The following is a 54,278-nucleotide window of genomic DNA, read 5'->3' as shown; positions in this document are numbered from 1 at the left end:
CCATCAGATGTCACCACCTTCGCGGGTCACGATCCGGCACTTCATCGGCAGCTTGTGGATCGCGCGACGCAGCGCCTCACGAGCGGTCTGCTCGTTCGGGTAGCTCATCTCGAACACGACCCGGCCGGGCTTGATGTTGGCGACCCACTTCTCCGGCGAGCCCTTGCCGGAACCCATGCGGGTCTCGGCCGGCTTCTTGGTGAGCGGGCGGTCCGGGAACACGTTGATCCAGACCTTGCCGCCACGGCGGATGTGCCGGTTGATGGCGATACGGGCGGACTCGATCTGCCGGTTGGTGATGTAGGCAGGCTCGAGCGCCTGGATGCCGTAGTCGCCGAAGGTCACCCGCGTGCCGCCGGTGGCCATGCCGGTGCGGTGCGGACGGTGCTGCTTGCGGTGCTTGACCTTGCGTGGGATCAGCATGGCTCAGCTCCCACCCTGCTCGTTCTCGGCGGTGGCGGTGGCGGTGCCGCCGCCACCCGCGGACTGCTCGGCGGCGGCCCGCCCGGCCTCGGTGCCACCCGAGCCGGTGGTGCCGGACGCACCCGAGCGACGACGCTGCGGGCGCTCGCGGCGCGGGCGCTCCGGCGCGGCCGCCGCGGCGGCAGCACCCTCGCGACGCCCACCGACCACGTCACCCTTGTAGATCCACACCTTGACGCCGATGCGGCCGAACGTGGTGCGGGCCTCGAACAGGCCGTAGTCGATGTCGGCGCGCAGCGTGTGCAGCGGCACGCGACCCTCGCGGTAGAACTCCGAACGCGACATCTCCGCGCCGCCGAGGCGACCGGAGCACTGGATCCGGATGCCCTTCACGGCGGGGCTGCGCATGGCCGACTGGATGCCCTTGCGCATCGCGCGGCGGAACGCCACGCGGTTGGACAGCTGCTCGGCCACGGCCTGCGCCACGAGCTGGGCGTCGGACTCCGAGTTCTTCACCTCGAGGATGTTCAGCTGCACCTGCTTGCCGGTGAGCTTCTCGAGCTGGCCGCGGATGCGGTCGGCCTCGGCGCCGCGGCGGCCGATGACGATGCCCGGACGCGCGGTGTGGATGTCGACGCGCACACGGTCACGGGTGCGCTCGATCTCGACCTTGGAGATGCCGGCCCGCTCCATGCCCTTGGAGAGCATGCGGCGGATCTCGACGTCCTCCTTGACGTACTCGGCGTACTGCTTGTCGGCGTACCAACGCGACTTCCAGTCGGTGGTGATGCCGAGCCGGAACCCGTGCGGGTTGATCTTCTGACCCATCAGCGGGTCCTCCCCTTCGCACCGCGGGCGCCGCGACCGGCTCGCGCCGGCTGCGACTCGACCTCGACGGTGATGTGGCTCGTGCGCTTGCGGATCCGGTAGGCGCGGCCCTGGGCCCGCGGCCGGATGCGCTTGAGCGTCGGGCCCTCGTCGGCGTAGGCCGCCGCCACCACGAGGGTGTCGGGGTCCAGGTCGAGGTTGTTCTCGGCGTTGGCCGCGGCGCTCGCCACGACCTTGAACAGCGGCTGCGCCGCCGCCTGCGGCGAGAACCGCAGGATGTCGAGTGCCTCCTGGACCGGGCGGTCCTTGATCAGCGCAACGACTCGCCGCACCTTGGTGGGCGACATGTGCACGTACCGCGCAACCGCGCGCGCCCGTGCGGGCGCGGCGGCAGCGGTCTCGGTGGTCTCAGCCACGTCTGCTCCTCTGCTACCAGTGCCCGCTCAGCGCCTGCGCGCCTTGCGGTCGTCCTTGATGTGTCCCCGGAAGGTGCGCGTGGGCGCGAACTCCCCGAGCTTGTGCCCGACCATCGAGTCGGAGATGAAGACCGGCACGTGCTTGCGGCCGTCGTGCACCGCGATCGTGTGGCCGATCATGTCCGGGATGATGGTGGACCGGCGGGACCAGGTCCGGATCACGGTCTTCTTGCCCGACTCGTTGAGGGCGTCCACCTTCTTGAGCAGGTGGTCATCCACGAACGGGCCCTTCTTCAGGCTGCGCGGCATCTCTTACCTCCCTGCTCAGCGCTTCTTGCCGGTACGGCGCCGGCGGACGATCATCTTGTCGGACGGCTTGGTGCGGCGGGTGCGGCCTTCCGGCTTGCCCGCGGGGTTGACCGGGTGGCGACCACCCGAGGTCTTGCCCTCACCACCACCGTGGGGGTGGTCGACCGGGTTCATCGCGACGCCGCGGACGGTGGGGCGCTTGCCCTTCCACCGCATGCGGCCCGCCTTGCCCCAGTTGATGTTGGAGTGCTCGGCGTTGCCCACCTCGCCGACGGTGGCGCGGCAGCGCACGTCGACGTTGCGGATCTCCCCGGACGGCATGCGCAGCTGCGCGTAGGGGCCGTCCTTCGCCACGAGCTGCACGCTCGAGCCCGCCGAGCGGGCGATCTTGGCGCCGCCACCGGGGCGGAGCTCGATCGCGTGCACCACCGTGCCGGTGGGGATGTTGCGCAGCGGCAGGTTGTTGCCCACCTTGATGTCGGCCCGGGGGCCGGCCTCGACGGTGTCGCCCTGCTTGAGCTTCGCCGGCGCGAGGATGTAGCGCTTCTCGCCGTCGGCGTAGTGCAGCAGCGCGATGCGGCTGGTGCGGTTCGGGTCGTACTCGATGTGAGCGACCTTGGCCGGCACGCCGTCCTTGTCGTTGCGCCGGAAGTCGATCAGGCGGTAGGCGCGCTTGTGGCCGCCGCCCTGGTGCCGGGTGGTGACCCGCCCGTGCACGTTGCGGCCGCCCTTGCTGTGCAAGGGGCGGATCAGCGACTTCTCGGGCGTCGAACGCGTGATCTCGGCGAAGTCCGAGACGCTCGACCCTCGGCGACCAGGGGTCGTCGGCTTGTACTTACGGATGCCCATGTGTGTCGTCAGCCCCTCAGCTCGCCCGGCCGCCGAACACGTCGATCGCCCGGCTCTCCTCGGAGAGCGTGACGATGGCGCGCTTGGTGTCCTTGCGCTTGCCGTAGCCGGTGCGGGTGCGCTTGCGCTTGCCCGGGCGGTTCAGCGTGTTGACGCTGAGCACCTTGACCCCGAACACCTTCTCGACGGCGATCTTGATCTCGGTCTTGTTCGCGTCAGGGGCGACGACGAAGGTGTACTGGCGCTCCTCGAGCAGCCCGTAGCTCTTCTCCGACACCACCGGCGCGAGCAGGATGTCCCGCGGATCGGGGATCACTTGTCAGCCTCCTTGCGCTGCGACGGCGGGGCGGAGAACCCGGCCGCCTCGGCCGCCTCGGCGGAGGCGAACCAGACCTCGGCCTCGGTGCGGGCGTAGAACGAGCTGCCCGGCACGTGGTAGAGCATCGAGTCGGCGTTGCCCTTGACCGGGAAGCCCTCCGGCTGGGAGCCGTCGGCCAGCGGCGCGTGGCTCTCCGGCCCGTACGGGCCGGCCTCGGCGTCCTGCTCGACCGCCGCGGCCTCGCTCTCCCGCGCACCGGCCTTGACCGAGCGGCGGGTGGGCGTGGCGATCGGGCCGGCGAGGAAGGCGTCGAGCGCCTCGCGGGTGAACACCACCGCGTCGTTGACCAGCACGTCGTACGTGTTGAGCTGGTCGGGCGCGATCAGGTGCACCGTGGGCAGGTTGCGCAGCGACAGCCAGTTGGTCTCGTCGTCGCGGCCGAGCACCACGAGCACCCGCTGCGACTCGCCCGCCACGGCCTCGATCGCCTTGCGGGCGGCCTTGGTGGACGGGGTGTCGCCCGTGACCACGCCGGAAACGACGTGGACCAGGCCCGCCCGGGCGCGGTCCGAGAGCGCACCGCGCAGCGCGGCCGCCTTCATCTTCTTCGGGGTCTTCTGGGTGTAGTCCCGCGGCGTGGGGCCGTGGACGACGCCACCACCCGCGAACTGCGGAGCGCGGGTCGAACCCTGCCGGGCCCGGCCGGTGCCCTTCTGGCGGTACGGCTTCTTGCCGCCGCCGCGCACCTCGCCGCGGGTCTTCGTGTCGTGCGTGCCCTGCCGGGCAGCCGCCTGCTGGGCCACCACGACCTGGTGCATCAGCGGCACGTTGGCCGTGACGTCGAAGACGTGGTCGGGCAGCTCGACGGAGCCGCCCTTCTTGCCCTCGGGGGACAGGACGTCGACGGAGCTCACTTCACACCACCCTTCGCAGCGGTCTTGACCAGGACGAGGCCACCGCGCGGGCCGGGAACGGCGCCCTTGAGGAGCAGCAGCCCGTTGTCGGAGTCGACCCGGTGGACCGTGAGGTTCTGGGTGGTGGTGCGCACGTTGCCCATGCGCCCCGCCATCCGCAGGCCCTTGAAGACGCGGCCCGGCGTGGCGCACCCGCCGATCGAGCCCGGCGAGCGGTGCTTGCGCTGCGTGCCGTGGCTGGCCCCGAGGCCGCCGAAGCCGTGGCGCTTCATCACACCCGCGGTGCCCTTGCCCTTGCTGGTGCCCACGACGTCCACGGTGGCGCCGGCGTCGAACACCTCGGCGGTGATCTCCTGCCCCACCGTGTACTCGCCCGCGTCGGCCGTGCGCAGCTCGACCAGGTGCCTGCGCGGCGTGGTGCCCGCCTTGGCGAAGTGGCCGGTGCGCGGCTTGTTCACCTTGCGCGGGTCGATCGCGCCGTAGGCGAGCTGCACCGCCGTGTAGCCGTCGGTCTCCGGCGTGCGGACCTGCGTCACCACGTTCGGGCCCGCCTGGACCACGGTGACCGGGACCACCCGGTTGTTCTCGTCGAAGACCTGGGTCATCCCGAGCTTCGTGCCCAGGATCCCGGTGATCTTTCGTTCGGTCATCGGTCCAAGCCCTACTGGATGTTGACGTCGACGCTGGCCGGGAGGTCGATGCGCATGAGCGCGTCGACCGTCTTCGGCGTCGGGTCGAGGATGTCGATCAGCCGCTTGTGCGTGCGCATCTCGAAGTGCTCGCGCGAGTCCTTGTACTTGTGCGGCGAGCGGATGACGCAGTACACGTTCTTCTCCGTCGGCAGCGGCACCGGCCCGACGACCCGAGCGCCCGTGCGGGTGACCGTCTCGACGATCTTGCGCGCGGAGGCGTCGATGGCCTCGTGGTCATAGGCCTTCAGCCTGATGCGGATCTTTTGTCCCGCCATGGTCGTCGGTCGTCCTTCTCTTCCTGCCGCTTGTCGTACGCATCCGGGGTGCGTGCCCCGAGGAGCGCAGCCTCATCGTTCCTGGGCGGTCTCACTCGTGGCTGCTCCGGTCCACGAGGTCGGGCGTGTCGCTGCCTGACCTCATACCGGTCCCCGGGCGATCGGCTTCCCCTGGGGGGATGGCTTTAGCTCAGGGGCTGGGCGTGGCTGCGGCGCACTCGGACTTCAGGAGTCCGGGCGCGCCGCAGCCCTACGCGCAACCCGTCAAGGATGCCACACGCGAGTGCGGCACCCTCGACCGGGGGGTGCTACTTGTTGATCTTCGTGACCTGGCCGGCGCCGACGGTCCGGCCACCCTCGCGGATGGCGAACTGCAGGCCCTCCTCCATGGCGATCGGCTGGATCAGCTGAACGCTCATGGAGGTGTTGTCGCCGGGCATGACCATCTCGGTGCCCTGCGGCAGCGTCACGACGCCCGTCACGTCCGTGGTGCGGAAGTAGAACTGCGGGCGGTAGTTGTTGAAGAACGGCGTGTGCCGGCCGCCCTCGTCCTTGGACAGGATGTAGACCTGGCCCTCGAACTCGGTGTGCGGGGTGATCGAGCCCGGCTTCACGACGACCTGGCCGCGCTCGACGTCCTCGCGCTTGACACCGCGGAGCAGCAGGCCGACGTTCTCGCCCGCACGACCCTCGTCGAGGATCTTGCGGAACATCTCGACACCGGTGACGGTGGTCTTGGTCGACTTCTCGCGGATGCCGACGATCTCGACCTCCTCGTTCACCTTCACGATGCCGCGCTCGACGCGGCCGGTGACCACGGTGCCGCGGCCGGTGATGGTGAACACGTCCTCGACGGGCATGAGGAACGGCTTCTCGGTGTCGCGCTCCGGCTCCGGGATCGCCTCGTCGACGGCGTCCATGAGCTCGAGCAGCTTGTCGCCCCACTCCTTGTCGCCCTCGAGCGCCTTGAGCGCCGAGACGCGGACGATCGGCAGGTCGTCGCCCGGGTACTCCTGCGAGGACAGGAGCTCACGGACCTCCAGCTCGACGAGCTCGAGGATCTCCTCGTCGTCGACCATGTCGGCCTTGTTCAGGGCCACGACGATGTAGGGCACACCCACCTGGCGGGCGAGCAGCACGTGCTCGCGCGTCTGCGGCATCGGGCCGTCGGTCGCGGCGACCACCAGGATCGCGCCGTCCATCTGGGCGGCACCGGTGATCATGTTCTTGATGTAGTCGGCGTGACCGGGGCAGTCGACGTGCGCGTAGTGCCGCTTCTCGGTCTGGTACTCGACGTGCGCGATGGAGATCGTGATACCGCGCTGGCGCTCCTCGGGCGCCTTGTCGATCATGTCGAACGCCGAAGCCTCGTTGAGGTTCGGGTACTTGTCGTGCAGGACCTTGGTGATGGCCGCCGTCAGCGTGGTCTTGCCGTGGTCGATGTGACCGATCGTGCCGATGTTGACGTGCGGCTTGGTCCGCTCGAACTTCGCCTTCGCCACTGGGGGATCCTCCTGGACTGGTGACTTCTCCGCCGTGCTGACGGCAGGTCGTTTCGGGTGGTACGGGCCGCGGACGCTACTCGCCCGCGGCACGCGCCTCTTACTCGCCCGTGGCCTTAGCGATGATCTCCTTGGCCACGTTGGTCGGGACCTCCGCGTAGGAGTCGAAGACCATCGTGTAGTTCGCCCGGCCCTGGGTCCGCGACCGCAGGTCGCCGACGTAGCCGAACATCTCCGAGAGCGGGACCAGCGCCTTGACGACGCGGGTGCCCGCCCGCTCCTCCATGGCCTGGATCTGGCCGCGGCGGGAGTTGAGGTCGCCGATCACATCGCCCATGTAGTCCTCGGGCGTGGTGACCTCGACGGCCATCATCGGCTCGAGCAGCGCCGGGTCGGCCTTCTTCGCGGCCTCCTTGAGGGCCATCGAACCGGCCACCTTGAACGCCATCTCGGACGAGTCGACCTCGTGGTACTGGCCGTCCAGCAGCGTCAGCTTGATGCCGACCAGCGGGTAGCCCGCGAGCACGCCGTACTGCATGGCGTCCTGGGCACCGGCGTCGACCGACGGGATGTACTCCCGCGGGATGCGGCCACCGGTGACCTTGTTCTCGAACTCGTACAGCGCACCGTCGCTCGACGACGTGTCGAGCGGCTCGAGCGCGATGATGACGCGCGCGAACTGGCCCGACCCACCGGTCTGCTTCTTGTGCGTGTACTCGTACTTGTCGACCTTGCGACGGATCGTCTCGCGGTAGGCCACCTGCGGCTTGCCGATGTTGGCCTCGACCTTGAAGTCGCTCTTCATGCGGTTGACCAGCACCTCGAGGTGCAGCTCACCCATGCCGGCGAGGATCGTCTGCCCGGTCTCGTCGTCGAGGGAGACCTGGAACGTCGGGTCCTCCTCGGCCAACTTCTGGATCGCCGTGGAGAGCTTCTCCTGGTCGGCCTTGGTCTTCGGCTCCACCGCGACCTGGATGACCGGCTCCGGGAACGTCATCGACTCGAGCACGATCGGCGACTGCGGGTCGCTGAGCGTGTCGCCCGTGGTGGTGTCCTTGAGACCGATCACCGCGTAGATGTGGCCGACCATGGCCTCATCGACCGGGTTCTCCTTGTTGGCGTGCATCTGGAAGATCTTCCCGATGCGCTCCTTGCGGTCCTTGGTCGCGTTGATGACCTGGGAGCCCGCAGCCACCCGGCCCGAGTAGACCCGGATGTAGGTGAGCTTGCCGAAGAACGGGTGCGCAGCGATCTTGAAGGCGAGCGCCGAGAAGGGCTCGTCCTTCTCCGGCTTGCGCTGGGCCGGCGTCTCGCCGTCCTGCAGCGTGCCGTCGACCGGCGGGAGGTCCAGCGGCGACGGCAGGTAGTCGATAACGGCGTCGAGCAGGGGCTGCACGCCCTTGTTCTTGAACGCCGAGCCGCACAGCACCGGGTAGGCGATCCGGTCGTTCACGATCTTCCGGATGCCGTGCTTGATCTGCTCGACCGAGAGCTCCTCGCCACCGAGGTAGAGCTCCATGAGCTCGTCGTCGGTCTCGGCCACGGCCTCCACGAGCGCCGTGCGGTACTCCTCGGCGCGCTCCTGCAGGTCGGCCGGGATCTCCTCGACCGCGTAGTCCTCGCCCTTCTGGACCTCGCCGCGCCACGTGAGGGCGCGCATCTGGACCAGGTCGATGACCCCGATGAAGTCGTTCTCGGCACCGATGGGCAGCTGGATCGGGAGCGGCTTGGCACCCAGGCGGTCCTGGATCGTGCCGACGGTGAAGTAGAAGTCCGCGCCCAGCTTGTCCATCTTGTTGACGAAGCAGATGCGCGGGACGTCGTACTTGGTGGCCTGCCGCCAGACCTGCTCGGACTGCGGCTCGACGCCCTCCTTGCCGTCGAAGACGGCGACGGCACCGTCGAGCACCCGCAGGTTGCGCTCCACCTCGACGGTGAAGTCGACGTGCCCCGGGGTGTCGATCAGGTTGATCTGGTGGTCTTTCCAGAAGCAGGTGGTGGCGGCCGACGTGATCGTGATGCCGCGCTTCTGCTCCTCCTCCATCCAGTCCATGGTGGCGGCGCCGTCGTGCACCTCACCGATCTTGTAGTTGATCCCGGTGTAGAACAGGATCCGCTCGGTGGTGGTGGTCTTGCCGGCGTCGATGTGCGCCATGATGCCGATGTTGCGGACCTTGCCCAGGTCCGTCAGCACGTCCCGTGCCACTTCAGATTCTCCCTCGGATTGGCGCGGACGATCGGCCCGTCACCAGCGGTAGTGGGCGAAGGCCTTGTTGGACTCCGCCATCTTGTGCATGTCCTCGCGCCGCTTCACGCTGGCGCCCAGTCCGTTGCTCGCGTCGAGCAGCTCGTTCATCAGGCGGTCGACCATCGTCTTCTCGCGGCGCTGACCGGCGTACGACACCAGCCAGCGCAGCGCGAGGGTGGTCTGCCGGGAGGCGCGAACCTCGACCGGCACCTGGTACGTGGCACCACCGACGCGGCGGCTCTTGACCTCGAGAGCCGGCTTCACGTTGTCCATGGCGCGCTTGAGCGTGACGACCGGGTCGGTACCGGTCTTGTCCCGGGTGCCCTCGAGCGCGGCGTACACGATGCGCTCGGCGAGCGACCGCTTGCCGTCCTTGAGGACCTTGTTCACCAGCTGGGTGACCAGCGGCGAACCGTAGACCGGGTCCGAGACCAGTGGGCGCTTCGGCGCCGCACCCTTGCGCGGCATCAGCTCTTCTCCTTCTTCGCGCCGTACTTGCTGCGGGACTGCTTGCGGTTGCGGACACCCTGGGTGTCCAGCGAACCGCGGATGATCTTGTAGCGGACGCCCGGCAGGTCCTTCACGCGGCCACCACGGACGAGCACGATCGAGTGCTCCTGAAGGTTGTGCCCCTCACCCGGGATGTAGGCCGTGACCTCCATGTCGCTGGAGAGCCGCACGCGCGCGACCTTGCGCAGCGCGGAGTTCGGCTTCTTGGGCGTGGTGGTGTACACGCGCGTGCACACCCCTCGCCGCTGCGGGCTCTCCTTGAGCGCTGCGGTCTTGGTCTTGCCGACCTTGTCCTGACGGCCCTTGCGGACCAGCTGCTGGATCGTGGGCATGAACCGTCTGCTTCTTCCCGTCGGTGGTTCTGGAGCTTCGTCGTGCTGTGGTGCTGCGGGCTGCCCGGCCCCCGAGGTCGGGCGTGTCCCCGAGGTCGGGCGTACTGCCACCCGGGCACCGAACGTTGAGATCTGGGACCTCACGGGGGCCAGGGCCCGCGCGCCCCGAGGCCGGCGACCACCGGGCACGCAGATCGGCCCGACCGTGGCCGAGCGCAAGACAACAGGTTACCCGCCCCGTCGAAGAGGGGTCAAAACGGGTCCTGGTCAGCGCCTGTCGGTACCGGCAGAGTGCCGCACCGGCGCGCTCATCGCAAGGGGACGCGCCCGTTCGCCGCTTCCCAGCCCCCGCTCGTCGCAGGTGATCGCGGCGGCCCACCACGCGGTCGTCCGGCAGGTCACCCGTGGTGTGGTGCGTCCACGGCTCTCCCATCGCCCGTCCTGCCCCACGCAGGACACGACATCCACAACGCACGAGCGGGCCCGCTGATTCCTCCCCACGCTGGACGAACGGCACATCCGTACCGCTCTATCGGACGAAGGTGCCGCTCGTACCGCTGGGGGTTGTCCACATCGCTGCTCCGCCATCCACAGATCGCGCCGGCAACCCCCTCGCCTCCCCCTTCCGTCGCACCCTCGGGGGCATGCCTCGGCGATCCTCCCCTCGTCCACACGAGCTCGGCGCCGCACTGGCCGGCGCCACGGTCGTGCGGGTCGACCACCTCGTGGCCCTCGGGCTCACCCGCAGCACGATCGCGCACCGGTGCCGGCCGGGCGGCCCGTGGCGGCGGCTCGCGCCCGGCGTCGTCAAGCTGGAGAACGGACCCGTCACGCGGTCCGACCGGCGCCGGGCGGCGCTGCTTCACGCGGGCGCGCGCGCCGTCCTCACCGGGCTCGACGCGCTGGAGCTACACGGGATGGAGCGCATGCCCGCACCGGCCGGGCCGGTCCACGTCCTGGTCCCCGGCGGGCGACGCCGCGGCGGTGCCGGCCTCGCGCTCGTCGAACGCACCCACCACCTGCCACTGGCAGTCCCGGGGCGGTGGCCGCTCGCGCCGGTCGCCCGCGCCGCGCTGGACGCCGCCCGGCGGCTCGTGGTGCGCGACGAGGTGCGGGCGGTGCTCGCCGAGGTCGTGCAGCGGGAACGTTGCTCCCCGGCGGAGCTGAACGCCGAACTCGAGCTGGGCAGCGGCCGGGGCGCCCGGCTGGCGCGGGAGGTGCTCGCCGAGATCGGCGACGGCGTGCGGTCGGCAGCCGAGGCGAACGCCCGCGAGGTCGCGCTGAGCAGTGGACTTCCCGCGCCGTGGTGGAACGCGAGGCTCTACGACCGCACCGGCCGTTTCATCGCGATGCCGGACGCCTGGTTCGACGATGTCGGGCTGGCGTGGGAGATCGACTCCCGGGAATTCCACCTCTCACCCGCCGACCACGAGCGCACGCTCGCGCGGCGGTCGGCGATGACGGCCGAGGGGATCGTCGTGCTGCACACGCTGCCCTCGGGCCTGCGGCACCGGAGGGATGCCGTGGACGAGCTGCGGCGCACCTACGCCAGCGCGACGCGCCGCCCCCGTCCGGACGTCGTTGCGGTTCCGACGGGGTGACCCTCGTACGAACGGCACGTTCGTACCGCTCTATCGGACGAGGGTGCCGTTCGTACCAGGACATGCGAACGGGGCCGGTCACCTCCACGGGAGAGAGGTGCCCGGCCCCGTTCATCGACGTCGGGGCCCCGTGGCCAGGACCGTCGTCCTGGCCACGGGGGTGCGGCTGCCTTACCGGTAGTCGCGCCCGAAGTCGTAGTCGTCCAGCGGCACCGCAGCGCCGGTGCCGGTGCCGAACACGTCGGGGCTGTAGTAGCCGTCGTCGTAGCTCGGCAGCGCGTAGGCGGCCGCGCGGGCCTCCTCCGTGGGCTGGACCTGGATGTTGCGGTACCGGTTGATGCCGGTACCGGCGGGGATCAGCTTGCCGATGATCACGTTCTCCTTGAGCCCGACGAGCTTGTCGCGCTTTCCGTTGATCGCGGCATCGGTGAGGATCTTCGTGGTCTCCTGGAACGAAGCCGCGGACAGCCACGACTCCGTGGCCAGCGAGGCCTTGGTGATCCCCATCAGCACCGGGCGGCCCGACGCGGGCTCGCCGCCCTCGGCCACCGCCTGGCGGTTGGCGGCCTCGAACTCGGCGCGCTCGGCCAGCGCACCCGGCAGGAACTCCGTCGAGCCCGAGTCGATGATCGTGACCCTGCGGAGCATCTGCCGGACGATGACCTCGATGTGCTTGTCGTGGATGTCCACGCTCTGCGTGCGGTACACCTTCTGCACCTCACGCACCAGGTGCAGCTGCACCTCGCGCGGGCCCATGACGCGCAGCACCTCGTGCGGGTCGGCCGTGCCCTCGAGGAGCAGCTGGCCCACGTGCACGTGGTCGCCGTCGGCCAGCGGCCGCTCGACGCCGTCGACGACGGTCATCGCCAGCCACTGCCGCTTCGACAGCTTCTCGTAGACGATCTCCTCGCCGCCGTCGTCCGGGGTGAGGGTGATCTTCCAGAAGCGATCGCCGTCCTCGATGGAGATCCGGCCGTCGACGTCGGCGATCGGCGCCTTGCCCTTCGGCACGCGGGCCTCGAACAGCTCCGTGACGCGGGGCAGACCGGTGGTGATGTCGTCACCGGCGACGCCGCCCTGGTGGAACGTACGCATCGTCAGCTGCGTGCCGGGCTCACCGATGGACTGCGCGGCCACGATGCCGACGGCCTCGCCGACGTCCACCAGCTTGCCGGTGGCCATCGAGCGGCCGTAGCACATGCCGCAGATCCCGGTGGCCGACGCGCAGGTGAGCGCGCTGCGCACCTTGATCTGCCGCACGCCCGCCGCGACCAGCGCGTCGAGCGCCGGGTCGCCCAGGTCGTCGCCACGCCGGACGATGATCTGGCCGTCGGGCCCCGTGACGTCCTCGGCGGACGAACGGGCGTACACCGAGGTGCGCAGGTAGCGGTGCGGGATGAGCCGCCCGTCCGACAGCTCCTCGGTGACCGGCATCGTGATGCTGCGCTCGGTGCCGCAGTCGACCTCGCGGACGATGACGTCCTGCGACACGTCCACCAGACGACGGGTGAGGTAACCCGAGTCGGCGGTGCGCAGCGCGGTGTCGGCCAGACCCTTCCGGGTGCCGTGGGTGGAGATGAAGTACTCACCCACCGACAGGCCCTCGCGGAAGTTGGACTTGATCGGCCGGGGGATGTACTCGCCCTTCGGGTTGGCCACCAGACCACGCATACCGGCGAGCTGCCGGACCTGGGTCATGTTGCCCGCCGCGCCCGACTGCACGATCGTCGGGATCGGGTTGTTCTCCGGGAAGTTCTCCTCCATGGCCTTGGCCACCTCTTCGGTGGCCTGGGTCCAGATCTTGACCATCTCGTCGTTGCGCTCCTGGTGCGACAGGGCACCGCGCTGGTAGCGCTTGTTGATCTGGTCGGCCTTGGCCTCGTAGCCGTCGAGGATCTCCTGCTTGTTCGGAGGCACGACGACGTCGGAGATGGCGAGGGTGACGCCGGAGCGCGTGGCCCAGTAGAAACCGGCCTCCTTGAGGCGGTCGAGGACCTGCGCGACCTCCGTCATCGAGTACCGCTCGGCCAGGTCGTTGATGATCGTGGCCTGGCGCTTCTTGGGCAGCGGCTCGTTGACGAACGGGTAGTCCGCCGGCAGCAGCTCGTTGAACATGACCCGCCCGAGGGTGGTCTCCGCGAGCCACGGGTCGCCGGGCTGCCAGCCCTCGGCCTCCAGGGAGGCGGCGACGTCGGCGGGCGGCACCACATCGGTGAGCCGGATCTTGATCGGTGCCTGCAGGTGCAGCGCCTTGCGGTCGTAGGCCATGATCGCCTCGGCGGGCGAGGAGAACACGTGGCCCGCGCCCTCACCGTCGTCGCGCTGCCGGGACAGGTGGAACAGCCCGGTGACCATGTCCAGACGGGGCATGGCCAGCGGACGGCCCGACGCGGGCGACAGGATGTTGTTGCTCGAGAGCATCAGCACCCGGGCCTCGGACTGCGCCTCGGCCGACAGCGGCAGGTGCACCGCCATCTGGTCGCCGTCGAAGTCGGCGTTGAACGCCTCGCAGACCAGCGGGTGCAGCTGGATGGCCTTGCCCTCCACCAGCTGCGGCTCGAAGGCCTGGATGCCGAGGCGGTGCAGGGTGGGTGCGCGGTTGAGCAGCACCGGGTGCTCGGAGATGACCTCCTCGAGCACGTCCCACACCTGCGAGCGGCCACGCTCGACCATGCGCTTCGCGGACTTGATGTTCTGCGCGTGGTTGAGGTCGACCAGCCGCTTCATGACGAACGGCTTGAACAGCTCCAGAGCCATGCCCTTGGGCAGGCCGCACTGGTGCAGCTTGAGCTGCGGGCCGACCACGATGACCGAACGGCCCGAGTAGTCGACGCGCTTGCCGAGCAGGTTCTGGCGGAACCGGCCCTGCTTGCCCTTGAGCAGGTCGGACAGCGACTTCAACGGGCGGTTGCCCGGACCCGTGACCGGCCGGCCGCGGCGGCCGTTGTCGAACAGCGCGTCGACGGCCTCCTGCAGCATCCGCTTCTCGTTGTTGACGATGATCTCGGGCGCGCCGAGGTCGATCAGCCTCTTGAGGCGGTTGTTGCGGTTGATGACCCGGCGGTACAGGTCGTTGAGGTCGGAGGTGGCGAACCGGCCACCGTCGAGCTGCACCATGGGGCGCAGGTCCGGCGGGATGACCGGCACGCAGTCGAGCACCATGCCCATCGGGCTGTTGCCCGTGGACTGGAACGCCGCGACGACCTTGAGCCGCTTCAGCGCGCGGAGCTTCTTCTGCCCCTTGCCGCTGCGGATGGTCTCCCGCAGGTTCTCGGCCTCGGCCTCGATGTCGAAGTTCTGCAGCAGGGTCTGGATCGCCTCGGCGCCCATCGCCCCGGTGAAGTAGTCGCCGTAGCGGTCGTAGAGCTCGCGGTAGAGCCCCTCGTCGGCGATCAGCTGCTGGGTGTCGAGCTTGGTGAACGTGGTCCAGATCTCGTCGAGCCGGTCCAGCTCGCGCTGGGCGCGGTCGCGGAGCTGGCGCATCTCACGCTCGCCACCCTCCTTGACCTTGCGGCGGACGTCGCTCTTGGCGCCCTCCGCCTCCAGCTCGGCCAGGTCGGCCTCGAGCTTCTGGGCCCGGGCCTCCAGGTCGGCGTCACGGCGCTGCTCGACCCGCTTGCGCTCCACGCTCATCTCGTTCTCGAGCGTGGACAGGTCGTTGTGGCGCAGCTCCGTGTTCACCGAGGTGATCACGTACGCCGCGAAGTAAATGATCTTCTCGAGGTCCTTGGGAGCCAGGTCGAGCAGGTAGCCCAGCCGGCTCGGGACGCCCTTGAAGTACCAGATGTGCGTGACCGGGGCGGCCAGCTCGATGTGGCCCATCCGCTCGCGCCGCACCTTGGCGCGGGTGACCTCCACGCCACAGCGCTCACAGATGATGCCCTTGAACCGGACGCGCTTGTACTTGCCGCAGTAGCACTCCCAGTCGCGGGTGGGACCGAAGATCTTCTCGCAGAAGAGCCCGTCCTTCTCCGGCTTGAGGGTGCGGTAGTTGATGGTCTCCGGCTTCTTCACCTCGCCGTGCGACCACTGGCGGATGTCCTCGGCGGTGGCCAGGCCGATGCGAAGCTCGTCGAAGAAGTTGACGTCGAGCAAGATGTGTCCTTCTCGTTGTCTCGGCTCTGGGCGGATCAGTTGACGACGTCGTCGAGCGTCGCCGAGTCGGAACCCGGCCGGCTGGACAGGTTGATGCCCAGGTTCGCCGCGGCCCGCTCGAGGTCCTCGTCGTCGCTGTCGCGCATCTCGATCGCCGCACCGTCGCTGGAGAGCACCTCGACGTTCAGGCACAGCGACTGGAGCTCCTTGAGGAGCACCTTGAACGACTCCGGGATGCCCGGCTCCGGGATGTTCTCGCCCTTGACGATGGCCTCGTACACCTTCACGCGGCCCACCACGTCGTCGGACTTGATGGTGAGCAGCTCCTGCAGGGTGTACGCGGCGCCGTAGGCCTGCATGGCCCAGCACTCCATCTCGCCGAACCGCTGGCCACCGAACTGCGCCTTACCGCCCAGCGGCTGCTGCGTGATCATCGAGTAGGGGCCGGTGGACCGTGCGTGGATCTTGTCGTCCACCAGGTGCGCCAGCTTCAGGATGTACATGTAGCCGACGGCCACCGGGAACGGGTACGGCTCGCCCGAACGCCCGTCGAACAGCGTGGCCTTGCCGTCGGGGCCGACCATGCGCTCGCCGTCGCGGTTGGGCCGCGTGGACCCGAGCAGACCGGTGATCTCGTGCTCGCGCGCGCCGTCGAAGACCGGCGTGGCGGTGCGCGTGCCCGGGGGCACCGAGTGGAGCTCCTCCGGCATCTTCGACGCCCAGTCGGGGTTGCCCTCGATGTCCCAGCCGGACTTGGCGATCCACCCGAGGTGGGTCTCCAGGATCTGGCCGATGTTCATACGACGCGGCACACCGTGGGTGTTGAGGATGATGTCGACCGGCGTGCCGTCCGGGAGGAACGGCATGTCCTCGGCGGGCAGGATCTTGCCGATCACGCCCTTGTTGCCGTGGCGGCCGGCGAGCTTGTCGCCGTCCTGGATCTTGCGCTTCTGCGCCACGTACACGCGGACCAGCTCGTTGACGCCGGGCGCCAGCTCGTCCTCGTCGTCGCGGGAGAAGACGCGGATGCCGATGACCTTGCCGTTCTCACCGTGCGGCACCTTGAGCGAGGTGTCGCGCACCTCGCGCGCCTTCTCGCCGAAGATGGCGCGCAGCAGGCGCTCCTCCGGGGTGAGCTCGGTCTCGCCCTTCGGCGTGACCTTGCCGACCAGGATGTCGCCCGGCTGCACCTCGGCACCGATGCGGATGATGCCGCGCTCGTCGAGGTCGGCGAGGACCTCCTCGGACACGTTCGGGATGTCCCGGGTGATCTCCTCGGCGCCCAGCTTGGTGTCGCGGGCGTCGATCTCGTGCTCCTCGATGTGGATCGACGTGAGCACGTCGTCCTGCACCAGGCGCTGCGAGAGGATGATCGCGTCCTCGTAGTTGTGGCCCTCCCACGGCATGATCGCCACGAGCAGGTTCTTGCCGAGGGCCATCTCGCCGTCCTCGGTGCACGGCCCGTCGGCGATGACCTGGCCGGCCTCGACGCGCTGACCCTCGTCGACGATCGGCTTCTGGTTGTTGCACGTGCCCTGGTTGGACCGGCGGAACTTGTTCAGCCGGTACGTGGTGCGCGTGCCGTCGTCGGCCATCACCGTGATGTAGTCGGCGCACAGCTCCTCGACCACACCCGCCTTGTCGGCCACCAGCACGTCACCGGCGTCGACGGCGGCGCGCAGCTCCATGCCGGTGCCCACGAGCGGGGCCTCGCTGCGCAGCAGCGGCACGGCCTGGCGCTGCATGTTGGCGCCCATCAGCGCGCGGTTGGCGTCGTCGTGCTCGAGGAACGGGATGAGCGCGGAGCCCACCGACACCATCTGCCGCGGCGAGACGTCGATGTAGTCGACGGTGGCCGGGGAGATGTAGTCCAGCTCGCCGCCCTTGCGGCGGACGAGGACGCGGTCCTCCAGGAAGTTGCCGTCGTCGTCGAGGGGCGCGTTGGCCTGCGCGACGACGAAGCGGTCCTCCTCGTCGGCCGTGAGGTAGTCGATCTGGTCGGTGACCCGGCCGTTCTCGACCTTCCGGTACGGCGTCTGGATGAACCCGAACGGGTTGACCTGCGCGTACGTGGACAGCGACCCGATCAGGCCGATGTTCGGACCCTCAGGGGTCTCGATGGGGCACATGCGGCCGTAGTGGCTGGGGTGCACGTCGCGCACCTCCATGCCGGCCCGCTCCCGGGACAGACCACCCGGGCCGAGCGCGTTGAGGCGCCGCTTGTGCGTGAGTCCGGCCAGCGGGTTGTGCTGGTCCATGAACTGCGACAGCTGCGAGGTGCCGAAGAACTCCTTGATCGCCGCCACGACCGGGCGGATGTTGATCAGGGTCTGCGGCGTGATGGCCTCGACGTCCTGCGTGGTCATCCGCTCGCGGACGACGCGCTCCATCCGGGACAGGCCGACGCGGACCTGGTTCTGGATGAGCTCGCCGACCGTGCGGATGCGCCGGTTGCCGAAGTGGTCGATGTCGTCGACCTCGACCGGGACCTCGGTGCCGCCGTTGCCCTCGGCGTCGGCGCCCACCGTCATCGTGGTCTCGCCCGCGTGCAGGCGGACGAGGTACTCGATGGTGGTGGCGATGTCCTCCTCGGTGAGCGTGCCCACCGAGTTGTCGATCGACAGGCCCAGCTTCTTGTTGGCCTTGTACCGGCCGACCTTGGCCAGGTCGTAGCGCTTGTCCTTGAAGAACAGGTTCTCGAGCAGCGTCTGCGCGCTCTCACGCGTGGGCGGCTCGCCCGGGCGCAGCTTGCGGTAGATGTCGAGCAGCGCCTCGTCCTGACCAGCGGTGTGGTCCTTCTCGAGGGTGGCGAGGATCGTCTCGGAGAACCCGAAGCGCTCGCGGATCTGCTCGGCGGTCCACCCCAGCGCCTTGAGCAGCACGGTGACCGGCTGGCGGCGCTTGCGGTCGATGCGGACACCGACGGTGTCGCGCTTGTCGACGTCGAACTCCAGCCACGCACCCCGGCTCGGGATGATCTTGACCGAGTAGACGTCCTTCTCGGTGGCCTTGTCGATCGTGTGGTCGAAGTAGACGCCCGGGGACCGGACGAGCTGCGACACGACGACACGCTCGGTGCCGTTGATGATGAACGTGCCCTTGCTCGTCATCACCGGGAAGTCACCCATGAACACCGTCTGGCTCTTGATCTCGCCGGTGGTGTTGTTGGTGAACTCCGCCGTGACGAACAGCGGGGCCGCGTAGGTCATGTCCTTGTCGCGGCACTCCTCCTCGGAGGCCTTGACCTCGTCGAAGCGGGGGTCCGAGAACGACAGGGACATCGAGCCGGAGAAGTCCTCGATCGGGGAGATCTCCTTCAGGATCTCCTCGAGCCCTCCGACCGGGTTCTCGTCGCCAGCGTCGATGCGACGCTGGAACCAGGCCTCGTCACCGACGAGCCACTGGAACGACTGGATCTGCACGTCGAGGAGATCAGGCACCTCGAGCGGCTCACGGATCTTCGCGAAGGTGACCCGGGTGGGCGCACCGGGGAAGTTCGGGTTGGCCGAGACGGCAGCGGGCGCGGGGGTCGCGAGGGGGCTGGTGGCGCGGGACGAAGCCAAGATGCGTCCTTCCGAGAACTGCGCTCTCGTTCTGGCGGGCATCGGCTCCGCGCGATACCGTCTGCTCGTCCGCCCCGGGCGGGAGGTCCGGGTCGAACGGGCAGTCGGAGCGCAGGGGTCCGACACACGCCGTCTGTTGTCATGGCACGGCCATCGCAGAACGCGCGTGAGCCCGGAAGGGACACCCTGGAGCGGGAGGACTCCTCTGAGCGCGCGCGCAGCTGGACGAGGGCAGCGCAAAGAGGCAGTCTAGCTGCAAATGCAGCCGCTGTCGAGACAGGTCGCCGAGACAACCATCGAGACCTAAGAGTGACTTGACGAGCGCATCCCGTCAAGACTCTACGCGCCGGTAAGTGGTCCTTTTCGTGGGACGAACGGTACGGAACCGCTGTTCCAGGCCCTGAGGGCCCGCTTGTCGATCTCCTTCGCCCCGTTCGGGCGACCGCCGAACGGGCACAACCGGCGGGGCCGGCCGCACCCGGACGTCATCGGCCCGTCGCCGGACCGTGTCGCCACCGTGTCGCCGACGTCACCTTCGAGGCCACCGACCCGGGCGGTCAGGTCCCGCACCGCTCACCTTGACACCGTCTCACGGCCCGGCTGACGATCGTCCACCGGGCCGAGCCTGGGAGGCACATGGTGTCCACGACGACGTACGACGAACGGCCGTGGCTGGCGCGCTACGACGCGGGGCAACCGCACGACCTGGAGCTCGAGCACACCGACGCGGTGTCGATGTTCCGGGCGGCCGTGGCGCGCAAGCCGGACGGCGACGCCGTGCGGTACTTCGACGGCCGGATCACGCTGCGCGAGCTGGACGAGCTCTCCGACGCATTCGCCGCAGGCCTCCTCGACTCCGGGCTGGCGGCGGGCGACCGGGTGGCGCTGTACCTGCAGAACGTGCCGCAGTTCGTCATCGGGCTCCTCGGCACCTGGAAGGCCGGCGGCGTCGTCGTGCCGATCAACCCGATGAACCGGCAGCGGGAGCTGGAGCTCCTGCTCGCCGACTCGGGCGCCCGGGTGCTCGTCTGCCTGCAGAGCCTCTACCGCGACGTCGCGGCCGGCGTGGTCGGGCGCACGGCGGTGCAGACGGTGATCACGACGTCCGAGCTGGACCACCAGGGCCGCGACGACCCGCGGGCGTTCGGCGGGTCGGAACGCATCGACGTCCCCGGCACGGTCGACATGACCGACCTGACGGCCCGGTTCCGCGGTCAGAGCCCGCCGCCCGTGTCGCTCGGCCCCGACGACGTCGCCTGCCTCACGTACACCTCCGGCACCACCGGCCCGCCCAAGGGCGCCATGAACACGCACCGGAACGTCGTGTTCAACAGCCAGGTCTACCGCGCGTGGTGCAACCTCACCCCCGACGACGTCGTGCTCGGGGTGGCGCCGTTGTTCCACATCACCGGGCTCATCGCGGGCGTCACCACCGCGTTGCTGCTCGGGGCGCCGCTCGTGCTGTTCCACCGGTTCGAGCCCTCGCTCGCGATCGACGTCGTCCGGGAGGAGCGCCCGACGTTCACGGTGGGGTCCATCACCGTGTTCATCGCCCTGATGAACGCACCGAACGCCGAGCGCGACGCCCTCGCCTCGCTCACCAAGATCTGGTCCGGTGGCGCCCCGATCCCGCCGTCCACGGTGAAGGCGTTCTCGGCGGCGTTCGGGCAGTACATCCACAACATCTACGGGCTCACCGAGACCACGTCGCCGTCGCACGGCGTGCCGGCGGGCGCCGAGGCACCGGTCGACGACGCGTCCGGGGCGCTCTCGGTGGGCGTGCCCGTCTACAACACGGTCGTGCGCATCGTCGGCGACGACGGCGAGGAGCTCCCGCCCGGCGAGATCGGCGAGATCGTCACCAGCGGGCCGCAGGTGGTCTCCGGCTACTGGAACAAGCCCGAGGAGACCGAGCGGGCCCTGCCCGGAGGGGCGCTGCACACCGGCGACGTGGGCTACATGGACGCCGACGGCTGGTTCTACATCGTCGACCGGAAGAAGGACCAGATCAACGCGGGCGGGTACAAGGTGTGGCCCCGCGAGGTGGAGGACGTGCTCTACGAGCACGAGGCGGTGCGCGAGGCCGCGGTGGTCGGGGTGCCCGACGAGTACCGCGGGGAGACGGTGAAGGCCTACGTCAGCCTCCGGCCCGGCCGCAGCGCCGACGAGGCCGAGCTGATCGCGTTCTGCAAGGAGCGGATGGCGGCGTACAAGTACCCGCGGCACGTGGAGTTCCTGGACGAGATCCCGAAGACCGTCACCGGGAAGCTGCTGCGGCGGGAGCTGCGCGCTCGGGGCTGACCCCGAACGTACGAACGGCACCTTCGTACCGGTCTATCGGACGAAGGTGCCGTTCGTACGGTGCGCTTGGCGCGAGATCAGCTCAGGCTGACCTTGGCGCCGGCCTCCTCGAGCTTGGCCTTGGCGGCGTCGGCCGCGTCCTTGGCCACGCCCTCGAGGATCGGCTTCGGGGCGCTCTCGACGAGGTCCTTGGCCTCCTTCAGGCCCAGGCCCGAGACGAGCTCGCGGACGACCTTGATGACCTGGATCTTCTTGTCGCCCGCCGCGTCGAGGACGACGTTGAACTCGTCCTTCTCCTCGGCGGCCGGGGCGGCGTCGCCACCGGCGGCGGGCGCACCCGCGGCGGCGACGGCGACCGGGGCGGCCGCGGTGACGTCGAAGGTCTCCTCGAACTTCTTCACGAACTCCGACAGCTCGATGAGGGTGAGGTCCTTGAAGGCCTCGAGCAGCTCGTCGGTGGACAGCTTCGCCATGGTGGTGCCTCTCTGGGTGTTGCTGAGCTTGGGGGTGGGATCAGGCCTCGGTGGCGGGGGCGGCCGAGCCGCCCTCCTCCTCGGCACGCTTGTCGGCCAGCGCCTGGGCCAGGCGGGCCACCTGCGAGGCGGGAGCGGCGAACAGGCCCGCGGCCTTCGCCATGGTCCCCTTCATCGCGCCTGCCAGCTTCGACAGCAGGACCTCGCGGGACTCCAGGTCGGCGAGCTGGTTGACCTCGGCGACGGTCAACGGGCGACCGTCCATGAAGCCACCCTTGATCACCAGGCCCTGGTTGGCCTTGGCGAAGTCGCGCAGCGCCTTGGCTGCGTCGACGGGCTCGCCGGTGATGAATGTGATCGCCGTGGGGCCGACGAGCAGATCCTCGAGGCCGTTGACGCCCGCGTCCTCGGCGGCGCGCTTGACCAGCGTGTTCTTGGCGATGCGGTACGTCGCACCGTCGCCGAGCGACCGGCGCAGCGTGGTGAGCTGCGACATCGTCAGGCCGCGGTACTCGGTGACCACCGAGGCGGACGCGCCCCGGAACTTCTCGGCGATCTCCTCGACCGCCGCGACCTTGTCGGGTCGGGCCATCCTCGCCTCCTCTCGTCGTGGTCGGTGTGGACAACTGCGGTTCGCACCCACCGACGACTCCGGAAACGACGAACGCCCCGGCGCAGGAGCGCACGGGGCGTGACGGGGGCACGCACGACTGCGCACCCCGCGATGACCTCGTCCTCCTGCGCGGGCCGCCCGCGGATGCGGGGCCTTCGTGTGCTCTGCTGATCGCTCAGCGGGGCACAGACCTGCGGTCTTCGGTGGAACCGCTGACCAGGATACGCGACCCCGTCCCGCGACCTGCGGGACGGGGTCAGAGCGGCGTGACGGCGGCGATCCTCCAGCGCCCGTCCACCCGCTCGCCGGTCACCGTGAGCCGGCCGGCCGCGGCCAGCTGCTGCGACTCGGCGTCGGGTGCGGCGCGGGTGGCCTGCTGGTCGACGAACGCCACCATGACGGCCCGGTCGCCGGTGATCTCCTTGACGGCGGTGTGGGTGACCGTGGCGGACACGACGGCCTGCTGCTGCGGGGCCCGGGCCCGCACCTCGCCGAAGAGGCGGTCGAAGTCGGCCGCGAACTCCGGGGTGATCACGTCGCGCGCGGCCCGCTCGTTCTCGTCGAGCCGCGCGAAGTCGAACGAGTACACGGCCTCGACGGCGTCGGACAGCTGCCCCGCCACCTCGGCCGTGGCGCCGACGTCGACGAGCGCGGTGTTGGCGGCCGCCGGGGTGCCGCGCAACCGCGCGTCCTGGATGCCGGCGACCACGGCCACGGTGGCGAGCACGACCGCCGCCACCGCGAGCAGCGGCACGGCGTGGCGGCGCAGCACCTCGCCCACCCGCGCGGCGCGGCCGGCGGTCTCATCGGCCTCGGCGGTCTCGCCGGACTCGGGGGCCTCGGTGTCGTCGTCCTCCGCCGGTCCGGCGGTCTCGGCGGGCCGGGGCCGCTCCCGCACGGCGGCAGGCTTGCGGCGGGGCTTGCCCGCGGGCTCAGCGGGCTCCTCCGCGTCGACGACCGGCATCCGCTCCGTGCGGTCCGGGGTTTCCCCCGCGGTCTTTTCTGCGGCCGCTTCGGCGTCGCGGGGTGGCCGGACGCGCTTGGGCCGCGGCTTCGGACGGGCGCGCTCGCCCTGGTCCTCCGGGGCGGGCGCCGCGGCTTCGGGGGCGGTGGCCGGGTCCTCGGCGCGCTCGGCCGGGCGGGGAACGGTGGGCGTCAGCCCGGCGACGCGGGGACGGCGGGCCGGGTTCGGGCGGGGGCGCGGGGAGCGGGGACGAGGTGGCATGCGCGTGCTCCTGTCAGCTCGGCGTGCGGACCGGGGCCAGCCGGCTCGCCTTCCAGCCCTGGTCGGTGCGGGTCATCTCCAGCTCGAGCCGCTGGCGGGTGACCACAGGGGACTGCCCCTCGGGGCGCACCTCGACGTCGACGGCCACCAGCACCCGGGCGGTGCCGGCGCGCAGGTCGAGCTCGGCGACGCCTGCGTCCGGCACGGTGGCCGTGGTGGCCCGCCTGGCCTGCGTCACGACCTGCTCGTACTCGGCCCGGTTGGCGCGGAACTCGTCGAGCAGCGTGCCGGTGGAGCTCTGCTCCCACAGGTCCAGCCCGCGGGCGACGTCCTGGTGGTCGAGGGTGGTGAGGTTGATCGCGGCCTGCCGGGCGTCGACCAGCACGGCCTCGCGCGCGGCGGCCAGCTCCAGCCCCTCGTCGCCCGCGGCGAGCGCCCACCGCCCGCCGAAGAACAGCGCCGCGAGCGCGGTGAGCGCCACGAGCGCGGCGAGGGCGCGGACGGGGGTGATCTCGAAGCGACGCGTCGACGGCGCGGGATCCGGGTCCTTCTGTCGCGTGGTGGGCTTCTCGAGGACTGTCATGCGGCTCTCCGTCGGGGGTCGGGTCGGCGCGGTGGTCCAGCGTCAGTCGAGGATCTGCGTGAGCGTGCTCAGCGGCGGCAACGATCCCACCCGGTCGGGGATGACCGGCGCGGCCCCCGCGGGCAGCCCGCCGCGCGGCGTGCCGGACGGGGCATCGGCGGCGGGCTTCGGGGTCTTCGCGCGCGGGACGTTCTGGGCGCCGCGGACGTCGATCGGGCTGCCCGGCGGCTCCGCGCAGTACGCCTTGCGGTTGAACGGGATGTCGGACACCTCGCTGCCGGGACGCCGCTCGGTGCCCTCGTACCCGCGGGTGCACGGCGGCGGGTCGAACAGGTTGCTGAGCACCAGCCCGAGGTGCGCGGTGCCGTCGCCGGGCACCACCGTGTAGGTCGTGGTGGTGACGGCGGGGTAGGTCACGAGGATCTGGCGCAGCGCCGCCTGGCGCGGCTCGGCCACCCGGGAGATCGTGAGCAGGTCGGCCACGAGCTCGCCGAGCCCGCTGCCGCTCTCCCGCAGCAGCCCCCGGATCTGGGTGGAGGCCTCGGGTCCGGTGTGCATGAGGCGGCGCAGGTCCGGGTCGGACTCGGCCAGCTGGTCGGCCAGCAGCGCGAGGTCCTCGCTGAAGCTGCGGAACGAGCCGGCCACCTCGTTCTGCGTGGTGAGCACGGTGCGGCCGTCCTCGATGAGGCGCACGGTCTCCGGCAGGGTGTCCACGGCGTCCCCGGTGAACGCGTTCGTGGTGTCGAGCAGCTTCTGCAGCGGCAGCGCGGTGTTGGAGAAGGCGACGCCGAGCTCGTCCACCACGGTGCGCAGCGAGTCCAGCGGCACCGACCGGACGAAGTCGTCGAGGCTCACCACGAGCTGCTCGACCGGCACGGGTGTGCTCGTGCGCTCCACCGGGATCACCGATCCCGCCTCGAGGTACGGGCCGCCGTCGCTCGCGGGCCGCAGGTCCACGTACTGCTCGCCGATCGCGGACAGGTTGTGCACCGCCGCGTCGACGTCGCGCGGGATCGCCGGGGCACCGCGCTCGATGTCGAGCTGGGCCTCGACGCCGTCCGGGGTGATCGTCAGGGGGCCGACCCGGCCGACGCTCACCCCCCGGTACGTCACGTCCGCGCCGGTGAAGATCCCCCCGGACTGCGCGAGCTGCACCCGCACCGGGTAGGTCGTGGAACCGAACAGGTCACCGAAGCCCGCGTAGCGGAACCCGGCGTAGCCGACGCCCGCGACGGTGATCAGCAGGAACGCCACCAGCTGCAGCCGCACGATCCGCGTGATCATCGGTCACCGCCTCCGAACAGGCCGCCCAGCAGGCCGCCGCGCCGGGTGGGCTCGGCGTCCTCGTCGTCCTCCGGCGGCTCCGGCGAGCCCGCGGTCGGGGTGGGTTCGACCTCGCCGGGCAGCGGCAGGAGGTCGTCCTGGCCCAGCAGCGGGAAGTTCGGCAGCGACGGCCCCTCCGGGCCGAGCAGCGGACCCAGCAGCTGCGACGTCGGCGGCAGCATGCCGATCGGCCCGTCGGGCCCGGGGAACGGCTCCCCCGAGCGCGCCAGGTTCTCCAGCACGCTGCTCAGGTCGAGGTCGAGCTCGACGTAGAGGTTGGAGTAGTCGCCCGCGAACGCGTCCACCGTGCCGTCGCTGAACGGGAAGGTGGGCAGCAGGCTCAGCGAGTTCACGAGGTCGGGGCCGGACTCGACGAGCTCGGACAGCACCGGCCGCAGCAGCTCGAGGTCGGCGACGACGTCGTCGTGGCTGCGGTTGACCACGTCGGTGGCCACGCCCGAGAGCCGGTCGAGGGCCTGCAGCATGTCGACGAGCTTGCCCCGCTGGTCCTCCAGCTCCCGCAGCCCGGGCGACAGGTCGGAGAGCGCGGTCTCGATCTGCCCCCTGCGGTCGCGCAGCGTGCCGGCGAGCCGGTTGACCTCGTCGATGGCCCGGGTGATCTCCGACTTGTGGTCGTCGAGCGCGCCGACGAGCGCGTTCAGGTCGTCCAGGAGCGCGCGGATCTCCGGCTCGTTGCCCGTGAGCGCCTCGTTCAGCTCTTTGGCGATCGTGCGGATCTGGGCCACGCCGCCACCGTTGAGCAGGAGCGACAGCGCGCCGAGCACCTCCTCCACCTCGGCGGCCCGGCTCGTGCGCAGCAGGGGGATGGTGGCGCCGTCTTCGATGCGGCCGGGCTTCGCGTCACGCGGGGCCAGCAGCTCGACGAACTTCTCGCCGAGCAGGCTCGTGGTGCGTACCCGGGCGCCTGCGTCGGGCGGCAACACGACGTCGCCGTTGACCAGCACGGTGACCTCGGCGGTCCAGTCCGGCCCCACGCCGATGTCGGCGACCCGGCCCACCGGCACGTCGTCGACCTTGACCAGCGCCTGCGGCACCAGATCGATGACGTCGGTGAACTCGATGGTCAGCTGGTAGGGGTGGTCACCGAGTTCGGCCCCACCGGGCAGGTCCACCCCGCGCAGGCCGCCGGACAGCACCCCGCACCCGCTGGTGAGCAGGAGCGTGGCGGCCGTCGCCACCGCGGCGAGCCTGCGCATCACCGCCCACCTCCGAACAGACCGGGCCAGCCGCCCCGCCGTTCCTCGTCGTCCTCGTTCTTCTCGTCGTCCTCGTCCGAGGTGCGGGACGGCGTGGGCGTGGCGGTGTCGTCGTCCGACTCCCGCTCGGCCCGGCCGGTCGGGGTCGGCGTCGCCTCCCCGGAGGGCTCGGCCCGCTCCCCCTCCGGCGCCGGCGCCCCGGGCAGACCCGGCAGCGGCAGCGGGCCCTGCGGGCCGCCGGACGGTGCCGGTTCCGTGGGCAGCGCGAGGCCCGGCACGGGCGGGGGCTGCCCGCTCTGCAGCGCCGTGATCACGTCGGCGGCGCTGGGCAGCGGCACGACCCCGTCGAGGACGGGCGCGAGCGTGTCGCAGGCCGTCTTGAGCTTGTCCGGGATCGGGGCGCCGCGGTCCAGCAACAGCTCGCAGACCAGCGCCGGCACCGGCATCGTGAGCTCGTTGATGTCGGCGCGGGCGTCGAGGGTGCCGGACGCGCCGTTGTAGGCCAGGGAGAGGTTGCCGAGCGCGGCGGGCGCCACGTCGAGCACCTCCGCGAGGGCCTTGCGCTGCTCGACCACCACCGCGGTGACGTCGGTGAGCCGGTCGACGTCGGACTTCACCAGCTCCCTGTTGTCCTTGACGAAACGCGCCACGTCGTCGAGCGCGAGCGACAGCTCCCGCACGGCGGTGGCCAGGTCGCCCCGTTCGTCGGCGAGGAAGCCCGCCACGTCGGCGAGCCTGCGGTTGAACTCGCGCACCTCGCCGTCGTTGGCGGCGAGCATGGACGTGAAGGACTGCAGCTCGCGGACCGTGCCGAACAGCTCCTCGCGGGAGTCGGCGAGCGTGCCCGACAGCTCGCCGAGGTTGCGGATCGTGTCGTTCAGCGCGCGGCCGTTGCCGTCGAGGTTGGCGGCGCCGACGTCGAGGGCGTCGGACAGGGCGCCCTCGGAGTTGACGCCGTTCGGGCCCAGCGCGTCGGCGAGCTGCGTGGCCGTGCGCGCGAGGTCGTCGACGCCGAGCGGCACCGCGGTGCGCTCGAGCGGGATCACGGCGCCGTCGTGCAGCTCGGGGCCGCCCGACCAGGTGGGGGCCAGCTGGATGTAGCGGCCGGTCACCAGGCTCGGCGAGACGACGACCGCCTTCGCGTCGGCGGGCAGCTTCAGGTCCGGGTCGTCGATGCGCATCTCGACGCGCACCCGGGTGCCCTCCGGCGTGATGCTGACGATGTCGCCGACCGGCACGCCGAGCACGCGCACCGAGTTGTCCTCGAACACGCCGGTGGCCGAGGTGAAGTACGCGGTGATCATCCGCGACGGCCCCTGCAGCACGATGTAGAGCCCGCTCGCCACGAGCACGGCGATCACGGCGACGAGGCCGGTGTACTGCAGCTGCCTGCGGTCGGTGGGGGTGAGGGCCATGTCAGCACCCCTCCGGGTTGATCGGGCCCACGGACGGCGGGAGCAGCGCGCAGATGTAGTTGTCGAACCACTCGCCGTTGCCCGTGGCGTTGGCGAAGAGCCGCACGAAGACGGCCAGGTCGCGCATGCCGGCGCCGAGGGAGTCGCGGTTGCGCTGCAGCAGCGCCGCCACCCGGTCGAGCTGCTCCAGCGTGGGCCGCAGCTGCTCCTCGTTGTCAGCCACGAGCCCGCGCAGCTGCTCCGACAGCGCGATCGTGCCGTCGAGCAGGCGCCCGATGGCGTCACGGCGGCGCTGGAGCTCCCCGAGCAGCAGGTTGCCGTCCTTCAGCAGCTTCTCGACGTCGGCGTTCCGATCGGCCAGCACGCCCGCCAGCTCGTGGGTGCCCGCGAGCAGCCTGCGGATCTCCTCGTCGCGGCTCGCGATCGTGGTGGACAGCCGCGAGAGCCCGTCGAGCGCGCCCCGGATCTCCGGCGGGGTGTCGCGGAAGGTGTCGGAGAGGGTGGTCAGGCTCTCCGCGAGCTGCCCGGTGTCGATCTGGTCGAGCGTGCCGGACAGCCCGTCGAAGGCCTCGATCACGTCGAACGGCGACGAGGTGCGCGCCAGCGGGATGATGGCGTCGGCGTCGAGCTCCCGGTCGCCCTGCGGGTCGAGCGCGAGGGTCTTCGCGCCGAGCAGCGTCTTGATCCCGATCGAGGCCGAGGTGCGGTCGCCCACCCACGCCTCGGTGACGTTGAAGGTCACCAGCACGCGGTCGCCCGCCAACTCCACGTCCCGCACCCGGCCCGCCTCGACACCCGCCACGGTGACCATGTCGCCCGCGGTGAGCCCGGCGGCCTCGCGGAACTCGGCGCGGTAGGTGGTGCCGCCGCCGAAGATCGCCGGGCCGTTGAAGGCGACCACCACGACGAGCGCGATCACCAGCAGGCCGATCACCGCCGTGGACACGGGGTTGCGCGTGCCGGGCATCAGCCCCCCAGCCCGAGGTCGGACAGCAGGGGCAGGTCGGGCACGGGCAGCTCCGGCACGCCCCCGTCGCCGCCCGGCAGGGGGAGGTCGGGCAGGGGGATCCCGGCGAGCTCGTCGGTGTTGCCGCTGTCACCGCCGTCGGGGTCGGAGCCGCACCGCTCCACGCCGCTGCTGTACACCGGGATCTCGAAGGCCGGGATGTACGGCTCGAGGCCGACCTTGCCGCTCGCCCCGCACAGGTAGAAGTTGAACCAGCTGCCGTAGCTGCCCGCGCGGATCACCTTGTCGAGCTTCGGCGGCAGGTTCCGGATCGTCTGCTCGAGCCGCTCGTCCTGCGCGTTCAGGTTCTCGGCGAGGTCGCCGAGGTGCCCGATGTCGTCCTTCAGCGGCGGCCGCGCGTCCTCCAGGAACCCGGCGGTGACGTCGGTGAGCTCCCCGATCGACACGATGGCCTCGCCGATCGGCTCGCGGTCCTCGGCGAGCCCGGACACCAGCGCCTGCAACGAGCTGATCAGCTCCGACAGCTGCCCGTCGCGCGCGTTCACGGTGTCCAGCACGGCGTTGAGGTTGTCGATCACCTGGCCGATCACCTCGTCGCGGTCGGCGAGGGTGTTGGTGAGCGACGCGGTGTGGGCGAGCAGGCTCTGGACCGTGCCGCCCTGCCCCTGCAGCACCTGGATGATCTCGAACGCGAGCTGGTTCACCTGCTCCGGGTCCAGCGCGGTGAGCAGAGGCCGGAACCCGTTGAACAGCAGGGTGAGGTTCAACGGCGGGCGCGTGCGCTCCACCGGGATCGTGTCGCCCGGCGCCAGGGTGGCGCCCGCGGGGCCCGCTCCCTGCTCGAGCGAGAGGTAGCGCTGCCCGATGAGGTTGCGGTAGAGGATCGACGCCTCCACCGACGCCGGCAACGGCTGGTCCTGCGCCACGCTGAACTCGACCTCTGCGAACCGCCGGTCGACGATCCGCACGTCGTCCACGGCGCCGACGACCACGCCCGCGATCCGGACGTCGTCGCCGCGCAGCAGCCCGCTCGCGTCGGCGAAGCGCGCCGTGTACGTGGTGCGCGCGCCACCCGCCGAGTTGGCGATGGTCGCCGCGAGCACGGTGGTGCACAGCGCCACCACCACGGCGAAGGAGAGGAACTTGACCAGTGGGGCGACGGGGATCCGCCTCACGTCACCGTCACCTCGTTCCCGCGGTAGAGCGGACCCACCAGCATCGTGCTCCAGGCGGGCACCGCGTCGGGCGAGGTGCCCTGCTGGAGCGCGAGCAGCTCGTTCACGACCTGGCGCTCGCCGGGCGAGTTCGGCACGCCCATGTCGGCGCCGCCGTAGGAGGCCGGGACGGCCCCGAACTCCTCCGCACTCCCCATCGGCGTGCTGGCGGGCGGGTTGGCATGCGGCTCGGTGCCGTCCTCGAACGGGCCGTCCGGCGGCTGGTCCGGGCCGGGCATCAAGATCGGGTAGCAGCGCGGACCGCGGTCGTCGAGGTAGCGGGGCTCGTCCTGGTTCGGGAGGTACTTGCCCTGGCTGGCGACGATCTCGATGGTCGCGTGCAGCCCGGGACGGTCGCTGCCCGCGCCGAACGCCTCGTCCAGCCGCGGCACCAGGCCGGCCAGCTGGTTGAACAGGCACGGGAACTCCGGCGCGTACCGGGCGAGCGTCTCGAGCGTCGGCCGTGCGGAGTCGGCGAGCGAGATGATGTTCTCGCCGTTGGCGTCGAGGAACCCGCGCAGGTCGTCGGAAGCCGCCGTGACGCTGGTCAGCAGCTCGCGCAGCTGGGCGCGCTGCTCCACCACCGTGCGGCTCGTGACCGTGAAGTCCTCCAGCGCGTCGAGCAGGTCGGGCGCGGCCTCGTTCACGTTGCCCGCGAATTCGGCGAGCTGGGTGATGTCCTCCTGCAGGTCCGGCACGGCCGGGCGCAGCCCCGAGGTCAGCTCCTGCAGCTGCACGAGCGTCTGCCCCAGGTTCTCGCCCCGGCCCTCCAGGGCCTGCGACATCGCGCCCAGCGTGGTGGCCAGCTCCTGCGGCTCGACCGCGGTGAGCAGCGGCAGCAGGCCGTCGAGCACGCGCTCCAGCTCCCGCGCCGACTCGCTGCGGTCGATCGGGATCACGTCGCCGGCCGACAGCGGCTGGGCCCGGGAGCCCTCGGGGAGCACGAGCGAGACGTACCGCTCCCCGAACAGCGTCTTGGGGATGAGCCGCGCGGAGACGTTCGCCGGGATCAGGTCGACCTTGTCCCGGTCGATCAGCATCTCCACCGTGGCCGCCCCGCCGTCGGTGCTGACCGACGTCACCTTCCCGACGTCCAGCCCGCGCACCTTCACGTCGGCCTTCTCCGCCAGCTGGTTGCCGACGCGGTCGACCTGCAGCGTGACCGGCACACCGCGGTCGAACGCGCCGGTGTAGCTGCCGACCGACAGCCCGACGAGCGCCAGCAGCACCACGACGAAGAGCAGCCCCTGCAGCCGGCGCTTCATCGCATGCCCTCGCTGCGCTCGGGCAGCGCTTCGCGCGCGCGCCGTGTCGACGATTCGCTCGCAAGCTCGCTCATCCCGCCACCCGCACCGAGGTCTCGGTGCCGAACAGCACCAGCGTGAGGAAGAAGTCCAGGATCGCGGTGCTCACGATCGACAGCCGCACCGAGCGCCCCACCGCGATGCCGACGCCGGCGGGGCCGCCCTTGGCCGTGTACCCGTAGTGGCAGTGGATCAGGATGATCACGATCGCGAAGGCGATCACCTTGAGGTAGGAGTACAGCACGTCGCTGACCGGCAGGAACAGGTCGAAGTAGTGGTCGTACGTGCCGCCGGGCAGGTCGTTGATCAGCGTGACGTTCAGCCGCGACGCCGCGAAGCTCGAGAGCAGGCCGATCGTGTACATCGGGATGATCGCGATGACGCCGGCGATCATGCGGGTGGTGATGAGGAACGGCACGCTCGGCACCGCCATGACCTCCAGCGCGTCGATCTCCTCCGAGATGCGCATCGCGCCCAGCTGCGCGGTGAAACCGGCGCCGAGCGTGGCCGTCAGCGCGGCGGCGGCCACCAGCGGGGCGATGTCGCGGGTGTTGAAGTAGGCGGTGATGAACCCGGTGAGCGCCTCGACGCCGAGCGAGTCGAGCGCGCGAAAGCCCTGCAGGCCCACCAGGCTGCCCACGAACAGCGACAGCGACAGCATCACGCCCGCCGTGCCGAGGATGACGATCAGCGCGCCCGACCCGAAGCTGACCTCCGCGAGCAGGCGCCCGATCTCCCCGCGGTAGCGGCGCAGCGTGCGTGGCGTCCACGCGATCGCGCGCGCGTACAGCGAGAGCTGGTCGCCCAGCTCGTCGAGCACGTTCAGGGGCGCGTCGACGATGCGCCGCGCCCTGCGGCCGCCCATCAGCGCCATCTCACGACCCCTTCGGCGGGACGAGCTCGAGGTACAGGCCCGTCAGCACCAGGTTGATCAGGAACACCAGCACGAACGAGATGACCACGGACTGGTTCACGGCGTCGCCGACGCCCTTCGGCCCCGGTGGCGGGTTCAGCCCGCGGTAGGCCGCGACGACACCCGCCGTGAACCCGAAGAGGAACGCCTTGACCTCGCTCACGACGATGTCGGAGACCTGCGCCACCGCGGAGAAGCTCGCGATGTACGCCCCGGGCGTGCCGCCCTGGACGATCACGTTGAAGTAGTAGCCGCCTGCCACCCCGACCACGCTCGCGAGGCCGTTGAGCACCACCGCCGTGGTGGCCATCGCGAGCACCCGCGGCACCACCAGCCGGTGGATCGGGGAGATCCCCAACACCTCCATTGCGGCGATCTCCTCGCGGATCGTGCGCGCGCCGAGGTCGGCGCAGACCGCGCTGCCGCCCGCCCCGGAGATCAGCAGCGCCGTGACGATCGGCGCCGCCTGCTGCACGATCGCGAGCACGCTGCCCGCACCGGTCTGGCTCTGCGCGCCGAACTGGCGGGTGAGCTCCGCGAGCAGCAGCGCGATCGTGGCCCCGAAGGGGATCGTGAACAGCGCCGTCGGCAGCGCCGAGACCTTGGTGACGAACCACGTCTGCTCGATGAACTCGGCCAGCTGGAACGGCGGCCGGAACGCATTGCGCACCACCGCCACACCCAGGCCGAAGAGCCGGCCGACCGGGGTGAGCGCGCGGGTGATCGGGGCGGGAGCGGTCATCGGCCTCAGGACCGGTCGCGGTCTCGGGACGTCGGGTCGTCGTAGCCGGGGTCGTAGCCGCCGATCACCTCGGTGGGCTCGTCCCGCACGAGGGGCCCGGCCGACCGCTTACGCGGCAACGGCTGCGGGGCCGCGATGGGCCCGGTGGGCGGGTCGACGGCCACCTGATCCGCGGCGTAGCTGTCGCGGATGGCCTGCTGGGCTGCCGGCGGGAGGGTGTGCAGCATCTGCAGCACGCGTTCGCGCCTGCGGGCGACCGCCTGCCGCTCACCCACCCCGGTGCTCGGCTGCAGCTGCGGCTTGAGCGGCGGCAGCCCCTCCAGCTCGCCCGCCTCCGCCATCTCACGGGCGGCCTGCGCGGTGTCCTTCTCCTCCGACATGCCGATCGGGCCCTCGCGGCGCCCGTTGAGGAACTGCGCGACCACCGGCTCCTCCGAGGTCAGCAGCACCTCGCGGGGCCCGAACATCGCCAGGTGCTTGCGGTAGAGCATCCCGATGTTGTCCGGCACGGTCTGCGCCGTGTTGATGTCGTGCGTGACGATCAGGAACGTCGCATCGGTCTGCGCGTTGAGATCGATGATCAGCTGGTTGAGGTAGGCCGTGCGCACCGGGTCGAGCCCCGAGTCCGGTTCGTCGAACAGGATGATCTCGGGTTCCAGCACCAGCGCCCTGGCCAGGCCCGCCCGCTTGCGCATGCCACCGGAGATCTCCCCCGGCAACTTGTCCTCGTCACCCGTGAGCCCGACCATCGCCATCTTCTCCTCGACGATGTCCCGGATCTCCGACTCGGACTTGCGCGTGTGCTCCCGCAACGGGAACGCGATGTTGTCGTACAGGTTCATCGACCCGAACAGCGCGCCGTCCTGGAACAGCACCCCGAACAGCTTGCGCAGCTCGTACAGGCGCGACTCCGAGCACCGCACCAGGTCGGTGTCGTGGATGACGATCGAGCCGCGCTCGGGCTTCAGCAACCCGATCAGCGTCTTGAGGAAGACCGACTTACCGGTGCCCGACGGACCCAGCAGCACCGACACCTCACCGGGCGGCAGCGTGAGGGTGACGTCGGACCAGATGTTGGCGCGACCGAAGGACTTCGACAGCCCCTCGACCCTCACCTCGACACCTGCCACCAACGCCTCCTGAACCTCTCCGCTGGGGCCGTGCCGACGCTGGCGTGGAGCTCGGGCGGCGGCTGCCCACAACGGGACAACGACCCCCGTCGAAGCGGGTTACTCGCGAGTCAGGACCGGAGCGAAGGTTGCTCCGATCGGACCGTAACAGGTCGACCAGAGGCAGTACGAAGTAGCTCTCGGTTCCCGCCAGCGGCCCGCCGAGCACCCACCGTCACCGTCGCGGATGGCGTATATATGTGTTGACACGTATATACGCTTTGAATCATACTTCTGGCCGTGGACGTGTTCGAGGCCGTGGCCGAACCCCATCGACGCGCACTGCTCGACCTGCTCGCCGAACGCGAACGACCCGCAGGCGAGCTGGTCGCGCACCTCCCCGCGCTCACGCAGCCCGCCGTGTCCCGGCACCTGCGGATCCTGCGTGAGGTCGGGCTCGTCGAGGTCCGGCCCGACGGCCAACGCCGCATCTACACGCTGCGGGCCGACCGCCTCGTCGAGATCGACGACTGGCTCGACCGCTACCGCAGGTACTGGCGCGACCACCTCGACGCCCTGGCCCGACACCTCGACGAACGGAGCGAGAGATGACCGACGACCGCCACGGCGAGCTCACCATCGACGGCGACCACGCCACGATCACCTTCCGCCGCCACCTGCCCCACCCCGTCGAGACCGTGTGGGCCGCGCTCACCGACCCCGTGCAGCGGGCCCGGTGGTTCGGCGAGACCACCATCGACCCCCGCCCCGGGGGCGCCATCGAGATGGTCGCCGCCGAACCGCCCGCCGCCGTGGAGGCGAAGCGGATGACCGGTCGCATCCTCGTCTGGGACCCGCCGCACGTGCTGGAACACGAGTGGCGCCAGCGCATCGTCGAGGACGGCGTCGTTCGCTACGAGCTCGCCGCCGACGGCGCGGGCACGCTGCTCACCTTCACCCACCGCGGCCTGTCCGTCCGCAACGCCGCCGGGTTCGCCCCCGGTACCCACGCCTTCCTCGACCGGCTCGCCGCGCACCTGGCCGGCGCCCCGGTGCCGGCGTGGGGCGAGCGCTTCGCGGAGCTGGCGGCGGCCTACCCCGCCTGGTCCTGACCCGCGGGCAGGGCGGCCCGCGCGAGCGACGCCACCCGGGCGCTGCGCCGCCCCCGCCGCCAGCACAGCACCCAGCGCACCAGGGGCGAGCCGGGCGCGAACGGCACCATCACCAGGCTCGGGCGGGCGAAGTAGTCGGCGGCGTGGGCCGCGAGCGGGCACACGCCCTCGCCCGCGGCGATCCGCGTCATGAGGTCCAGCAAGGTGGCGGCGGTGCGATCGGGCTCCCGGCGGTAGGGGGCGGCGCGCCGGCCCGCCCGGAACACGGCCTCGCCGTCGAGGTCGGCCAGGGTGACGGTCTCCCGGGTCGCCAGTCGGTGCCCGCGCGGCACCACGAGCACGACCGGTTCGCGGTACACCTCGGGCCCCTCCTCGAGTTCCTCCTCGTCGACCGGGGCGTTGGTGACCGCGACGTCCACCTCACCGCTGCGCAGCAGGTCGAGCGGGTCGGCGAAGCCGGTCTCGCGGAACGCCACCTCGACGCCGGGGTGCCGCGCCCGGAAGCGGTCGAACACGTCCGCGGCGAGCTCGGCGACGGCGGGCGCCTCCAGCCCGACGGTGAGCGTGCCCGTAACGCCCCGGCCCGCCGCGACCGCCGCGGCGATGCCCGCCTGGATGCGGTCGTACCCAGCGCGCACGTCGGCGTGGAGCGCCGCCCCGACCGGCGTGAGCGCCACCCGGCGGCTCGTGCGGTCGAACAGGGCGACGCCGAACCGCCGTTCCAGCGTCGCGATCGTCTGGCTGACGCGGGCCTGGGAGATGAACAACCGCTGCGCCGTGCGGCCGAAGTGCAGCTCCTCGGCGAGCGTCAGGAAGATCTCGATCTCCCGGCGTTCCATAACACCCAGGTTATCAGTCGATGCTGATCCCGTGATTGTTCCCGCAGGTCAGCGCGCTGATAGTCGAAGCATGACGAACTTCCTCACCCCCGCCGACCCCGCCTACGACACCGAGCGCACCGGCTACAACCTCTCCGTCGACCACAAGCCGGAGGTGATCGTGCCCGCCGCCTCCGCCGACGACGTCGTCGCCGCGGTCCGTTACGCCACCTCCCGCGGTCTCGGCGCCGCCGTGCAGGCCACCGGCCACGGCCCCTCCCGTGCCGCCGACGGCGTCGTCCTGATCACCACGTCCCGGATGGACGGCATCACGATCGACCCGGTGGCCCGCACGGCGCGCGTCGAGGCCGGCGTCCGCGGGGGCGCGCTGGTGCGCGCGGCCGCCGAGCACGGGCTGGCCCCGCTGAACGGGTCCTCGCCCGAGGTCGGGGTGGTCTCCTACCACCTCGGCGGCGGGATCGGGATGCTCGGCCGCAGCCTCGGCTGGGCCGTCGACCACGTCCGCGCGCTCGAGGTCGTCACCGCCGACGGCGTGCTGCGCCGGGCGAGCGCCACCGAGGAGACCGACCTGTTCTGGGCGCTGCGCGGGGCCGGCCGGGGCACCCTCGGTGTCGTCGTCGCGATCGAGATCGACCTGCACCCCGTCACGCGGCTGTACGGCGGCGGCATGCACTTCGCCGCCCCCGACGCGCAGCGCGCGCTCACCACCTGGGCGGACTGGACGCGGACCGCACCCGAGGCGATGGGCTCCTCCGTCCTGCTGATCCGGATGCCGGACCTGCCGGTGCTGCCCGAGCCGCTGCGCGGCCGGTACGTCGTGCACGTGCGGTTCGCTTTCACCGGGAGCGCCGAGGACGGAGCCTGGCTGGTCCAGCCGTTCCGCGACCTCGGACCGGTCACCGACACGGTGGCCGAGATGCCGTACACGGCCGTCGGCTCCATCCACGCCGAGCCGACGGACCCGGTGCCGTTCCACGCCCGCAACACCGTGCTCGGGTCCTTCGACGCCGCGGCGGTGGCGGAGCTGCTGCACCACGCCGGTCCCGACGCGGACGCGCCGTACCTCGTGGAGCTGCGCCTGATGGGCGGCGCGCTCGCGCGGCCCGGGGCGGTGCCGAGCGCGCTCTCCCGCCGCGACGGCGCGTTCGTGCTCTACGCGGGCGCGGCGGCCGAGGCCGAGCGGGTGCCCGAGCTGCACGCGGCCTACGACCGGCTGTTCACGGCGATGGCGCCCTGGGGCACCGGCGGGGTCTGCGTGAACTTCCTCTCCGGGCCGGACGTCACCGCCGCACAGCTCGCCGACGGCTACCTGCCCGCCGACGTCGCCCGGCTCGCCGCGGTCAAGCGCGCCATCGACCCGGACGACGTGTTCCGGATCCACCACGGGCGCGCGTAGCGGCTCAGCCCACCGCCGCCAGCTGCGCGCTGTCCTCCACGTGGAACCGCTCCTCGAGCGCCTCCGGGCTCGCGTCCACGTCGATCACGCGCAGATCGGCGCCCCGGGCCGTCTCGATGGCGCCGAGGCGGCGGCCGACCTTGTCCATCGCGTACTCGGCCATCTCGTTCATGTCCACGCCGAACGGCGCCGGCCCGTCCCAGCGCTCGAAGGTCGCCGTCACCACGCCCATCGCGGGCACGAGCAGCTCCTGCATCCGCTCGTCGACCGCGTCCCACAGCGCGTCGTCGGCGGCCACGTGGCGGCGGCAGGTGAACGTGCCCCACGCCATGTGGCGCCGCTCGTCGTCGCCGATGTGCTTGATGATCTGCTGCATCCCCGGCAGGATCCCGCGGCTCGCGCAGATCTTCTGCCAGGAGAAGTAGCCGGTGAGGGCGAGCGTGCCCTCGACGATGTGGTTGTAGGTCACCGACGCCCGGATCTGGTTGCGCGGCGACGGGTCGGCCGCCAGCGCGTGCAGGCTCTCCGGGAGCTCCCTGGTGAAGATCTGCTGGTAGGGCTCGTTGCCGGCGATGTAGGAGTTCAGGTCCTCGGTGATGCCCACCGCGTCGAACCACAGGCGGAAGGCCTGCGTGTGCTTCGCCTCCTCGTAGAGGAACTGCGTCAGGTACATCTCGTCGGCCAGGCGACCCTCGGCCGCCATCGCCCCGAGGAACGGCTGCAGGTCCTGGGTGACCGACTCCTCGCCCGCCATGAACTGCGCCGCGAGCGAGCAGGTCCACCACCGCTCCTCGTCGGTCATCGCCGCGACGTCGGCCGCGTCCCGGCTCAGGTCGATGTCGGCGGGGTTCCACTGCCGGCCGTTGCCCTTGGTGAACAGCCGCATCGGGAACGAGTCGAAGTTGATCCCGCCGTTCTGCAGGCTGGTGAAACCGGTGCGTTCGGACATCGTCGTCCTCCTAGAAGCGGATCAGTCCACGGATGTTGCGGCCCTCGCGCATGTCCTGGTAGCCGGTGTTGATCTCCTCGAGCGCGTACTCGCGCGTGATCAGCTCGGCGAGCCGCAGCCGCCCGAGGTTGTGCATCTCCAGCAGCCGGGGCACGTCGTGCTGGCCGTTGGAGCTGCCGAACAGCGCCCCGCGCACCTGCTTCTCGTAGAGCGTCAGCTCCAGCAGCGACATCGACACCGTGTCCTCGCCCGGGTGCCCCAGCGCGGTGACCACCACCCGGCCCCGCTTGCCGACCAGCTGCAGCGCGGGCTGCAGCTGCGCGCCCTCGGCCACGCCAGTGGTGAGGATCGCGGCATCGGCGAGCTGGCCACGCGTGATCGACGAGACCGTGTTCCACGCCTCGTCCATGCTCGAGGCGACGTGCGTGGCCCCCAGCTCCAGGGCCTTCTCCCGCTTGAACTCCACCGGGTCGACCGCCACGACGTACCGGCAGCCCGCGATCCGCGCCCCCTGCACCGCGTTGGCCCCGATGCCGCCGATCCCGACCACGACCGCGGTGTCCCCCGCGCGCAGCTCCGCCGTGCGGACGGCCGAACCGAAACCCGTGGTGACGCCACAGCCGACCAGCGCCGCAAGGTGCAGCGGGAACCCCTCGTCGATCTTCACGACGGACTTGACCGGAACCACCGTGTGCCGCGCGAACGTGCCGAGCAGGCACATCTGCCCGACGTCCTCGCCGCGCGCGTGGAAGCGGTAGGTGCCGTCGAGCTGCGGGCCCAGCGTGGCGCCCGCCCCGTCGTCGCACAGCGCGGTGTAGCCGCGCACGCAGTAGCTGCACCGGCCGCAGCTGGGCAGGAACGTCATCACGACCGGGTCGCCCACCGCGACCTCGGTGACCCCCGGCCCGACCTCGACGACCCGGCCCGCGCCCTCGTGGCCCCCGACCATCGGGTACGCCACCGGCAGGTCGCCGGTGACCAGGTGCTCGTCGGAGTGGCACAGGCCACTGGCCGCGAGCTCCACGAGCACCTCGCCCGCCTGCGGCCCGTCCAGCTCGACCTCGCCGACCTCCCACTTGCCCCCGAGCTCCCAGAGCACCGCTGCCGTGGTCTTCATGGGCGTCAGCATGACGATCGGTGCCGGGGTGCGCAGCGGGCCGCGAGGTCCCGCGGTGGCCCGTGGGTGCCATCGGGGGAGTTCAGGAAAGCCACATTCAGGGCCGCTGCGGCCCTGAATGTGGCTTTCCTGGCCTTCCGGGGCCCTCATGCACGCGGGAGCGGCAGCTCCAGGTGCGCCACCAGACCACCGCCGTCCCGCGGGAGGAGCCGCAGCTCCCCGTCCATCGCGGTGACCAGCGCCTCCACGATCCACAGCCCGAGCCCGGCGGTGCCGCGTCGCTCCCCCAGCGCCACGCCCTTCGCCGTCACCACGCCCTCCTGACCGGGCGGCAGGCCGGGCCCGCGGTCGCGCACCTCCGCGACCAGCCGGCCGTCGGCGTGTCGCAGGTCCAGCTCCACGGGTGCCTCCCCGCTGTGCCGGGCGGCGTTCTCGACGAGGTTGGTGAGCACCCGCCGCAGCCGTTGCGGGTCGCAGCGCACCGTGGCGTCCGCGGGCTCGACGTGCGCCACCCGGCGCTGCGGCTCCACCCCCGCCGCGTCGAGCACAGCACCTGCCAGCTCCGCGAGCGGCACCACCCGCTCGCGGACCCGCCCGAGTGGGCTGCCCTCCTGCACCGCGACGTCGGCGAGCCCGTCGAGCATGTCGCGCAGGTGCGCGGCGTGCTCGGCGAGCAGGCGGGTGGCGGTCTCCCGGGCCGGACCGGTGAGCCGGCCGGCGGCCAGGTCGGCCGACAGCGCGGTGAGCGACGCGACGGGCGTGCGGAACTCGTGGAGCACCACCCGCACGCCGTCCAGCCGCGCCTGCTGGGCGGCGAGCAACCGGGAGCGCAGGTCGCGTTCCTCCAGGAACGCCTCGTGCTCGGCCCGCGCCCGCGCCCGCGACTCCGCGGCCTCCTCGTACTGGCGCTCCAGCACCCGCAGCAGCATCCCGACGAGCACGGCCGCCGCCACCAGGTACCCGGTCCACCACACGCCGGCCAGCCACCGGTCCACCACGGCCACACCGGGGTCGGAGCCCACGAGCGCGGCCGCCGTGAGCCCGGCGCCCACCGCGAGGGCACCCAGCCGGCCCACCACCGCGCCGCCGCGTACCGCCCCCGCGATCACGACGAGGGGCAGGATCGCCACCATCGCGCTGTGCGCGCCCCCGGTGAGACCGCACGCCACCAGGGCGAGCACGGCGTCGATCGAGGTCGCGAGCCACGGGGCCAGCAAGCGCCGCCCGCGCAGTTCCGCGACGCCGAGCACCACCGCGTAGCCCAGCGCGACCGCCACGAGCGTCCCGAGCAACGCGACCCGCCCGCGGGCGATGCCCGGCACCACCACGAGCGCCAGCCCCACGGACGACACCACCAGCAGGCGGATGACGGCGGCGGTGCGCTCCTGCACGGACCGCAGCACCGCGGCGGGACCGTCGATGCGCACGCCGTCAGCATCCCGCACCACGTGCGCCTCGATTGCGGAACCCGGCCACTGGAACGGGGGACTCGCGGCTGCTGGGGCAGGGCTGCCGTTACGGTCCTGCTGTGCGGGACGGCCGGTACGTCGTGGTCATCGTGGACGACCACGCCCTGTTCGCGCAGGGTCTCTCCCTGCTGCTCGAGTCCCGTGCGGGAGACACCTTCGTGGTGGCCGGATCCACCACCGCGGGCGAGCAGGCCGTCGCGCTCGTCGGGCGTGAGGCGGCGGACATCGCGATCGTCGACCTCGCGCTGCCCCCACTGGGCGGCGTCGAGACGATCCGCCGGATCACCGCCGCCTACCCCGGCACGCACGTCCTCGCGCTCTCGGGCACCGAGGACCTCGGCCTCGCCACCGCGGCATTGCGCGCCGGCGCCTCGGGCTTCCTGGCGAAGTCCGCCGACCCCGAGGTCCTGGTGGCGCCGCTGCTGACGATCGCGGCGGGCGTCCGCGTGGTGCCCGCCGACCTGCTCGACGCGCTGCTCGCGGCGGGCGACCGCGCGGGCGGCACGATCCTGGAGCGGCTGGACGACCGGGAGATCCGCCTGTGGGCGCTGCTCGCACAGGGCCGGGAGACCAGCGAGATCGCCAAGGCCGTGCTGGTGAGCGAGCGCACCGCCAAGCGGATGATCGCGAGCCTGCTGCACCGGCTGGGTGCGGCCAACCGGATCGAGGCGGCGGCGCTCGCCGGTCGCTGCGGCCTGCTGGACGACGCGCCCCGTCGCCCGCGCTGAGGTTGGCCCGCGCGGGCCGGACGTGGCCCGATCGTGGGGTCGCCCCCGTTCCCGCGGTCGGCGAGACTCCCGCCATCGGCGACGAGGGAGGACGTGCGGTGGCGGCGTTTCGCGACGAGGCGGAGGTCTACGAGTACCTCGGTGGGATCTTCCGGCGGGGCATGCAGGACCCGGCGCTGGTCGAGAAGCTGCGGCCCACCGGGATCGTCCTGCGGATCACCTACACCGACCCGGACGCCGTGCTGACGGTCGACATGCCGAACGCCCAGCTCCACGAGGGCGCGGGCAACGGCCCGGACCCCAACGTCGAGCTGTTCATGACCGCCGACACCGGCAACCGGTTCTGGCTCGGCAAGGTGATCCTCCCCGTCGCGCTCGCGAAGGGGCAGGTGCGGGCCAAGGGTCCGGTCGCGAAGCTGCTCACGGTGCTGCCGATGGCGAAGGGCATGTTCGGCCCGTATCGCGAGCAGCTCGAGGCGGCGGGCCGCACCGATCTCCTGAGCGCGTAGCTCGTTGAGGTGAAGCTGCGGTTGGGCCGTCCGGAGCCGGCCGATCCTCCACTGTGGATACGGTGTGGCTCGACGTCAGCATGTGGACCGGCCTGCGCGGCACCTTCCACCCGTTCATGGACGTGGCCTGCGAGGCGCCGGACCCGCCTCCCGCGGATGCCGGGGAGTGGCAGCGGTGGGCCGGCTCGTACCTCACCGCCGTGGCGGCGAAGGAGGGCTGGCAGGCCGGTCGCTACGCCTACAGCGCCGAGCGCCGCGACCCCGGCGGGCACCCCGTCGAGGTTCTGACCCGGGGTCAGTGGGAGTGGACGCCCGCCGCCACCTCCAGCTGACCCACACTCCTACGATTGGCCTGCTCGTACCAGGCCAATCGGGGAGAGTGGACCACATGAGCCTCGCCGGCATCGAACGGCGCATCGGGGCGCCCAGCTTCGCCCGGCTCCTCGGCGACTGGCGCCCGCCCGACGGCAGGGGCCTGGCCGAGGCGCTGGCGGACCGGATCCGGTTGCTGGTACTCGACGGCCGGCTGCCCCTGGAGACGCGCCTGCCCGCGGAGCGCGAGCTCGCGGCGGCCCTCGCCGTCAGCCGCACCACCGTGGCCGGCGCCTACGAGGCCCTGCGCAGCGCCGGCGTGCTGCGCAGCAGGCGCGGCGCCGGGAGCTGGACCCGGCTCCCGCCCGCGCAGGCGAACGGCACGAGCCCGTCGCCGTTCTCGCCGCTCGGCGGCAGCCCGCTGTACGACCTGGCCCATGCCGCGCTCCCCGCACCCCGCGGGCCGGTGCGGACGGCGGCCGCGGCGGCCGTGCACGACCTCGACGCGCTGCTGGCCGGGCACGGCTACGACCTGAGCGGCCAGCCTGCTCTGCGGGCCGCGATCGCCGACCGCTACACCGCCCGTGGCCTCCCCACCACACCCGACCAGGTGCTGGTCACCGCGGGCGGCGTGCACGGGATCCACCTGGCCCTGATGGTGCTGGCCGGGCCCGGCGACCGCGTGCTCGTCGAGCACCCGACCTACCCGAACGCCATCACCGCGGTGACCGCGCGCGGCACCCGCCCCGTCCCGGTGCCGATGGCGCCCGACGGGGTCGGTGGCAGCAGGTGGGACCTCGACCTGCTGACCTCGGCGGTCCGGGACGCCGCACCGCGGCTCGCGTACGTCATCCCCGACTTCCAGAACCCCACCGGCGCACTGCTCGACGGCGCCGATCGAGCCCGGCTGGTCGATCTCGCCCGGCGCACCGGCACCACGCTCCTCGTCGACGAGACGCTCGCCGATCTCGCCCTGGAGAACCCGCCCGAGCTGCCCGTGGCCGCGCACGGCGGCGCCGAGTCCCCGCTCGTGCTCAGCATCGGGTCGGCGAGCAAGACGTTCTGGGGCGGCCTGCGGATCGGCTGGATCCGCACGTCCGCGGCGATGGTGCGCAGGCTGGCCGCCGCCCGCGCGGGCGTGGACCTCGGCGGCCCGGTGCTCGAACAGCTCGTCGTCGCCCGGCTGCTCGCCCACCACGAGGAGATCACCACGGCCGTCCGGAGCGACCTGCTCGCCGCCCGCGACCACCTGCTCGACCGCATCGCCCGGACCTTCCCGGGCTGGCGGCCGTCCCGGCCCGGGGGCGGGCTGAGCCTGTGGGTCGACCTCGGCCGGGCCGAGTCCAGCCGCCTGGCCGGCGCCGCCCGGCGGCGCGACGTGCTGCTCGCGGCCGGGCCCCGGTTCGGGCTGGACGGGGCGTTCGAGCGGTACCTGCGGCTGCCTTTCACCTTGCCGCAGGAGCGGATGGACGAGGCACTCGACCGGCTCGCCGGGGCGTGGGCCGACCTCGACCGCCCGGGCGGCGGGGTGGACGGCGACCCGGTCGCGGTGGCCTGACGCGCAGGTAGGGTGCCTCCGGTCGGCCCGCGGGGAGCCGGCGGATCGGAGGACCGTGAACACAGGACCGTTGGCCGGGTTGAAGGTCGTGGAGCTCGCCGGCATCGGCCCGGGGCCGCACGCCGCGATGGTGCTCGCCGATCTCGGAGCGGAGGTCGTGCGCATCGACCGCCCGTCCGGCGGCCTGCAACTCGGATCGCCGGACGCGCCCGACCCCACCCTGCGCGGCAGGCGACGCGTGGCGGCCGACCTGAAGGATCCGGCCGGCCGGGAAGCGGTGCTGCGGCTCGTCGAGCACGCCGACGTCCTGCTGGAGGGCTACCGGCCCGGCGTCACCGAGCGGCTCGGCGTGGGCCCGGCCGACTGCCACGCCCGCAACCCGCGCCTCGTCTACGCCCGCATGACCGGCTGGGGCCAGGAGGGCCCGCTCGCCGCCCGTGCGGGCCACGACATCAACTACATCTCGCTCACCGGCGCCCTGCACGCCATCGGCCGCGCGGGCGAACGCCCGGTGCCCCCGCTCAACCTCGTCGGCGACTTCGGTGGCGGGTCCATGCTGCTCGTCGTCGGCGTGCTGGCCGCACTCTGGGAGGCGCAGCGCTCCGGCCAGGGGCAGGTCGTCGACGCCGCGATGGTCGACGGCGCATCGCTGCTCGTGCAGATGGTGTGGGGGCTGCTCGGCCAGGGCATGTGGACCGACCGGCGCGAGGAGAACGTGCTCGACGGCCACTCGCCCTTCTACGACACCTACACCTGCGCCGACGGCCGGCACGTCGCGGTGGGAGCGCTCGAGCCGCAGTTCTACGCCGCGCTCCTCACCGGCCTCGGCCTGGACGGCGAGGAGCTGCCCGAGCAGTACGACCGCTCCGGCTGGCCCACGCTGCGGGCCCGGTTCACCGAGGTGTTCGCCTCGCGCACCCGGGACGAGTGGGCGGAGGTGTTCACCGGCACCGACGCGTGCGTCACCCCGGTGCTCGCCTTCGGCGAGGTGCCGCGGCATCCGCACATCGCCGCCCGGGCCACGGTCGTCGAGCGCGACGGCGTGCCGCAGGCCGCCCCCGCGCCGAGGTTCTCCCGCACGGCGCCCGTCGTGCCCGGGCCGCCCGCGGACCCGGAGCCGGTGGACCAGGTGCTGGCGGACTGGTCGCGCGCCTGAGGCCTCCTCGAAGTTCAGGAAAGCCACATTCAGGGCCGCACCGGCCTTGAATGTGGCTTTCCTGAACTTCCGGGGCCTCTCCCGCACACGACGAAGCCCCCCGGCGCTCGTGGCGCCGGAGGGCTTCGGGGAGTCGGTCGATCAGGCCGAGGCCGTCTCGTCCACCAGCAGGTTGCGGGTGCGGTTCGGGTCGACCGGGATACCGGGGCCCGTGGTCGTGGAGATCGTGACCTTCTTCAGGTACCGGCCCTTCGCGGCCGACGGCTTGGCCCGCAGGATCTCGTCGAGGGCGGCGCCGTAGTTCTCCACCAGCTTCTCGGTGTCGAACGAGGCCTTGCCGATGACGATGTGCAGGTTGGCCTGCTTGTCGACCCGGAAGTTGATCTTACCGCCCTTGATGTCCTGGATGGCCTTCGTGACGTCCGGGGTGACGGTGCCGGTCTTCGGGTTCGGCATCAGACCGCGCGGGCCCAGGATGCGGGCGATCCGGCCGACCTTCGCCATCTGGTCGGGCGTGGCGATCGCCGCGTCGAACTCCAGCCAGCCGCCCTGGATGCGCTCGATGAGGTCGTCGGAGCCCACCACGTCGGCTCCTGCGGCCTCGGCCTCCGCGGCCTTGTCACCGGTGGCGAACACGATGACGCGCGCCGTCTTGCCGGTGCCGTGAGGCAGGTTCACGGTGCCGCGGACCATCTGGTCGGCCTTGCGGGGGTCGACCCCGAGGCGCATCGCCACCTCCACGGTGGCGTCCATCTTCTTGCTGGCGGTCTCCTTCGCCAGTGCCGCGGCCTCGAGCGGGGTGTAGACACGCCCGGGCTCGATCTTCTCGGCGGCCTGGCGGTAGACCTTGCTGCGCTGTGCCATTGCTGTCCTCTGTTGTTCGAGGGTCGTGGTGCGAGCCGCGCCCGGCTCTCCCACGCTGTCAGGTGGTGTAACGCTCAGCCGTCGACCGTGATGCCCATCGACCGCGCGGTGCCGGCGATGATCTTGGCCGCCTGGTCGATGTCGTTGGCGTTGAGGTCGCGCATCTTGGTCTGCGCGATCTGCCGCACCTGGTCCATGGTCACGGACGCGACCTTGGTCTTGTGCGGCTCCCCGCTGCCCTTCTCCACACCGGCGGCCTTCAGCAGCAGCCTGGCCGCAGGCGGCGTCTTGAGCTCGAAGGTGAACGAGCGGTCCTCGTACACCGAGATCTCGACGGGCACCACGTCGCCGCGCTGCGACTCCGTGGCGGCGTTGTAGGCCTTGCAGAACTCCATGATGTTGACGCCGTGCTGGCCGAGCGCGGGGCCGACCGGCGGGGCGGGCGTCGCGGCGCCCGCCTTGATCTGGAGCTTGATGATCGCGGAGAGCTTCCGCTTCTTGGGAGGCATGTCTATTCCCTGTCGTGGTTTTCCTGCGCGCCGCGGACCTGCCTTCCGCGGCCGGGGTCAGATCTTCGAGACCTGGCTGAACGCCAGCTCGACGGGGGTCTCGCGACCGAAGATGGACACGAGGACCTTGAGCTTCTGCGCGTCGATGTTGACCTCGTTGATGGTGGCCGGGAGCGTGGCGAACGGGCCGTCCATCACGGTGACCGACTCGCCGACCTCGAAGTCCACCTCGACGGCCGACTTGCCCTGCGCACCGGAAGCGGCGTCGGACTTGCCGCCGCCTGCAGCCGCGGCCGCAGCCTGCTTGGGCTCGGTCTTCGGGAGCAGGAACTTGATGACGTCGTCGTGCGACAGCGGCGACGGGCGCGACGTGGCGCCCACGAAGCCGGTGACGCCCGGCGTGTTGCGGACCGCGCCCCACGACTGGTCGTTGAGCTCCATCCGCACGAGGATGTAGCCGGGCAGCACCTTGCGCTGCACCTGCTTGCGCTGCCCGTTCTTGATCTCGGTGACCTCTTCGGTGGGCACCTCGACCTGGTAGATGTAGTCCTCGACGTCGAGGGTCTGGATGCGGGTCTCGAGGTTGCTCTTGACCTTGTTCTCGTAGCCCGCGTAGGAGTGCACGACGTACCAGTCGCCCGGGGCGCGCCGCAGGGCGGCACGCATCTCCTCCACCGGGTCGACCTCGGCGTCGTCCTCCGCCTCGCCCTCGGCGGACTCGCCGTCGGCGGCCTCGTCGGACTCGGCGTCTTCGGCGGCGTCGGTGTCGTCGTCGGCGTCTTCGTCGGTGGCGTCGGTGTCGGTGCCGTCGATCTCGTCGGCTCCGGCGGTGTCGTCCTCGGCCGCGAACTCGGCGTCGGCGTCCACGGCCGGCTCCTCGACGGCGTCCACGGCCTCCGCCGCGCCATCGAGCCGGTCAGCCTCGCGCTCGGTCACGTGCCTCTCGCTTCCTTCGTCCGTGTCGTGCATGGTGGCCCGGGTCACGTGCCGAACAGGTACAGCACACCCTGCGCGAACACGAAGTCCAGCAGCCAGACCAGCGCGACCATGAACGACACGAAGACCAGCACGACGATCGTGTAGGTGACCAGCTGCTTGCGGGACGGCCAGATGACCTTCCGCAGCTCCGCGACCACCTCGCGCAGGAACCGGGCGAGCTTGCCGAACAGCGATACGCGCGCCGGGCGGGCCTCGCGGACCGCTGCCCGCCCACCGCGAGTGTCACCGCTGGGCGCAGGACCGGAGCGCCGACCCCGACGGTCGGCGGCGGTGCTCGGGCGCTCCCGCCCGTTACCGCTCGCCTCGCGTTCCTCAGTCAACGCGCATCCTCCAGCTCACCCGCGGCCCAGCCGCCGTTCGTCCATACTCCGATCCAGCACTTCCTGCAGTGGCAGGGGCGACAGGACTTGAACCTGCAACCTGCGGTTTTGGAGACCGCTGCTCTGCCAATTGAGCTACGCCCCTAGACCAGCTCCGCCCGAGGCCTCGGCCTGTGGACGGAGGAGTGCACCGCGGAGCGGCACACCCAGCAGGTCGAGTGTACGGCACCCCGTACGAGCGCCCGTCACCGCACACCCTCCGGTGGGGCACCAGGTCCGAGCACGACCCGCTGGGGGAGGATGCTGCCATGGCTGCCAGCACCTCGACCAGCACGGTCCCCAGTTCCCGCCGCATCTCCGCCCGTATCGCGGGGATCGCCGAGTCGGCGACGATGGCCGTGGACGCGAAGGCGAAGGCGCTGAAGGCGGCGGGCCGGCCCGTCATCGGCTTCGGTGCCGGTGAGCCGGACTTCCCGACGCCCGCTCCCGTCGTGGCCGCGGCCGAGGCGGCCTGCACCGACCCGCGCAACCACCGCTACACGCCGGCCGCCGGCCTGCCGGAGTTGCGGGAGGCGATCGCCGAGAAGACCCGCAGGGACTCCGGCCTCGAGATCGCACCGTCGCAGGTGCTCGTGACGAACGGGGGCAAGCAGGCCGTCTACCAGGCGTTCGCCACCCTGGTCGACCCCGGCGACGAGGTGCTGCTCCCCACGCCGTACTGGACCACCTACCCGGAGGCCGTCGCGCTCGCGGGCGGGGTGGCGGTGCCGGTGGTGTGCGGGCCCGAGGCCGACTACCTGCCGTCGGTGGAGCAGCTCGAGGAGGCGCGCACGGACCGCACGAAGGTGCTGCTGTGGTGCTCGCCGTCGAACCCCACGGGGGCGGTGGCGTCGCGTGAGCTCACCGAGGCGGTGGGGCGCTGGGCCGTCGAGCACGGGATCTGGGTGATCACCGACGAGATCTACGAGCACCTCGTCTACGACGGCGCCGAGGCGGTGTCGATGCCGGTGGTCGTGCCCGAGCTCGCCGACACCTGCGTGGTGGTCAACGGTGTCGCCAAGACCTACGCGATGACCGGTTGGCGCGTCGGCTGGCTGGCCGGCCCGGCCGACGTGATCAAGGCGGCGGGCAACCTGCAGTCGCACCTGTCGTCCAACGTCGCCAACGTCTCGCAGCGGGCCGCGCTCGCGGCGATCACCGGACCGCTCGACGCGGTCGTCGAGATGCGCACGGCGTTCGACCGCAGGCGCCGCACGATGGTGGAGCTGCTGCGCGCGATCCCGGGCGTCGAGTGCCCGACGCCGCGCGGCGCGTTCTACGCCTACCCGTCCGTGCATGCGCTGCTGGGCAAGGAGCTGCGGGGCACCCGCCCGCAGACCAGCGTGGAGCTGGCCGCCGCGGTGCTGGAACACGCCGAGGTGGCGGTGGTGCCGGGCGAGGCGTTCGGCACGCCGGGCTTCTTCCGGCTGTCCTACGCGCTCGGCGACGACGACCTGCGCACCGGCGTCGAGCGGATGGGCGCGCTGCTGGCCGAGGCGAAGTAGGAGCTGCCGGACGGGCCCCGGCAGGGGCCCCGTCCGGGCAGCCCCGTCAGCGCCTCACTTGTCGAGATCGGCGAGTGCGACGAGCGCCGCAGCGCGCGTGGCGTACTTCCACTTGCCGAGGTCCCCGACGGTTTTGATGCCGAGCTCCTTCAGGGCCGCGTCGTGCTTCTCGGTGAGCCCTTCCAGCGCTGACGGCGGCGCCTTGAGGATCTCGGCGGCCGCCTTGTCCTCCCACGCCTTGTCCACGAGTTTGCCGAACTGCACGTCGTGCTCCCTCCGGGTCAAACGATGTTGACCTCGCCGAGGATCGACCCAACGACGGCGGAGGGCAACCGGAGGCTCACTCGGAGGGGACGGCCACCTCGGCGACGGCGCGCCCGAGCACGGTCTTCCCCTCGAACGCAGCCGTGATGGCGACCTTGGCGATGCGCTCGCCGCCATCGGTCTCCGTGACGGCGGTGACCTTGCCGCTGATCTCGACCAGCGCGCCCTCGTCGTCGTCGGGCACCACGACGGGCCGGGTGAAGCGCACGCCGTAGGTGCGCATCGCGGCAGGGCTGCCCGCCCAGTCGGTGACGAGCCGACCGGCCAGCGCCATCGTCAGCATCCCGTGGGCGATGACGCCGGGCAGGCCTGCCGACCCCGCGACGCGGTCGCTCCAGTGGATCGGGTTGAAGTCGCCGGACGCGCCCGCGTAGCGGACGAGGTCGGCGCGGGTGACGCGCACGGACAGCGGCGGCAGCTCGGTGCCCACCTCGGCGACGACGGCCGTCACGACTGCTCCTCCGCAGCGGTGACGAGCAGCAGCCGCGTGGTGGCCACCGGCTCGCCGCCGGTGCCGGCCACCTCGCAGCGCAGCGTCAGCATGTGGCTGCCGCCGCGGGTCTTGAGGTCGTCGACGTGGATCGTGGTGACCAGGTCGTCGCCGCCGTGGATCGGCCGGTGCAGGGTGATCGACTGGTCGCCGTGGACCATGCGCAGGTAGTCCCAGCCGAAGGCGGGGTCGCGCAGGAACGCCTCGATCACCGGCATCGTGAACGTGACGGCGAACGTGGGCGGGGCGACGACGTCGGGGTGGCCCGCCGCCCGTGCCGCGTCGACGTCCAGACACACGGAAGCGCCCTCGCCGATGGCGAGGGCGAACTCCCGGATCTTCTCGCGGCCGACCCGGTACGGGGCCGTCGGAGGCAGTGCCTTCCCGACGAACGACGCGTCGGGCACGCTCAGCGGGTCTCGCGGTGCTCGCGGTGCGTGCCGCAGTTGGGGCAGAACTTCTTGATGGAGAGCCGGTCGGGGTCGTTGCGCCGGTTCTTCTTGGTGATGTAGTTCCGGTGCTTGCACTGCTCGCACGCCAGCGTGATCTTCGGCCGGACGTCCGTGGCCTTCGCCATCGCGGGTGCCTCCTGCTGTGCTGTCTCGTGGAACTTCGTAGCGTTGGTAGCGGCGGCCGGACTTGAACCGGCGACACAGCGATTATGAGCCGCTTGCTCTACCGACTGAGCTACGCCGCTTCGCGGAGCCGGAACCTGCCGCTCCGCAGAGCCCCTTTACGGAATCGAACCGTAGACCTTCTCCTTACCATGGAGACGCTCTGCCGACTGAGCTAAAGGGGCGGCAGACCGAGCAGGCGGTCACTCCCGCACGGCCGCAGACGATGCTACACAACCCTCCGGCAGGGCCGGAAACGGGTACCTCCTCACCAGCTGGACGTGCGCACCCCGGGCAGGTAGCCGGCGTGCACGAGCCCGCGCAGCCGCACGCGCGACACCCCGAAGGCACGCAGGTGGCCTCGCGGGCGGCCGTCGACGGAGTCGCGGTTGCGCACGCGCGTGGCGCTCGCGTCCCGCGGCTGGCGGGCGAGCTCGCGCTGCGCGGCGGCCTTCTCCTCGGGGTTGGCCGACGGCCGCGCGATCACGGCCTTCAGCTCGGCCCGCCGGGCCGCGTGGCGCGCCACCACGGCCTTGCGGTGCTCGTTGCGGGCGATCTTCGCTTTCGTCGCCATCAGACCTTCCCCCCGCGCGCCCTGATCAGCCGCACGGCGGCGTCGACCCCGATCCGGTCGATCGTCCTGATCGCGCCCGTGGACAGCCGCAGCCGCACGTACCGCCCCTCCGCGGGGAACCAGTAGCGCCTGGACTGGATGTTCGGGTCCCACCGCCGGCTCGTGCGGCGGTGGGAGTGCGAGACGGACCTGCCGAAGCCGGGCTCCCGCCCGGTCAGCTGACAGCGCCGGGACATCTCAGCTCCTCCCCGCCCGCGGGTAGGGCAGCAGCGCCATCTCGCGCGCGTTGCGGATCGCGACGGCCACCCGACGTTGCTGCTGCGGGGTGAGACCGGTCACGCGCCGGGCGCGGATCTTCCCGCGGTCGGAGATGAACGTGCGCAGCAGCGCGACGTCCTTCCAGTCGACCTCGGTGATCCCCTTCGCGTGCAGCGGGTTGACCTTGCGCTTCAGCGGCCTGCGCGCGGCGGGCCGCATCAGCGCTCCTCCCGGAACTCGACGTGCCGCCGGACCGCGGGGTCGTACTTGCGCAGGACCATCCGGTCGGGGTCGTTGCGCCGGTTCTTGCGGGTGACGTACGTGGTGCCGGTACCCGCGGTGGACCTCAGCCGGACGATCGGACGCAGCTCGTTGCGCGCCATCCCCCACCCTCCTCACAAATGACATTCATTTTCATCTAGGCTCAACGTACCCGACCGAGGAGGGATTCCGTGAGCCGACCCGAGCTGCTGGTGCTCTGCGGGCTGCACGCGCCCGGCGCCGAAGCGGTGATCGCCCGGATCCGCGCGTCCGACCCGGACGTGGCGGTGCTGCACCACGACCTGCGCGAGATCGGCTCGGGGCGGGTGCACCGGAGGCTGCGCCACCGCGACCGCGACGACTGGACGGAGCTGCAGCTCGCGCACGGCTGCCTGTCCTGCACGCTGCGCGAGGACCTGCTCCCCCAGCTGCACCTGCTCAGCGAGCCCGACGGGCCCCGGCGGATCGTGCTGCACCTCGACCCGGCACTCGAGCCGGAGCAGGTCTGCTGGTCGCTGCTGCACGTCCTCGTCGACGGGGCCCCGATCACCGAGCGCGTCGACCTGCGCGGCGTCATCACCTGCGTCGACACCGGCACCTGGCTCGACGACGCCACCGGCGACGCCACGCTCGCCGAACGCGGCGCGGCCGAGCTGCCCGACGACGAGCGGACGGTGGCGCAGGTCGCCGTCGGGCAGGCCGAGTTCGCCGACCTGATCGTCCACACCGGCACCGCCGACGCGTGGCAGCTCGCCCGCACCGACGCCGTGCTGGAGCGCCTCGCGCCGGGCGCCACCCGCACGTCCCTGGCCGCGCTCGACGCCCGTGTGCTCCTCACCGACCTCCCGCCCGGTGCCCGCCGCGGCCGCCCGGACGACGTGCACGACCCCCTGCTGCGCGGCCAGCCACCCCTGTCGCGCGACTGCGGCGTGCAGCTGTCGGTGTTCTCCGCGCGGCGCCCGTTCCACCCCGCGCGGTTGCACGACGCGGTCGACGCCCTGCTCGACGGCGTCCTGCGCACGCGCGGGCGGATCTGGCTCGCCACCCGCCCCGAGTCGGTGCTGTGGCTGGAGTCCGCGGGCGGGGGCCTGCGGATCGGCCAGGCCGGCGAGTGGCTGGCCGCGGGCGGTCCCGCGGCGTGGGCCGCCGCCGGACCCGAACGGCGCGCGCTCGCGTCGCTCGGCTGGCACCCGCGGTTCGGCGACCGCTCCCAGGACGTCGCCGTGCTCTCCCTCGACGCGGACCCGAGCCGCATCGAGGCCGCGCTCGCCGCCGCGCTGCTGACCGACGCCGAGCTGGCCGCGGGCGAGCGGGCCTGGCGCGCGCTCCCCGACCCTTTCGGCTGGTGGCACACCGACCCCTGCGGCGACCCGCCCGCCGACCTCGCCGCCGCCGGCCGCCCGGACACCGAGCACGAGGAGCACTGATGGCCGTCCCGAAGCGCCGCACGTCGAGGTCCAACACCCGCACCCGGCGGGCGCGGTGGAGGGCGACCCCACCGGACCTGGTGCCGATCACCGTCTCCGGCCGCCGCCACCTGGTCCCCCGCCGCCTGGTGCGGGCCTACCAGCGCGGGCTCCTGCCACCGCCCGCGTGAGCGGCCCGGCAGGCAGCCGGGACGGCCGGGGGCCGGCAGCGCCGAGCCGCACTCCAGGGCCGCCCGACAACCGCGAGGTACTGCCCGGCCCCCTCCGGGGCGGGTGATCAACCCCTGCAGGCGCGACGACCGTGACGTGCTGCTCGGCCCGTTCCCGGCCGGCTGACCGAAGCGAGCAGCACCTCACAGCGGGCGCGGCGACCGTGCGGTGCTGCTCGCTTGTCGCGGGGGGCCACGTCCGCGCCCGGAGTGCCGTGATCGCGCCGAGCCGCACACCAGAGCCGCCGGAACAACCACGAAGTGCTGCTCAGCCCGCACCCGGGCCGTCGAGCGGACCGAGTGGCACGCCTCTGCGGGAGCGACAGCCGTGAGGTACTGCTCCGAGCTGCTCACGGACGGCTGATCGAACCGAGCAGCACCAGCGTGAGACTGCCTCCCAGCCTCACGCTGCCAGGCACGGACTACCGGCGAGCGCTGCTCCCGCCCGGATCAACGGCGGCCATC

58 protein-coding genes and 3 tRNA genes (1 of these 61 cut by a window edge) are annotated in these 54,278 nt (G+C 71.6%); 13 read left to right on the top strand and 48 right to left on the bottom strand.

What is annotated here, in order from left to right; all coding sequences use genetic code 11:
• The 14 genes from rpmC to rpsL all read right to left on the bottom strand — a co-directional run.
• On the bottom strand, positions 1-4 hold the 5' portion of the coding sequence (gene rpmC, locus ACFPL3_RS01820) for a 50S ribosomal protein L29 (protein WP_220257450.1). It extends 242 nt beyond the left edge of the window; 4 of the gene's 246 nt are visible here — the first part of the coding sequence; its start codon is at positions 2-4; its stop codon lies beyond the left edge, outside the window.
• Positions 4-423, bottom strand: a complete 420-nt coding sequence (gene rplP, locus ACFPL3_RS01815; protein WP_075952029.1) for a 50S ribosomal protein L16 — start codon at positions 421-423, stop codon at positions 4-6. The genes rpmC and rplP overlap by 1 nt, the downstream gene beginning before the upstream one ends.
• Positions 424-426: 3 nt before the next feature.
• The gene (gene rpsC, locus ACFPL3_RS01810) at positions 427-1,251 is read right to left on the bottom strand and encodes a 30S ribosomal protein S3 (RefSeq protein ID WP_343941364.1); all 825 of its coding nucleotides are present in this window, start codon (positions 1,249-1,251) and stop codon (positions 427-429) included.
• Positions 1,251-1,667 (bottom strand): 50S ribosomal protein L22, encoded by a 417-nt coding sequence (rplV, locus tag ACFPL3_RS01805; RefSeq protein WP_343941365.1) that lies wholly within the window; start codon positions 1,665-1,667, stop codon positions 1,251-1,253. Before rplV ends, rpsC begins: the two co-directional genes overlap by 1 nt.
• Before the next feature lie 27 nt (positions 1,668-1,694).
• Entirely contained in the window at positions 1,695-1,976 is a 282-nt protein-coding gene (rpsS, locus tag ACFPL3_RS01800) for a 30S ribosomal protein S19 (protein WP_343941366.1), read from the bottom strand.
• Positions 1,977-1,991: 15 nt separating this feature from the next.
• A complete protein-coding gene (rplB, locus tag ACFPL3_RS01795; RefSeq protein WP_343941367.1) occupies positions 1,992-2,825 on the bottom strand; it encodes a 50S ribosomal protein L2 in 834 nt (277 codons plus the stop codon).
• A 16-nt stretch (positions 2,826-2,841) separates the two neighbouring features.
• The gene (rplW, locus tag ACFPL3_RS01790; protein WP_343941368.1) at positions 2,842-3,141 is read right to left on the bottom strand and encodes a 50S ribosomal protein L23; all 300 of its coding nucleotides are present in this window, start codon (positions 3,139-3,141) and stop codon (positions 2,842-2,844) included.
• A complete protein-coding gene (gene rplD / locus ACFPL3_RS01785) occupies positions 3,138-4,058 on the bottom strand; it encodes a 50S ribosomal protein L4, sunset domain variant (RefSeq protein ID WP_465269427.1) in 921 nt (306 codons plus the stop codon). The genes rplW and rplD overlap by 4 nt, the downstream gene beginning before the upstream one ends.
• Positions 4,055-4,708: a 50S ribosomal protein L3 gene (gene rplC / locus ACFPL3_RS01780; protein ID WP_343941369.1), complete on the bottom strand. Its 654-nt coding sequence runs from the start codon at positions 4,706-4,708 to the stop codon at positions 4,055-4,057. The genes rplD and rplC overlap by 4 nt, the downstream gene beginning before the upstream one ends.
• Before the next feature lie 11 nt (positions 4,709-4,719).
• On the bottom strand, positions 4,720-5,025 hold the full coding sequence (rpsJ, locus tag ACFPL3_RS01775) for a 30S ribosomal protein S10 (RefSeq protein WP_003938093.1): 306 nt from the start codon (positions 5,023-5,025) through the stop codon (positions 4,720-4,722).
• Positions 5,026-5,333: 308 nt separating this feature from the next.
• Positions 5,334-6,527 carry an elongation factor Tu gene (gene tuf, locus ACFPL3_RS01770; protein ID WP_343941370.1) on the bottom strand — a complete coding sequence of 398 codons (1,194 nt, stop codon included), beginning with the start codon at positions 6,525-6,527 and terminating at the stop codon, positions 5,334-5,336.
• A gap of 100 nt (positions 6,528-6,627) precedes the next feature.
• Positions 6,628-8,733, bottom strand: coding sequence for an elongation factor G (fusA, locus tag ACFPL3_RS01765; RefSeq protein WP_343941371.1), 2,106 nt, complete (start codon positions 8,731-8,733; stop codon positions 6,628-6,630).
• 39 nt (positions 8,734-8,772) lie between these two features.
• Positions 8,773-9,243, bottom strand: a complete 471-nt coding sequence (rpsG, locus tag ACFPL3_RS01760; RefSeq protein ID WP_343941372.1) for a 30S ribosomal protein S7 — start codon at positions 9,241-9,243, stop codon at positions 8,773-8,775.
• Complete coding sequence (gene rpsL, locus ACFPL3_RS01755) at positions 9,243-9,617, bottom strand: 30S ribosomal protein S12 (protein WP_343941373.1); 375 nt, start codon at positions 9,615-9,617, stop codon at positions 9,243-9,245. Before rpsL ends, rpsG begins: the two co-directional genes overlap by 1 nt.
• 644 nt (positions 9,618-10,261) lie before the next feature.
• Between rpsL and ACFPL3_RS01750 the strand changes: the two genes are divergently transcribed.
• Complete coding sequence (locus ACFPL3_RS01750; RefSeq protein ID WP_343941374.1) at positions 10,262-11,218, top strand: hypothetical protein; 957 nt, start codon at positions 10,262-10,264, stop codon at positions 11,216-11,218.
• 171 nt (positions 11,219-11,389) lie between these two features.
• Here ACFPL3_RS01750 and ACFPL3_RS01745 read toward each other — a convergent pair whose 3' ends face one another.
• Both ACFPL3_RS01745 and rpoB read right to left on the bottom strand, forming a co-directional pair.
• The gene (locus ACFPL3_RS01745; protein WP_343941375.1) at positions 11,390-15,313 is read right to left on the bottom strand and encodes a DNA-directed RNA polymerase subunit beta'; all 3,924 of its coding nucleotides are present in this window, start codon (positions 15,311-15,313) and stop codon (positions 11,390-11,392) included.
• A 35-nt stretch (positions 15,314-15,348) separates the two neighbouring features.
• A complete protein-coding gene (gene rpoB / locus ACFPL3_RS01740) occupies positions 15,349-18,876 on the bottom strand; it encodes a DNA-directed RNA polymerase subunit beta (protein ID WP_343941376.1) in 3,528 nt (1,175 codons plus the stop codon).
• 636 nt (positions 18,877-19,512) lie between these two features.
• Here rpoB and ACFPL3_RS01735 point away from each other — a divergent pair.
• Positions 19,513-21,177: a long-chain-fatty-acid--CoA ligase gene (locus ACFPL3_RS01735; protein WP_343941377.1), complete on the top strand. Its 1,665-nt coding sequence runs from the start codon at positions 19,513-19,515 to the stop codon at positions 21,175-21,177.
• Between the two features lie 77 nt (positions 21,178-21,254).
• Here ACFPL3_RS01735 and rplL read toward each other — a convergent pair whose 3' ends face one another.
• The 13 genes from rplL to ACFPL3_RS01670 form a co-directional block, all read right to left on the bottom strand.
• Positions 21,255-21,650 (bottom strand): 50S ribosomal protein L7/L12, encoded by a 396-nt coding sequence (gene rplL, locus ACFPL3_RS01730; RefSeq protein ID WP_343941378.1) that lies wholly within the window; start codon positions 21,648-21,650, stop codon positions 21,255-21,257.
• A 40-nt stretch (positions 21,651-21,690) separates the two neighbouring features.
• On the bottom strand, positions 21,691-22,242 hold the full coding sequence (rplJ, locus tag ACFPL3_RS01725; RefSeq protein WP_343941379.1) for a 50S ribosomal protein L10: 552 nt from the start codon (positions 22,240-22,242) through the stop codon (positions 21,691-21,693).
• Between the two features lie 277 nt (positions 22,243-22,519).
• Entirely contained in the window at positions 22,520-23,488 is a 969-nt protein-coding gene (locus tag ACFPL3_RS01720; RefSeq protein WP_343941380.1) for a hypothetical protein, read from the bottom strand.
• Between the two features lie 13 nt (positions 23,489-23,501).
• Entirely contained in the window at positions 23,502-24,071 is a 570-nt protein-coding gene (locus ACFPL3_RS01715; protein ID WP_343941381.1) for a hypothetical protein, read from the bottom strand.
• Between the two features lie 42 nt (positions 24,072-24,113).
• Positions 24,114-25,355, bottom strand: a complete 1,242-nt coding sequence (locus ACFPL3_RS01710) for an MlaD family protein (protein WP_343941382.1) — start codon at positions 25,353-25,355, stop codon at positions 24,114-24,116.
• Positions 25,352-26,611, bottom strand: coding sequence for an MCE family protein (locus ACFPL3_RS01705; protein ID WP_343941383.1), 1,260 nt, complete (start codon positions 26,609-26,611; stop codon positions 25,352-25,354). The genes ACFPL3_RS01710 and ACFPL3_RS01705 overlap by 4 nt, the downstream gene beginning before the upstream one ends.
• Positions 26,611-28,026: an MCE family protein gene (locus tag ACFPL3_RS01700; protein ID WP_343941384.1), complete on the bottom strand. Its 1,416-nt coding sequence runs from the start codon at positions 28,024-28,026 to the stop codon at positions 26,611-26,613. The genes ACFPL3_RS01705 and ACFPL3_RS01700 overlap by 1 nt, the downstream gene beginning before the upstream one ends.
• 1 nt (position 28,027) lies before the next feature.
• Positions 28,028-28,993 carry an MCE family protein gene (locus tag ACFPL3_RS01695; RefSeq protein ID WP_343941385.1) on the bottom strand — a complete coding sequence of 322 codons (966 nt, stop codon included), beginning with the start codon at positions 28,991-28,993 and terminating at the stop codon, positions 28,028-28,030.
• Complete coding sequence (locus tag ACFPL3_RS01690; protein ID WP_343941386.1) at positions 28,993-30,168, bottom strand: MCE family protein; 1,176 nt, start codon at positions 30,166-30,168, stop codon at positions 28,993-28,995. The genes ACFPL3_RS01695 and ACFPL3_RS01690 overlap by 1 nt, the downstream gene beginning before the upstream one ends.
• Positions 30,165-31,472, bottom strand: a complete 1,308-nt coding sequence (locus ACFPL3_RS01685) for an MCE family protein (protein WP_343941387.1) — start codon at positions 31,470-31,472, stop codon at positions 30,165-30,167. The genes ACFPL3_RS01690 and ACFPL3_RS01685 overlap by 4 nt, the downstream gene beginning before the upstream one ends.
• A 70-nt stretch (positions 31,473-31,542) precedes the next feature.
• The gene (locus ACFPL3_RS01680) at positions 31,543-32,385 is read right to left on the bottom strand and encodes an MlaE family ABC transporter permease (RefSeq protein ID WP_343941388.1); all 843 of its coding nucleotides are present in this window, start codon (positions 32,383-32,385) and stop codon (positions 31,543-31,545) included.
• Between the two features lies 1 nt (position 32,386).
• Positions 32,387-33,166 (bottom strand): MlaE family ABC transporter permease, encoded by a 780-nt coding sequence (locus ACFPL3_RS01675; protein WP_343941389.1) that lies wholly within the window; start codon positions 33,164-33,166, stop codon positions 32,387-32,389.
• Between the two features lie 5 nt (positions 33,167-33,171).
• Positions 33,172-34,296, bottom strand: coding sequence for an ABC transporter ATP-binding protein (locus ACFPL3_RS01670; protein WP_343941390.1), 1,125 nt, complete (start codon positions 34,294-34,296; stop codon positions 33,172-33,174).
• A gap of 279 nt (positions 34,297-34,575) precedes the next feature.
• On the opposite strand from ACFPL3_RS01670, the gene ACFPL3_RS01665 reads away from it, so the two are divergent.
• Both ACFPL3_RS01665 and ACFPL3_RS01660 read left to right on the top strand, forming a co-directional pair.
• On the top strand, positions 34,576-34,887 hold the full coding sequence (locus ACFPL3_RS01665; RefSeq protein WP_343941391.1) for an ArsR/SmtB family transcription factor: 312 nt from the start codon (positions 34,576-34,578) through the stop codon (positions 34,885-34,887).
• Positions 34,884-35,387 carry an SRPBCC family protein gene (locus tag ACFPL3_RS01660; protein WP_343941392.1) on the top strand — a complete coding sequence of 168 codons (504 nt, stop codon included), beginning with the start codon at positions 34,884-34,886 and terminating at the stop codon, positions 35,385-35,387. Before ACFPL3_RS01665 ends, ACFPL3_RS01660 begins: the two co-directional genes overlap by 4 nt.
• Here ACFPL3_RS01660 and ACFPL3_RS01655 read toward each other — a convergent pair.
• Positions 35,369-36,226, bottom strand: coding sequence for a LysR family transcriptional regulator (locus tag ACFPL3_RS01655; RefSeq protein ID WP_343941393.1), 858 nt, complete (start codon positions 36,224-36,226; stop codon positions 35,369-35,371). The genes ACFPL3_RS01660 and ACFPL3_RS01655 overlap by 19 nt on opposite strands.
• Positions 36,227-36,296: 70 nt before the next feature.
• On the opposite strand from ACFPL3_RS01655, the gene ACFPL3_RS01650 reads away from it, so the two are divergent.
• Positions 36,297-37,622, top strand: coding sequence for an FAD-binding oxidoreductase (locus ACFPL3_RS01650; protein ID WP_343941394.1), 1,326 nt, complete (start codon positions 36,297-36,299; stop codon positions 37,620-37,622).
• A 4-nt stretch (positions 37,623-37,626) separates the two neighbouring features.
• On the opposite strand, the gene ACFPL3_RS01645 is transcribed toward ACFPL3_RS01650, so the two are convergent.
• From ACFPL3_RS01645 to ACFPL3_RS01635, 3 genes are all read right to left on the bottom strand, one after another.
• A complete protein-coding gene (locus tag ACFPL3_RS01645) occupies positions 37,627-38,571 on the bottom strand; it encodes a R2-like ligand-binding oxidase (RefSeq protein WP_343941395.1) in 945 nt (314 codons plus the stop codon).
• Between the two features lie 10 nt (positions 38,572-38,581).
• Positions 38,582-39,688 carry an NDMA-dependent alcohol dehydrogenase gene (locus ACFPL3_RS01640; protein WP_343941396.1) on the bottom strand — a complete coding sequence of 369 codons (1,107 nt, stop codon included), beginning with the start codon at positions 39,686-39,688 and terminating at the stop codon, positions 38,582-38,584.
• Between the two features lie 146 nt (positions 39,689-39,834).
• Positions 39,835-41,115: a sensor histidine kinase gene (locus ACFPL3_RS01635; protein ID WP_343941397.1), complete on the bottom strand. Its 1,281-nt coding sequence runs from the start codon at positions 41,113-41,115 to the stop codon at positions 39,835-39,837.
• 101 nt (positions 41,116-41,216) lie between these two features.
• On the opposite strand from ACFPL3_RS01635, the gene ACFPL3_RS01630 reads away from it, so the two are divergent.
• The 5 genes from ACFPL3_RS01630 (at position 41,217) to ACFPL3_RS01610 (ending at position 45,420) form a co-directional block, all read left to right on the top strand.
• Positions 41,217-41,885 carry a response regulator transcription factor gene (locus tag ACFPL3_RS01630; RefSeq protein WP_343941398.1) on the top strand — a complete coding sequence of 223 codons (669 nt, stop codon included), beginning with the start codon at positions 41,217-41,219 and terminating at the stop codon, positions 41,883-41,885.
• A 98-nt stretch (positions 41,886-41,983) separates the two neighbouring features.
• Entirely contained in the window at positions 41,984-42,394 is a 411-nt protein-coding gene (locus ACFPL3_RS01625) for a sterol carrier protein (protein WP_343941399.1), read from the top strand.
• A gap of 62 nt (positions 42,395-42,456) precedes the next feature.
• A complete protein-coding gene (locus ACFPL3_RS01620) occupies positions 42,457-42,726 on the top strand; it encodes a hypothetical protein (protein WP_343941400.1) in 270 nt (89 codons plus the stop codon).
• 56 nt (positions 42,727-42,782) lie between these two features.
• The gene (gene yczR / locus ACFPL3_RS01615) at positions 42,783-44,264 is read left to right on the top strand and encodes a MocR-like transcription factor YczR (protein ID WP_343941401.1); all 1,482 of its coding nucleotides are present in this window, start codon (positions 42,783-42,785) and stop codon (positions 44,262-44,264) included.
• 55 nt (positions 44,265-44,319) lie between these two features.
• Positions 44,320-45,420: a CaiB/BaiF CoA transferase family protein gene (locus tag ACFPL3_RS01610; RefSeq protein WP_343941402.1), complete on the top strand. Its 1,101-nt coding sequence runs from the start codon at positions 44,320-44,322 to the stop codon at positions 45,418-45,420.
• Between the two features lie 141 nt (positions 45,421-45,561).
• On the opposite strand, the gene rplA is transcribed toward ACFPL3_RS01610, so the two are convergent.
• The 5 genes from rplA to ACFPL3_RS01585 form a co-directional block, all read right to left on the bottom strand.
• Positions 45,562-46,284, bottom strand: coding sequence for a 50S ribosomal protein L1 (gene rplA / locus ACFPL3_RS01605; protein ID WP_343941403.1), 723 nt, complete (start codon positions 46,282-46,284; stop codon positions 45,562-45,564).
• Between the two features lie 74 nt (positions 46,285-46,358).
• Positions 46,359-46,793 carry a 50S ribosomal protein L11 gene (gene rplK, locus ACFPL3_RS01600; protein WP_343941404.1) on the bottom strand — a complete coding sequence of 145 codons (435 nt, stop codon included), beginning with the start codon at positions 46,791-46,793 and terminating at the stop codon, positions 46,359-46,361.
• A gap of 57 nt (positions 46,794-46,850) precedes the next feature.
• The gene (gene nusG / locus ACFPL3_RS01595; RefSeq protein ID WP_379588346.1) at positions 46,851-47,762 is read right to left on the bottom strand and encodes a transcription termination/antitermination protein NusG; all 912 of its coding nucleotides are present in this window, start codon (positions 47,760-47,762) and stop codon (positions 46,851-46,853) included.
• An 11-nt stretch (positions 47,763-47,773) separates the two neighbouring features.
• The gene (secE, locus tag ACFPL3_RS01590; protein WP_343941406.1) at positions 47,774-48,112 is read right to left on the bottom strand and encodes a preprotein translocase subunit SecE; all 339 of its coding nucleotides are present in this window, start codon (positions 48,110-48,112) and stop codon (positions 47,774-47,776) included.
• Positions 48,113-48,181: 69 nt separating this feature from the next.
• Positions 48,182-48,257: transfer RNA gene (locus ACFPL3_RS01585), tRNA-Trp, on the bottom strand.
• A 163-nt stretch (positions 48,258-48,420) separates the two neighbouring features.
• Here ACFPL3_RS01585 and ACFPL3_RS01580 point away from each other — a divergent pair.
• Positions 48,421-49,656 (top strand): pyridoxal phosphate-dependent aminotransferase, encoded by a 1,236-nt coding sequence (locus ACFPL3_RS01580; protein WP_343941407.1) that lies wholly within the window; start codon positions 48,421-48,423, stop codon positions 49,654-49,656.
• A 54-nt stretch (positions 49,657-49,710) separates the two neighbouring features.
• Here the strand turns inward: ACFPL3_RS01580 and ACFPL3_RS01575 are convergent, their stop codons facing one another.
• The 10 genes from ACFPL3_RS01575 to rpmG (ACFPL3_RS01530) form a co-directional block, all read right to left on the bottom strand.
• On the bottom strand, positions 49,711-49,920 hold the full coding sequence (locus ACFPL3_RS01575) for a hypothetical protein (protein ID WP_343941408.1): 210 nt from the start codon (positions 49,918-49,920) through the stop codon (positions 49,711-49,713).
• Positions 49,921-49,996: 76 nt separating this feature from the next.
• The gene (locus ACFPL3_RS01570; RefSeq protein WP_343941409.1) at positions 49,997-50,431 is read right to left on the bottom strand and encodes a MaoC family dehydratase; all 435 of its coding nucleotides are present in this window, start codon (positions 50,429-50,431) and stop codon (positions 49,997-49,999) included.
• Entirely contained in the window at positions 50,428-50,877 is a 450-nt protein-coding gene (locus tag ACFPL3_RS01565; protein WP_343941410.1) for an FAS1-like dehydratase domain-containing protein, read from the bottom strand. The genes ACFPL3_RS01570 and ACFPL3_RS01565 overlap by 4 nt, the downstream gene beginning before the upstream one ends.
• A 2-nt stretch (positions 50,878-50,879) precedes the next feature.
• Entirely contained in the window at positions 50,880-51,047 is a 168-nt protein-coding gene (gene rpmG / locus ACFPL3_RS01560) for a 50S ribosomal protein L33 (RefSeq protein WP_343941411.1), read from the bottom strand.
• Between the two features lie 44 nt (positions 51,048-51,091).
• Positions 51,092-51,167 (bottom strand) — tRNA-Met (locus ACFPL3_RS01555).
• Between the two features lie 29 nt (positions 51,168-51,196).
• Positions 51,197-51,269 (bottom strand) — tRNA-Thr (locus tag ACFPL3_RS01550).
• 83 nt (positions 51,270-51,352) lie between these two features.
• Entirely contained in the window at positions 51,353-51,658 is a 306-nt protein-coding gene (gene rpsN, locus ACFPL3_RS01545; RefSeq protein ID WP_343941412.1) for a 30S ribosomal protein S14, read from the bottom strand.
• Positions 51,658-51,894 (bottom strand): 50S ribosomal protein L28, encoded by a 237-nt coding sequence (gene rpmB / locus ACFPL3_RS01540; protein WP_343941413.1) that lies wholly within the window; start codon positions 51,892-51,894, stop codon positions 51,658-51,660. The genes rpsN and rpmB overlap by 1 nt, the downstream gene beginning before the upstream one ends.
• A 1-nt stretch (position 51,895) precedes the next feature.
• Positions 51,896-52,135, bottom strand: a complete 240-nt coding sequence (rpsR, locus tag ACFPL3_RS01535) for a 30S ribosomal protein S18 (RefSeq protein WP_343941414.1) — start codon at positions 52,133-52,135, stop codon at positions 51,896-51,898.
• Positions 52,135-52,299 carry a 50S ribosomal protein L33 gene (gene rpmG, locus ACFPL3_RS01530; RefSeq protein WP_343941415.1) on the bottom strand — a complete coding sequence of 55 codons (165 nt, stop codon included), beginning with the start codon at positions 52,297-52,299 and terminating at the stop codon, positions 52,135-52,137. Before rpmG (ACFPL3_RS01530) ends, rpsR begins: the two co-directional genes overlap by 1 nt.
• 69 nt (positions 52,300-52,368) lie before the next feature.
• Between rpmG (ACFPL3_RS01530) and mrf the strand changes: the two genes are divergently transcribed.
• Both mrf and rpmF read left to right on the top strand, forming a co-directional pair.
• Positions 52,369-53,604 (top strand): ribosome hibernation factor-recruiting GTPase MRF, encoded by a 1,236-nt coding sequence (gene mrf, locus ACFPL3_RS01525; protein WP_343941416.1) that lies wholly within the window; start codon positions 52,369-52,371, stop codon positions 53,602-53,604.
• Positions 53,604-53,774, top strand: a complete 171-nt coding sequence (gene rpmF, locus ACFPL3_RS01520) for a 50S ribosomal protein L32 (protein WP_343941417.1) — start codon at positions 53,604-53,606, stop codon at positions 53,772-53,774. The genes mrf and rpmF overlap by 1 nt, the downstream gene beginning before the upstream one ends.
• Positions 53,775-54,278: the final 504 nt, after the last annotated feature.

Origin of the sequence: Pseudonocardia zijingensis, assembly GCF_042657305.1 — a bacterium.
In the GTDB taxonomy this organism is placed as follows: domain Bacteria; phylum Actinomycetota; class Actinomycetes; order Mycobacteriales; family Pseudonocardiaceae; genus Pseudonocardia; species Pseudonocardia zijingensis.
The sequence above is the reverse complement of the archived record's forward strand: the minus strand, read 5'-3'. Positions and strand labels throughout refer to the sequence as shown.

Excerpts from the sequence above, each read along its gene's own strand:
- rpsL (WP_343941373.1), bottom strand. The coding sequence starts at position 9,617 with ATGCCCACGATCCAGCAGCTGGTCCGCAAGGGCCGTCAGGACAAGGTC.
- rpmG (WP_343941415.1), bottom strand. The coding sequence starts at position 52,299 with ATGGCGCGCAACGAGCTGCGTCCGATCGTCCGGCTGAGGTCCACCGCG.
- rplP (WP_075952029.1), bottom strand. The coding sequence starts at position 423 with ATGCTGATCCCACGCAAGGTCAAGCACCGCAAGCAGCACCGTCCGCAC.
- rplL (WP_343941378.1), bottom strand. The coding sequence starts at position 21,650 with ATGGCGAAGCTGTCCACCGACGAGCTGCTCGAGGCCTTCAAGGACCTC.
- ACFPL3_RS01720 (WP_343941380.1), bottom strand. The coding sequence starts at position 23,488 with ATGCCACCTCGTCCCCGCTCCCCGCGCCCCCGCCCGAACCCGGCCCGC.
- rplJ (WP_343941379.1), bottom strand. The coding sequence starts at position 22,242 with ATGGCCCGACCCGACAAGGTCGCGGCGGTCGAGGAGATCGCCGAGAAG.
- rplK (WP_343941404.1), bottom strand. The coding sequence starts at position 46,793 with ATGCCTCCCAAGAAGCGGAAGCTCTCCGCGATCATCAAGCTCCAGATC.
- ACFPL3_RS01645 (WP_343941395.1), bottom strand. The coding sequence starts at position 38,571 with ATGTCCGAACGCACCGGTTTCACCAGCCTGCAGAACGGCGGGATCAAC.
- ACFPL3_RS01695 (WP_343941385.1), bottom strand. The coding sequence starts at position 28,993 with ATGCCCGGCACGCGCAACCCCGTGTCCACGGCGGTGATCGGCCTGCTG.
- rpsC (WP_343941364.1), bottom strand. The coding sequence starts at position 1,251 with ATGGGTCAGAAGATCAACCCGCACGGGTTCCGGCTCGGCATCACCACC.
- ACFPL3_RS01650 (WP_343941394.1), top strand. The coding sequence starts at position 36,297 with ATGACGAACTTCCTCACCCCCGCCGACCCCGCCTACGACACCGAGCGC.
- rpsS (WP_343941366.1), bottom strand. The coding sequence starts at position 1,976 with ATGCCGCGCAGCCTGAAGAAGGGCCCGTTCGTGGATGACCACCTGCTC.
- ACFPL3_RS01640 (WP_343941396.1), bottom strand. The coding sequence starts at position 39,688 with ATGAAGACCACGGCAGCGGTGCTCTGGGAGCTCGGGGGCAAGTGGGAG.
- ACFPL3_RS01655 (WP_343941393.1), bottom strand. The coding sequence starts at position 36,226 with ATGGAACGCCGGGAGATCGAGATCTTCCTGACGCTCGCCGAGGAGCTG.
- ACFPL3_RS01580 (WP_343941407.1), top strand. The coding sequence starts at position 48,421 with ATGGCTGCCAGCACCTCGACCAGCACGGTCCCCAGTTCCCGCCGCATC.
- yczR (WP_343941401.1), top strand. The coding sequence starts at position 42,783 with ATGAGCCTCGCCGGCATCGAACGGCGCATCGGGGCGCCCAGCTTCGCC.
- ACFPL3_RS01675 (WP_343941389.1), bottom strand. The coding sequence starts at position 33,166 with ATGACCGCTCCCGCCCCGATCACCCGCGCGCTCACCCCGGTCGGCCGG.
- rplB (WP_343941367.1), bottom strand. The coding sequence starts at position 2,825 with ATGGGCATCCGTAAGTACAAGCCGACGACCCCTGGTCGCCGAGGGTCG.
- nusG (WP_379588346.1), bottom strand. The coding sequence starts at position 47,762 with ATGCACGACACGGACGAAGGAAGCGAGAGGCACGTGACCGAGCGCGAG.
- rpmG (WP_343941411.1), bottom strand. The coding sequence starts at position 51,047 with ATGGCGAAGGCCACGGACGTCCGGCCGAAGATCACGCTGGCGTGCGAG.
- rplA (WP_343941403.1), bottom strand. The coding sequence starts at position 46,284 with ATGGCACAGCGCAGCAAGGTCTACCGCCAGGCCGCCGAGAAGATCGAG.
- ACFPL3_RS01705 (WP_343941383.1), bottom strand. The coding sequence starts at position 26,611 with ATGCGCAGGCTCGCCGCGGTGGCGACGGCCGCCACGCTCCTGCTCACC.
- rplC (WP_343941369.1), bottom strand. The coding sequence starts at position 4,708 with ATGACCGAACGAAAGATCACCGGGATCCTGGGCACGAAGCTCGGGATG.
- ACFPL3_RS01660 (WP_343941392.1), top strand. The coding sequence starts at position 34,884 with ATGACCGACGACCGCCACGGCGAGCTCACCATCGACGGCGACCACGCC.
- rpsG (WP_343941372.1), bottom strand. The coding sequence starts at position 9,243 with ATGCCGCGCAAGGGTGCGGCGCCGAAGCGCCCACTGGTCTCGGACCCG.
- ACFPL3_RS01715 (WP_343941381.1), bottom strand. The coding sequence starts at position 24,071 with ATGACAGTCCTCGAGAAGCCCACCACGCGACAGAAGGACCCGGATCCC.
- rpmB (WP_343941413.1), bottom strand. The coding sequence starts at position 51,894 with ATGTCCCGGCGCTGTCAGCTGACCGGGCGGGAGCCCGGCTTCGGCAGG.
- ACFPL3_RS01735 (WP_343941377.1), top strand. The coding sequence starts at position 19,513 with ATGGTGTCCACGACGACGTACGACGAACGGCCGTGGCTGGCGCGCTAC.
- rpsJ (WP_003938093.1), bottom strand. The coding sequence starts at position 5,025 with ATGGCGGGACAAAAGATCCGCATCAGGCTGAAGGCCTATGACCACGAG.
- rpsR (WP_343941414.1), bottom strand. The coding sequence starts at position 52,135 with ATGCGGCCCGCCGCGCGCAGGCCGCTGAAGCGCAAGGTCAACCCGCTG.
- ACFPL3_RS01685 (WP_343941387.1), bottom strand. The coding sequence starts at position 31,472 with ATGAAGCGCCGGCTGCAGGGGCTGCTCTTCGTCGTGGTGCTGCTGGCG.
- ACFPL3_RS01700 (WP_343941384.1), bottom strand. The coding sequence starts at position 28,026 with ATGGCCCTCACCCCCACCGACCGCAGGCAGCTGCAGTACACCGGCCTC.
- ACFPL3_RS01710 (WP_343941382.1), bottom strand. The coding sequence starts at position 25,355 with ATGATCACGCGGATCGTGCGGCTGCAGCTGGTGGCGTTCCTGCTGATC.
- ACFPL3_RS01680 (WP_343941388.1), bottom strand. The coding sequence starts at position 32,385 with ATGGCGCTGATGGGCGGCCGCAGGGCGCGGCGCATCGTCGACGCGCCC.
- rpmF (WP_343941417.1), top strand. The coding sequence starts at position 53,604 with ATGGCCGTCCCGAAGCGCCGCACGTCGAGGTCCAACACCCGCACCCGG.
- rpsN (WP_343941412.1), bottom strand. The coding sequence starts at position 51,658 with ATGGCGACGAAAGCGAAGATCGCCCGCAACGAGCACCGCAAGGCCGTG.
- ACFPL3_RS01750 (WP_343941374.1), top strand. The coding sequence starts at position 10,262 with ATGCCTCGGCGATCCTCCCCTCGTCCACACGAGCTCGGCGCCGCACTG.